Annotated in this window: 50 protein-coding genes, 1 tRNA gene and 2 pseudogenes (1 of these 53 only partly in view); 25 read left to right on the top strand and 28 right to left on the bottom strand. The window is 64.8% G+C overall.

Going from position 1 to position 56,655, the window contains the following annotated elements; genetic code table 11:
* Positions 1-1,274: the 3' portion of an ABC transporter permease subunit gene (locus G3N59_RS03305; protein ID WP_205981133.1), read on the top strand. It extends 511 nt beyond the left edge of the window; the window shows 1,274 of its 1,785 coding nt (coding positions 512-1,785); its start codon lies off the left edge, out of view; the stop codon is at positions 1,272-1,274.
* Positions 1,275-1,315: 41 nt separating this feature from the next.
* Positions 1,316-2,665 (top strand): nitrate/sulfonate/bicarbonate ABC transporter ATP-binding protein, encoded by a 1,350-nt coding sequence (locus G3N59_RS03300; protein ID WP_205981132.1) that lies wholly within the window; start codon positions 1,316-1,318, stop codon positions 2,663-2,665.
* A gap of 104 nt (positions 2,666-2,769) precedes the next feature.
* Here G3N59_RS03300 and G3N59_RS03295 read toward each other — a convergent pair whose 3' ends face one another.
* The 3 genes from G3N59_RS03295 to G3N59_RS03285 all read right to left on the bottom strand — a co-directional run bounded on the left by G3N59_RS03295 (position 2,770) and on the right by G3N59_RS03285 (position 5,374).
* A complete protein-coding gene (locus G3N59_RS03295; RefSeq protein WP_205981131.1) occupies positions 2,770-3,300 on the bottom strand; it encodes a hypothetical protein in 531 nt (176 codons plus the stop codon).
* Positions 3,297-3,935 carry a hypothetical protein gene (locus G3N59_RS03290; RefSeq protein ID WP_241023165.1) on the bottom strand — a complete coding sequence of 213 codons (639 nt, stop codon included), beginning with the start codon at positions 3,933-3,935 and terminating at the stop codon, positions 3,297-3,299. Before G3N59_RS03290 ends, G3N59_RS03295 begins: the two co-directional genes overlap by 4 nt.
* 260 nt (positions 3,936-4,195) lie before the next feature.
* On the bottom strand, positions 4,196-5,374 hold the full coding sequence (locus tag G3N59_RS03285) for a sigma-54 dependent transcriptional regulator (RefSeq protein WP_205981130.1): 1,179 nt from the start codon (positions 5,372-5,374) through the stop codon (positions 4,196-4,198).
* 406 nt (positions 5,375-5,780) lie between these two features.
* Here G3N59_RS03285 and G3N59_RS03280 point away from each other — a divergent pair, with 406 nt between their 5' ends.
* From G3N59_RS03280 to otsA, 5 genes and pseudogenes are all read left to right on the top strand, one after another.
* Entirely contained in the window at positions 5,781-6,086 is a 306-nt protein-coding gene (locus G3N59_RS03280; protein WP_205981129.1) for a hypothetical protein, read from the top strand.
* A 391-nt stretch (positions 6,087-6,477) separates the two neighbouring features.
* Positions 6,478-7,878 (top strand): sigma-54 dependent transcriptional regulator, encoded by a 1,401-nt coding sequence (locus G3N59_RS03275; protein ID WP_205981128.1) that lies wholly within the window; start codon positions 6,478-6,480, stop codon positions 7,876-7,878.
* Positions 7,879-8,077: 199 nt separating this feature from the next.
* A complete protein-coding gene (locus tag G3N59_RS03270) occupies positions 8,078-8,482 on the top strand; it encodes a hypothetical protein (RefSeq protein ID WP_205981127.1) in 405 nt (134 codons plus the stop codon).
* A gap of 145 nt (positions 8,483-8,627) precedes the next feature.
* On the top strand, positions 8,628-8,882 hold the full coding sequence (locus G3N59_RS03265; protein WP_205981126.1) for a hypothetical protein: 255 nt from the start codon (positions 8,628-8,630) through the stop codon (positions 8,880-8,882).
* 213 nt (positions 8,883-9,095) lie between these two features.
* Positions 9,096-10,490, top strand: a pseudogene (gene otsA / locus G3N59_RS03260) (alpha,alpha-trehalose-phosphate synthase (UDP-forming)); the annotation flags it as partial.
* 223 nt (positions 10,491-10,713) lie between these two features.
* Here otsA and G3N59_RS03255 read toward each other — a convergent pair.
* The 9 genes from G3N59_RS03255 to G3N59_RS03215 all read right to left on the bottom strand — a co-directional run bounded on the left by G3N59_RS03255 (position 10,714) and on the right by G3N59_RS03215 (position 17,256).
* A complete protein-coding gene (locus G3N59_RS03255) occupies positions 10,714-11,271 on the bottom strand; it encodes a hypothetical protein (protein ID WP_205981124.1) in 558 nt (185 codons plus the stop codon).
* A gap of 171 nt (positions 11,272-11,442) precedes the next feature.
* Positions 11,443-12,915 carry an MFS transporter gene (locus G3N59_RS03250; RefSeq protein WP_205981123.1) on the bottom strand — a complete coding sequence of 491 codons (1,473 nt, stop codon included), beginning with the start codon at positions 12,913-12,915 and terminating at the stop codon, positions 11,443-11,445.
* Positions 12,916-13,030: 115 nt separating this feature from the next.
* Complete coding sequence (locus G3N59_RS03245) at positions 13,031-13,534, bottom strand: YbhB/YbcL family Raf kinase inhibitor-like protein (RefSeq protein ID WP_205981122.1); 504 nt, start codon at positions 13,532-13,534, stop codon at positions 13,031-13,033.
* Between the two features lie 146 nt (positions 13,535-13,680).
* The gene (locus G3N59_RS03240) at positions 13,681-14,130 is read right to left on the bottom strand and encodes a very short patch repair endonuclease (protein WP_205981121.1); all 450 of its coding nucleotides are present in this window, start codon (positions 14,128-14,130) and stop codon (positions 13,681-13,683) included.
* A 5-nt stretch (positions 14,131-14,135) separates the two neighbouring features.
* The gene (gene dcm / locus G3N59_RS03235) at positions 14,136-15,515 is read right to left on the bottom strand and encodes a DNA (cytosine-5-)-methyltransferase (RefSeq protein ID WP_205981120.1); all 1,380 of its coding nucleotides are present in this window, start codon (positions 15,513-15,515) and stop codon (positions 14,136-14,138) included.
* 109 nt (positions 15,516-15,624) lie between these two features.
* Complete coding sequence (locus G3N59_RS03230) at positions 15,625-15,900, bottom strand: hypothetical protein (RefSeq protein WP_205981119.1); 276 nt, start codon at positions 15,898-15,900, stop codon at positions 15,625-15,627.
* A 408-nt stretch (positions 15,901-16,308) separates the two neighbouring features.
* Complete coding sequence (locus tag G3N59_RS03225; protein ID WP_205981118.1) at positions 16,309-16,617, bottom strand: hypothetical protein; 309 nt, start codon at positions 16,615-16,617, stop codon at positions 16,309-16,311.
* Positions 16,618-16,812: 195 nt separating this feature from the next.
* Positions 16,813-16,887, bottom strand: a tRNA-Arg gene (locus G3N59_RS03220).
* A gap of 186 nt (positions 16,888-17,073) precedes the next feature.
* Positions 17,074-17,256 carry a rubredoxin gene (locus G3N59_RS03215; protein ID WP_205981117.1) on the bottom strand — a complete coding sequence of 61 codons (183 nt, stop codon included), beginning with the start codon at positions 17,254-17,256 and terminating at the stop codon, positions 17,074-17,076.
* 315 nt (positions 17,257-17,571) lie between these two features.
* On the opposite strand from G3N59_RS03215, the gene G3N59_RS03210 reads away from it, so the two are divergent.
* The 5 genes from G3N59_RS03210 to G3N59_RS03190 all read left to right on the top strand — a co-directional run bounded on the left by G3N59_RS03210 (position 17,572) and on the right by G3N59_RS03190 (position 25,402).
* Positions 17,572-17,973: a DUF4399 domain-containing protein gene (locus G3N59_RS03210; protein WP_205981116.1), complete on the top strand. Its 402-nt coding sequence runs from the start codon at positions 17,572-17,574 to the stop codon at positions 17,971-17,973.
* 82 nt (positions 17,974-18,055) lie between these two features.
* Complete coding sequence (locus G3N59_RS03205; protein ID WP_205981115.1) at positions 18,056-19,984, top strand: ATP-binding cassette domain-containing protein; 1,929 nt, start codon at positions 18,056-18,058, stop codon at positions 19,982-19,984.
* Positions 19,985-20,409: 425 nt separating this feature from the next.
* Complete coding sequence (locus G3N59_RS03200) at positions 20,410-22,401, top strand: DNA topoisomerase IV subunit B (protein ID WP_205981114.1); 1,992 nt, start codon at positions 20,410-20,412, stop codon at positions 22,399-22,401.
* 51 nt (positions 22,402-22,452) lie between these two features.
* A complete protein-coding gene (gene parC / locus G3N59_RS03195) occupies positions 22,453-24,768 on the top strand; it encodes a DNA topoisomerase IV subunit A (protein WP_205981113.1) in 2,316 nt (771 codons plus the stop codon).
* Between the two features lie 175 nt (positions 24,769-24,943).
* Positions 24,944-25,402: a CopD family protein gene (locus G3N59_RS03190; protein WP_205981112.1), complete on the top strand. Its 459-nt coding sequence runs from the start codon at positions 24,944-24,946 to the stop codon at positions 25,400-25,402.
* A gap of 52 nt (positions 25,403-25,454) precedes the next feature.
* On the opposite strand, the gene G3N59_RS03185 is transcribed toward G3N59_RS03190, so the two are convergent.
* Positions 25,455-26,405 (bottom strand): LysR family transcriptional regulator, encoded by a 951-nt coding sequence (locus G3N59_RS03185; RefSeq protein WP_205981111.1) that lies wholly within the window; start codon positions 26,403-26,405, stop codon positions 25,455-25,457.
* A gap of 195 nt (positions 26,406-26,600) precedes the next feature.
* On the opposite strand from G3N59_RS03185, the gene G3N59_RS03180 reads away from it, so the two are divergent.
* Genes G3N59_RS03180 through G3N59_RS03170 form a run of 3 tightly spaced genes read left to right on the top strand, consistent with a single transcriptional unit; the run spans position 26,601 to position 30,286 of the window.
* The gene (locus tag G3N59_RS03180) at positions 26,601-27,935 is read left to right on the top strand and encodes an MFS transporter (RefSeq protein WP_205981110.1); all 1,335 of its coding nucleotides are present in this window, start codon (positions 26,601-26,603) and stop codon (positions 27,933-27,935) included.
* Positions 27,936-27,976: 41 nt separating this feature from the next.
* A complete protein-coding gene (locus tag G3N59_RS03175; protein ID WP_205981109.1) occupies positions 27,977-29,236 on the top strand; it encodes a Zn-dependent hydrolase in 1,260 nt (419 codons plus the stop codon).
* A gap of 21 nt (positions 29,237-29,257) precedes the next feature.
* Entirely contained in the window at positions 29,258-30,286 is a 1,029-nt protein-coding gene (locus G3N59_RS03170; protein ID WP_205981108.1) for a histone deacetylase family protein, read from the top strand.
* A gap of 76 nt (positions 30,287-30,362) precedes the next feature.
* Here the strand turns inward: G3N59_RS03170 and G3N59_RS03165 are convergent, their stop codons facing one another.
* The 6 genes from G3N59_RS03165 to G3N59_RS03140 form a co-directional block, all read right to left on the bottom strand.
* Positions 30,363-32,723 (bottom strand): EAL domain-containing protein, encoded by a 2,361-nt coding sequence (locus G3N59_RS03165; protein ID WP_205981107.1) that lies wholly within the window; start codon positions 32,721-32,723, stop codon positions 30,363-30,365.
* A 442-nt stretch (positions 32,724-33,165) separates the two neighbouring features.
* Positions 33,166-34,095: a PhzF family phenazine biosynthesis protein gene (locus G3N59_RS03160; RefSeq protein WP_205981106.1), complete on the bottom strand. Its 930-nt coding sequence runs from the start codon at positions 34,093-34,095 to the stop codon at positions 33,166-33,168.
* A gap of 116 nt (positions 34,096-34,211) precedes the next feature.
* Positions 34,212-34,676, bottom strand: coding sequence for a RidA family protein (locus G3N59_RS03155; protein WP_205981105.1), 465 nt, complete (start codon positions 34,674-34,676; stop codon positions 34,212-34,214).
* A 64-nt stretch (positions 34,677-34,740) separates the two neighbouring features.
* Positions 34,741-35,940 carry a PLP-dependent aminotransferase family protein gene (locus G3N59_RS03150; protein ID WP_205981104.1) on the bottom strand — a complete coding sequence of 400 codons (1,200 nt, stop codon included), beginning with the start codon at positions 35,938-35,940 and terminating at the stop codon, positions 34,741-34,743.
* Between the two features lie 119 nt (positions 35,941-36,059).
* Positions 36,060-36,965 (bottom strand): DMT family transporter, encoded by a 906-nt coding sequence (locus G3N59_RS03145; RefSeq protein WP_205981103.1) that lies wholly within the window; start codon positions 36,963-36,965, stop codon positions 36,060-36,062.
* A 19-nt stretch (positions 36,966-36,984) separates the two neighbouring features.
* On the bottom strand, positions 36,985-37,692 hold the full coding sequence (locus G3N59_RS03140; RefSeq protein WP_205981102.1) for a VOC family protein: 708 nt from the start codon (positions 37,690-37,692) through the stop codon (positions 36,985-36,987).
* Positions 37,693-37,817: 125 nt separating this feature from the next.
* Here G3N59_RS03140 and G3N59_RS03135 point away from each other — a divergent pair, with 125 nt between their 5' ends.
* On the top strand, positions 37,818-39,308 hold the full coding sequence (locus G3N59_RS03135; RefSeq protein WP_205981101.1) for a PLP-dependent aminotransferase family protein: 1,491 nt from the start codon (positions 37,818-37,820) through the stop codon (positions 39,306-39,308).
* 217 nt (positions 39,309-39,525) lie between these two features.
* Positions 39,526-41,433, top strand: a complete 1,908-nt coding sequence (gene htpG / locus G3N59_RS03130) for a molecular chaperone HtpG (RefSeq protein ID WP_205981100.1) — start codon at positions 39,526-39,528, stop codon at positions 41,431-41,433.
* Positions 41,434-41,490: 57 nt separating this feature from the next.
* Here the strand turns inward: htpG and G3N59_RS03125 are convergent, their stop codons facing one another.
* Positions 41,491-41,748 carry a hypothetical protein gene (locus G3N59_RS03125; protein ID WP_205981099.1) on the bottom strand — a complete coding sequence of 86 codons (258 nt, stop codon included), beginning with the start codon at positions 41,746-41,748 and terminating at the stop codon, positions 41,491-41,493.
* Between the two features lie 147 nt (positions 41,749-41,895).
* Between G3N59_RS03125 and G3N59_RS03120 the strand changes: the two genes are divergently transcribed.
* The 6 genes from G3N59_RS03120 to G3N59_RS03095 all read left to right on the top strand — a co-directional run bounded on the left by G3N59_RS03120 (position 41,896) and on the right by G3N59_RS03095 (position 48,249).
* Positions 41,896-42,558 (top strand): chorismate lyase, encoded by a 663-nt coding sequence (locus G3N59_RS03120; protein WP_205981098.1) that lies wholly within the window; start codon positions 41,896-41,898, stop codon positions 42,556-42,558.
* Between the two features lie 15 nt (positions 42,559-42,573).
* Complete coding sequence (locus G3N59_RS03115; RefSeq protein ID WP_205981097.1) at positions 42,574-43,092, top strand: DNA-deoxyinosine glycosylase; 519 nt, start codon at positions 42,574-42,576, stop codon at positions 43,090-43,092.
* 865 nt (positions 43,093-43,957) lie between these two features.
* A complete protein-coding gene (locus tag G3N59_RS03110; RefSeq protein WP_205981472.1) occupies positions 43,958-44,851 on the top strand; it encodes a spermidine synthase in 894 nt (297 codons plus the stop codon).
* Positions 44,852-45,154: 303 nt separating this feature from the next.
* Positions 45,155-45,394, top strand: coding sequence for a DUF3311 domain-containing protein (locus G3N59_RS03105; protein ID WP_205981096.1), 240 nt, complete (start codon positions 45,155-45,157; stop codon positions 45,392-45,394).
* On the top strand, positions 45,391-46,941 hold the full coding sequence (locus tag G3N59_RS03100; protein ID WP_205981095.1) for a sodium:solute symporter: 1,551 nt from the start codon (positions 45,391-45,393) through the stop codon (positions 46,939-46,941). The genes G3N59_RS03105 and G3N59_RS03100 overlap by 4 nt, the downstream gene beginning before the upstream one ends.
* Before the next feature lie 105 nt (positions 46,942-47,046).
* Entirely contained in the window at positions 47,047-48,249 is a 1,203-nt protein-coding gene (locus tag G3N59_RS03095) for an FUSC family protein (protein WP_205981094.1), read from the top strand.
* Between the two features lie 34 nt (positions 48,250-48,283).
* Here G3N59_RS03095 and G3N59_RS03090 read toward each other — a convergent pair whose 3' ends face one another.
* From G3N59_RS03090 to G3N59_RS03070, 5 genes are all read right to left on the bottom strand, one after another.
* Positions 48,284-48,715: a VOC family protein gene (locus G3N59_RS03090; protein WP_205981093.1), complete on the bottom strand. Its 432-nt coding sequence runs from the start codon at positions 48,713-48,715 to the stop codon at positions 48,284-48,286.
* Between the two features lie 359 nt (positions 48,716-49,074).
* Positions 49,075-50,034 (bottom strand): transaldolase, encoded by a 960-nt coding sequence (tal, locus tag G3N59_RS03085; RefSeq protein WP_205981092.1) that lies wholly within the window; start codon positions 50,032-50,034, stop codon positions 49,075-49,077.
* Positions 50,035-50,331: 297 nt separating this feature from the next.
* On the bottom strand, positions 50,332-51,549 hold the full coding sequence (locus G3N59_RS03080; protein ID WP_205981091.1) for a benzoate/H(+) symporter BenE family transporter: 1,218 nt from the start codon (positions 51,547-51,549) through the stop codon (positions 50,332-50,334).
* A gap of 100 nt (positions 51,550-51,649) precedes the next feature.
* Entirely contained in the window at positions 51,650-52,822 is a 1,173-nt protein-coding gene (locus G3N59_RS03075; RefSeq protein ID WP_205981090.1) for a VWA domain-containing protein, read from the bottom strand.
* A 37-nt stretch (positions 52,823-52,859) separates the two neighbouring features.
* Positions 52,860-53,711: a MoxR family ATPase gene (locus tag G3N59_RS03070; RefSeq protein ID WP_205981089.1), complete on the bottom strand. Its 852-nt coding sequence runs from the start codon at positions 53,709-53,711 to the stop codon at positions 52,860-52,862.
* Positions 53,712-54,168: 457 nt separating this feature from the next.
* Here G3N59_RS03070 and G3N59_RS03065 point away from each other — a divergent pair, with 457 nt between their 5' ends.
* Both G3N59_RS03065 and G3N59_RS03060 read left to right on the top strand, forming a co-directional pair.
* Positions 54,169-54,534, top strand: a complete 366-nt coding sequence (locus G3N59_RS03065; protein ID WP_205981088.1) for a cytochrome c — start codon at positions 54,169-54,171, stop codon at positions 54,532-54,534.
* Positions 54,535-54,556: 22 nt separating this feature from the next.
* Positions 54,557-54,979: a cytochrome c gene (locus tag G3N59_RS03060; RefSeq protein ID WP_205981087.1), complete on the top strand. Its 423-nt coding sequence runs from the start codon at positions 54,557-54,559 to the stop codon at positions 54,977-54,979.
* A gap of 121 nt (positions 54,980-55,100) precedes the next feature.
* Here the strand turns inward: G3N59_RS03060 and G3N59_RS03055 are convergent, their stop codons facing one another.
* The 3 genes and pseudogenes from G3N59_RS03055 to G3N59_RS03045 form a co-directional block, all read right to left on the bottom strand.
* A complete protein-coding gene (locus tag G3N59_RS03055; protein ID WP_027816530.1) occupies positions 55,101-55,535 on the bottom strand; it encodes a DUF1841 family protein in 435 nt (144 codons plus the stop codon).
* A gap of 119 nt (positions 55,536-55,654) precedes the next feature.
* Positions 55,655-56,299: an endonuclease III gene (gene nth / locus G3N59_RS03050; RefSeq protein WP_205981086.1), complete on the bottom strand. Its 645-nt coding sequence runs from the start codon at positions 56,297-56,299 to the stop codon at positions 55,655-55,657.
* A gap of 22 nt (positions 56,300-56,321) precedes the next feature.
* Positions 56,322-56,655 (bottom strand): annotated as a pseudogene (locus G3N59_RS03045) (electron transport complex subunit RsxB); the annotation flags it as partial.

Here is a 56,655-nt window from a genome sequence, read left to right as displayed (position 1 = left end):
TGTCGAAGGGTTTCCATCTGACCGGCTGGCAACGCTTCTGGAAACTCGAAGTGCCGTTTTCGATGCCCGGCCTCATCTGGAACATGATGATGTCGATGTCGGGCGGCTGGTTCTTCGTGGTGGCTTCCGAAGCGATCACGGTGGGCAACAACACGATCACGCTGCCGGGCATCGGCGCATATCTGGCGCAGGCGATCACCGAAAAGAACATGCACGCCATCGGCTGGGTGATTCTGGCGATGGTCGTCGTGATCCTCGCCTACGATCAATTGCTGTTCCGCCCGCTGGTCGCGTGGGCCGACAAGTTCCGCATGGAGAACACCAGTTCCGGCGATGCGCCCGAATCGTGGCTGCTCGACCTGATCCGTCGCACCCATCTGATTCACCAACTGCTGGTGCCGCTCGGCTGGTTCTTCTCGAAGGCCGCGCGCGTGCCGTTCCGTCTGCCGTTCGCACTACCCGCGCTACCCGCGCTTGCCGTCGTGCAGCGTGCAGCGCCTTCGAAGGCGCCGCGCGGCGGTCTGCGCGCGAAGCTCGGCGATGCGATCTGGGCTGTGTTCGTGATCGCGCTGACGATCTACGTCGTGTGGCGCGTGGTCGCCTATGTGCGCACCGGCGTCTCGCTCGACGAAGTCGGCCATGTGCTCGGACTCGGCTTCATTACGCTGCTGCGCGTGATCGTGCTGATCGCGATTGCTTCGGTGATCTGGGTGCCGCTGGGCGTGCTGATCGGCCTGCGTCCGGCGCTCGCGGAAAAATTCCAGCCGCTCGCGCAGTTCCTCGCGGCTTTTCCGGCCAACCTGCTGTTCCCGGTGTTCGTGATCGTGATCGTGCGGTTCCACCTCAATCCTGACATCTGGCTGTCACCGCTGATCGTGCTCGGGACGCAGTGGTATATCCTGTTCAACGTGATCGCAGGCGCGAGCGCCTATCCGAACGACTACCGCGAGGCGGCGAAGAATTTCCACATCCGCGGCTGGCAGTGGTGGCGGCAGGCGATGCTGCCGGGCGTGTTCCCGTACTACATCACGGGCGCGATCACGGCGTCGGGCGGCGCGTGGAACGCCAGCATCGTCGCCGAGTTCGTGCAGTGGGGCGACACCAAAGTCGCGGCGCACGGTCTGGGCGCGTATATCGCGCAGATGACCGCCGCCGGCGACTATCCGAAGATCATCCTCGGCATCGCCGTGATGTCGTTGTTCGTCACGCTGTTCAACCGCGTGCTCTGGCGTCCGCTCTATACGCACGCCGAGTCGCGGCTGCGGCTGGACTGATCGCAACTGACCGAATAAATCGAAGGCTCGAAGGTAAAGCGATGCAAAACCCCAAGACCCTCAGCGCCGCGCACGGCGACGTGCAGACCGCTGCGAATCCGCCGCGTCTCGGCGAAGAACTTCTGCGCGTGCAGAACGTGTGCCGCGGTTTCAACAAGAACCAGGGCGAACTGCTCGTGCTGGACGACGCCAATCTGTCGCTGCGCGAAGGCGAGATCGTCGGCTTGCTGGGCCGCTCGGGCTCCGGTAAATCGACGCTGCTGCGCATCATCGCCGGGCTGATCGAGCCGACGGCGGGCGATGTGACCTGGCGCGGCAAACCGCTCGACGGCCCGGCTGAAGGCGTGGCGATGGTGTTCCAGACCTTCGCGCTGTTCCCGTGGCTGACCGTGCTACAGAACGTGGAAGCGGGTCTGGAAGCGCAGGGCGTGGGCGCGCGCGAGCGCCGCGAACGCGCACTGGCCGCCATCGACCTGATCGGTCTGGACGGTTTTGAGAACGCTTACCCGCGCGAGCTTTCCGGCGGTATGCGCCAGCGTGTGGGTTTCGCGCGCGCGCTGGTCGTCGACCCGAATCTGATGCTGATGGACGAACCGTTCTCGGCGCTCGACGTGCTGACGGCCGAAACGCTGCGTACCGATCTGCTCGATCTGTGGACGCAAGGCCGCCTGCCGATCAAGTCGATTCTGATCGTCACGCACAACATCGAAGAAGCGGTGTTCATGTGCGACCGTATTCTGGTGCTGTCGTCCAATCCTGGCCGCGTGGTCGCGGAAATCAAGGTGCCGTTCAAGCACCCGCGCAACCGTCTCGATCCGGCGTTCCGCAAGCTGGTCGACGACATCTACGCGAAGATGACGGCGCGTCAGACCGGCGAAACCACGAAGAAGGGGCTGGAGCTGGGTAGCTGGCTGCCGCGCGTGTCCACCAACCTGATGGCGGGTCTGATCGAAACGCTGGCGGCCGCGCCGTACCACGGCCGCGCCGACATGCCGGAAATCGCCCGCTCGCTGCATCTGGAAGTGGACGATCTGTTCCCGATCGCGGAAGTGCTGCAGTACCTCGGTTTCGCCGATGTGCGCGAAGGCGATGTGCTGCTCACGCCGCCCGCGCGCGTGTTTGCGGAATTCGGCACGCAGGAGCGCAAGATGATGTTCGCGGAACATCTGCTGCGTCACGTGCCGCTGGCGGCGCGGATCAAGAAGGTGCTCAACGAGCGTCCCGGCCATCGCGCGCCGCGCGTGCGTTTCGAGCAGGAACTGGAAGATTTCCTCTCGGATGGCGCAGCGGAAGAAACGCTCGACACGGTGATCGACTGGGGCCGTTATGGCGAAATCTTCTCGTACAACGACCAGTCGGAAATCTTCAGTCTGGAAGACGTGGAGTCCTGATTTTCTGGATCTTCGCAGTCGATCAATGCAAAACGGTCGCCGAGGCGACCGTTTTTTTCGTGCTGCGAAACTGCAGAGGCGCTGCAAAAGCACTGCAAAAGGCGTTACTGCAGCGAGCCCCAACGCTCGACGGCCGGTTCGGCGGTGGCCCATTTCCAGCCGCTGTCGTCCTGACAGGCGCTCGCCGTGTACCACTGCTGGGGCGAGTCGGGCTTGTCGCCGTCCTGCACCGAGAACGCGAAGTCCTTGCACAGCGCCAGCGCCGACGCGAAGGCGCGCGTCACGCGCACTTCGCCGTGGCCGTTTTCGACCGGCAGCTTGTGCTTGATGCGCCAACTGTCGCTGCCGCCCACGGGCAAGCGCCCGGCCGTTTCGGCGATCATTTCCTGCTGATCGGCGTGCATGCTCTTCATGAAGCGGTTGACGGCTTCGTCGGTGGCGGCTTGCACGGCGATGCCCACGCCCACGCCGATGGCGGGATTGGCCGTGACGATGCCGGTGGCGGCGGCCGCCGCGGCGCCGCTGGCCGCGCCGATCGAACCGCAGGCGCTCACGCCGAGCGCCGCGCCCGCGCACAGCGCCACGAGCGCGATCAGGCGTGCGCCCGGCACGGCCATGCTGGTCGTGCCGCTCATTGCAGCGCGCCCCAGCGATCGGTGGCGGGTTCGGCGGACGCCCACTTCCACGTCTGACCGTCGCGGCACACCGAAGCCACGTAGAACGCGCTGCTGGCGGCCTTGTCCTTGGTCGCGTCGCGATCGACGGAGAAGACGATTTCCTTGCAGTCGAGTTCGCCCGTGCTGATCGCGCGGCTCACCGTCACGCGGCCATGCGCGTCTTCTTCGATGGGAAACGAGTGGACGATGGACCACGGCGCCACGCCGCCCACGTCGAGCGGACCGGCCGCCTTGGCGATGCTGTCCTGGGTATTGTTGTGCACGACGCGTTCGGAATACTGCACGCCGGCCTTGGCGGCCGCGAGCGCGCCCAGACCGATGCCGGTCGCTACGGCCGCGTTATTCGTGACCTTCGCGGCGACCGCTGCGCCCGCGACACCCGCGCCCGTTTGCGCGCCTTCGGAGTAGAGCGAACTGCACGCGGAGCAGGCGAGGCTGGCGACTGCGGCGAGCAGCGTGAGGGAAGCGCTGCGTCGCCAGCCTGCCGAAGCCGAACCGGCCGCGAGGTTGTCATTCCGCACTGCGCCTGCCGATGCTGCGCTGCGCGGTGCCGTCGATGGCGCATTGCACGCCATGGCACGTCGTTCTTGCATGTTCATTCCCTGCCGCTGGCGGCTGGCGCTCGCCTCAGGCGACGCTCCAGCACGTATTGATGCACCTTTTGAATGAAAACAAGGTGCTATTTCGTGCTGCGGATTGTGCAGGATGAGAATTACAAAGGGGATAGGGAAAATGCAAGAAATTGAAAAAGGTCGTGCGCCGCTTGTCATTGCATGGTTGCGGGCACGACCTTTTTGTGCGAATTAGCGCGAATTCAGCTTCGAATCGCGCTTCGAATTCGCGCGCGATATTTCTAATCGAGCTCGGCCGGATCGCTGTCGTTATCGCCATCGTCGAGCGGCGGTGCATCGCCGTCTTCCGCGCCATAACTGCCGAGCCGGTTATACAGCGTCTTCAGGCTCACGCCGAGCGTGCGCGCCGCGAGACGCTTGTCGCCGCCGCAGTATTTGAGCGTGCCGAGAATGATCTGCTTCTGCGCATCGGCGAGCGGCGTGCCGATCCACACGCTCATCGCATCGCCCTGCGTGACCGGCTTCTTCACCTTCGGCACGAGTTGCGGATGGGCGATCTCGACCTGCTTTTCCGCGAGGATGAACGCGCGATACACGGCGTTCTTCAGCTCGCGCACATTGCCCGGCCAGGACCAGTTGCGCACGGTTTCGAGCGCGCGCTTGCTGAACACTTTCTGCGTGCCGCTTTCCTCGTTGAGTTCGGTGAGAAAGAGCTGGGCCAGCAGTTCGCGGTCGCGCTCGCGCTCGCGCAACGGCGGCGCGCGCAGCGGAAACACGGCGAGGCGATACATCAGATCCTCGCGCAGCGCGTTGTCTTTCACGGCCACGACCGGATCGCGATTGGTCGCCGCAATGATGCGTACGTCGCCGCGTATCGTCTCGTTGCTGCCGACCGGACGGTACTCGCCGCTCTCCAGCGCGCGCAGCAGCTTGACCTGATGCAGCAGCGACATTTCGGTGACTTCGTCGAGAAACAGCGTGCCGCCGCGCGCGTGCTCGAAGTGGCCGTCGCGTGCCTGCACGGCGCCGGTAAAGCTGCCTTTCTCGTGACCGAAGAGTTCGGCTTCGATCAGCTCGTCGGGGATCGCACCGCAATTCACGGCGATAAACGGACCGTCGCGGCGCTCGCTGCGATCGTGGATCGTGCGTGCGACCAGCTCCTTGCCGGTGCCCGATTCGCCGACGATCAGCGCGGTGGCGTCGGTGACCGAGACGCGCTCGATCTGTTCGTACAGGTCCAGCATGATCGCCGACGACCCGTACAGCAGCCCATAGGACTGCAGACCGGGGACGCGCGCTTCGGCGCCGCGCGCATCCTTGCCGCTTGCATTGGCGGCTTCGCTGGCGGCCGCGCGTTGTCTGGCGTTGCCTTTCTCGTTACGGCGCGCGTCGCGTTCATCTCGCGTGGCGCGCGGTTCATCTCGTTCGGCGGCGGGCGAGCCCGGCTCGATTGACGCCATAGGGTATTCGTCCTGCAAAGTGAGTAAGTGGCCCGAGGCCGGGATAGTGGCTCGCGCGTCTTTCCGTCCGGGCGCACGCGCATCGAGGCGCGGCGCGCATGAACGGTCAGGCGCGACTTCAACGCAGGCTTCGGACGGGCGGCGACCGGCCAGGACTGACGCGGGCGATGCCGCGCCGCCGGTCGCAGGATTTCCATCTCGTAAACATTTAACCACTGCGACGCGTCAAAGGGCAATGGACGTGCCCGATCCGGTCCTGCATCTGTCCGGCATCGACGTGTGGCTGGCGGAGCTGGCACGCCTCGTGCTCCGCAACTCCGATGGCGCACGAGCGTCTACGCTAGAGGGTGGCGATTGCGACGCCGCTCCATGCGCTGAACTTGCGCAAAGAACTGGGAGAATCGATATGTCGAAGAACAAGCCTGGACTGTTCGGAACCCTGATGGCGGTGGGCGCGCTCGGCGCGACGGCCGGCATGCTGGCCTTGCGCTGGTCGCAGCGCCATCGCATGCAGCGTCAGCATCTGCATCGCGATCTGAGCCGCTGGGAAGACGAGGGCGGTGCGCTCTCGGAAACCGCGGGCGCGCTCAACGCCGCAGCGGCGAAACCGGCGGACGAGACGGCTACGCGCGCCAGCGGTGCGGCCGACGAAGCGAACGGCAACGCCTGGCCGTTTCCGACCAGCGATTCGGATTCGGCGACGCGGCACTGACGGAGATGGCAAGGGCGAAGTAGGGCTCGGCAAGGACAACGAAAGGATCAAAGTGGAGTCAACGCAGAGTCAACGCGGGCTCGATGCAGAACGCTTGCGCCCGGAATCGCGCGCCTGGCTATCTCGAATAAGTCTATAATAGTTAAATCCACAACAATCGAGGTTCGGGTTGCGTGCTGATCGCGGTATTGTTGCGCATTGTCGCCATAGTGCGATGAAAACTGCGCGCTTGCCGTCTGAACGCGCCCGACCGTTTCGTACTCCACTGCAGCGCAACGTGTGCGCCGCCAGCATTGCGGCGCCGGGCGGAATTGTCCGGCGCAGGCGCGATGCGCGCGGCGCGGATGTTTCGTGCATGGAGCCATTCACCTTTCAGGGCTGACGAGACGCGATGCCACATGTATTGATTGTCGATGACGACGCAGAAACGCGCGAAGCACTCGCCGCCGTGGTGGGCGAAGACGGGCTCACCACCGCGCAGGCGGGCGATCTGCGCGAAGCGCGCATCCAGCTGATTCGCCAGATGCCCGACGTCGTCTTCACCGATTTGAAGCTGCCCGACGGCAGCGGCACCGATCTGTTCCAGGATCTCGATCCGCGCTCGGGCGTGGAACTCGTCGTCATTACGGGGCATGCGACCGTCGAGACGGCCGTCGATGCGCTCAAGAACGGCGCGATCGACTATCTCGTGAAGCCGATCAACCTGCAGCGCGTCAAGGCGATCCTGAACCGTCTGCCGCGCGCGGGCGATCTCAAGGCCGAAATCGGCACGCTGCGCGGCGAGTTGCGCCGCATGGGCCGCTTCGGGCTGATGCTCGGCAATTCGCCGGCCATGCAGGACGTCTACGACCAGATCAGCCGCGTGGCGGTCACGCCGGCGTCGGTGATGCTGGTGGGCGAATCGGGCACCGGCAAGGAAGTGGCCGCGCAGACCATTCACCAGCTGAGCCTGCGCCGCAAGCACGAATTCCTCGCGGTGAACTGCGGCGCGATCTCGCCGAACCTGATCGAATCGGAAATGTTCGGCCACGAACGCGGCTCGTTTACGGGCGCGGATCGCCAGCACAAGGGCTATTTCGAGCGCGCGAACGGCGGCACGCTGTTCCTCGACGAAATCACCGAAATGCCGATCGAGCTGCAGGTCAAGCTGCTGCGCGTGCTGGAAACCGGCATGTTCATGCGCGTGGGCACGACCAAGGAAATCGAAACCGATGTGCGTCTGATCGCGGCGACCAACCGTGATCCCGAGCAGGCCGTGGCCGAAGGCAAGCTGCGTCTGGACCTGTATCACCGCCTGAACGTGTTCCCGATCAACCTGCCGCCGCTGCGCGAGCGCGGCAAGGACGTGGAACTGCTGGCCCAGGCCTTCCTCGACGAACTCAACGAGCGCCACGGCACGAAAAAGCAGTTCCCGGCGGCTGTGCGCGAGATGCTCGCGACCTACCCCTGGCCCGGCAACGTGCGCGAGCTGAAGAACTACGTGCAGCGCGCGCACATCATGGCGGGCAACGACGGCGATCTCACGGCGGCCGTGCCGCTGCAGATTTCGCTGTCGAAGCCGGTGGCGGGCACGGCGGTGACGATTCCGTTCGGCACCTCGCTGGCCGATGCCGATCGTCAGTTGATTCTCGCCACGCTGGAGCAGTGCGGCGGCGTGAAGACGCGGGCGGCCGAAATCCTCGGCATCAGCCTCAAGACGCTCTACAACCGGCTCGTCGAGTACGGTAACGAAACCGGCGGCGCCGGTAGCGCGGGCGGCAAGGGCGAGGCGTCAGCGCGCGCGACGGGCTGATCCCCAAGATCCTGAAGACGCGTTTGCCTGCACGCGATGTAAATCGCACCTGTTTTTCCGCTTCCTCGTTGTCCTCTCCCCGATTGTCCGCGGCACGCCGGGCGCCCTGAGCGCCCCGGCGGCGCGGGCGTTCGCCGCATTCGCCGCCGCTGGTATGTCGCTTGCAATCCGCTCGATAAACCCTTTCGAGGAGCGAGCGATGCCAAGCTGCAGACAATCCGATCCGTTCCGCGCGAAGCCCTGGCTGGCGCACACCCCGCAACCCGACGATCCGCCGCCCGATCAACCCGGCACGCCCGACGTGCCGCCGGTCGGGGACCCGCCTGCGCAACCGGGCGAGGTGCCGCGCTCGGTCGATCCGCGCTTCTATCCGGCGATGCGCGTTTCGCCACCCGCTGTGGCGCACGCTACGCAGGCCCGAGAAGAACGTGCGCAGATCGCCCGAACCGCCGAACGCGCGGGCCGCGCCGCGTGGGCGAGGTGGGCGCGCTGGGTCGGCTGGGTCGGCCAGACCGATCCGGCGACCCTGGACGCGTCAGGGCCCGATCAATCTCGCCGCGATGCAACAAGCGTTGCGCAGGTCCACCGTTGGTCCCGTGCCTGACGGTTGCATTCTTATGTACGAGTTACAAACGCCTGCCCATATTTACCGGCAATTTCACGCGGCGGTTCCTAGACTATAAAAACGCTACCGCCGTGTGACAGCGCATTTGCAGCCCGTTAGCAGCTTGTTTGCTGGAGGCATCGACATGAGACATCCCGCATTGCGCCGGTCCGCGCGTCACTCGGGCAAGCGTGGCCCGCGCGACGGCGAACAGAAGTCCAGCAACGCCGCGAATTTCGAGCCAAATCCGGTCGAACCGTCGAACGGACACGCCCCGGACCCCGCCAGCCAGAATCGCCCCGCGCCAGGCGTGCCGCCCGATGGCGAGCACAACCAGGGCGGCGCGCGCGCCGAAGGCCTCGACTATCAGCGCGATCTCGGCTCGGAGCAGGACGCCTGATTTCATCACTGCGCTGCAGCGATTTTTGTCGCTGTGCAGCGCATCGCCCCCTGAAAATTTTGCCGCACGATCCGGCTATTTTTCGCGCCGATTTTGCTCGCTTGCGCCGCGCGGAAAATAAAATTTCGCTCCGGATCGTGTCGAAGAGGCATGCATCTTGCGTGACATTACGGTGCACCGTCCCCGAACAACGAAACAGGAGGTTTAGCCGCAATGGGCAGACTGATCGTGGTATCGAATCGCGTTGCACCGACCCAGGAAGGGCGTCCCGCTGCTGGCGGTCTCGCGGTTGGCGTGCTGGACGCGCTCAAGGAAACCGGTGGCGTGTGGTTTGGCTGGAGCGGCGAAACCGTCGCCGAACCGGCCCCACCGACCATCGAGCAACAGGGCAGCGTCACATATGCCACGGTAGGTCTCACCCGTCGTGACTATGACCAGTACTACAAAGGATTTTCGAATACGACGTTGTGGCCGACGTTCCACTACCGCAACGACCTCGCGCGTTACGAGCGTCAGGAGTACGGCGGTTATCTGCGGGTGAACGTCACGCTGGCGCGCCAGCTCCAGCCGATGATCGAACCCGACGACATCATCTGGATTCACGACTATCACCTGATTCCGTTCGCGCGCTGCCTGCGCGATCTGGGCGTGAAAAACCCGATCGGCTTCTTCCTGCACATTCCGTTGCCGGTGCCGGAAGTCATGCGCTCGGTGCCGCCGCACGAAGAACTGATGAAGTTCCTCTGTCACTACGACGTCGTGGGCTTCCAGACCGATGCCGATCGACAGGCGTTTCTCGATTACGTCGAGCGCGGCGGCCACGGCACGTCGAGCGAAGACGGCATGGTTCACGCGTGGGATCGCTTCCTGAAAGTGGGCGCGTACCCGATCGGCATCTATCCCGATGCGATCGCCAAAGCGGCCAGCCAGTTCACCGACCGCAAGCCGGTGCGCAGCCTGCGCGACGCCATGCGCGGGCGCAAGCTGATCATGAGCGTGGATCGTCTCGATTATTCGAAGGGGCTCGCCGAGCGCTTTCAGGCTTTCGAACGGATGCTGCAGAACGGGCCGGGCTGGCATGGCCGCGTCTCGCTGCTGCAGATCGCGCCGCCGACGCGCTCCGATGTGCAGACCTATCAGACCATCCGCCGCAACCTCGAAGGCGAGGCCGGGCGCATCAACGGCCGCTTCGCGCAGCTCGACTGGACGCCGATCCAATACCTGAACCGCAAGTACGAGCGCAATCTGCTGATGGCGCTATTCCGTCAGGCGCAGGTGGGCTATGTCGCGCCGCTGCGCGACGGCATGAATCTGGTCGCGAAGGAGTATGTGGCGTCGCAGAATCCGGAAGATCCGGGCGTGCTGGTGCTCTCGCAATTCGCGGGTGCCGCCGAGCAGATGCCTGGCGCACTGGTTGTGAATCCTTACGATCTCAACCAGACCGCCGAGGCGCTGGAGCGTGCGCTGTCGATGCCGCATGCGGAGCGGCAATCGCGCTACGAGGACATGATGGCGTCGCTGCGCGAGAACAATCTGTCGGTGTGGCGCGATTCCTTCCTCGCCGATCTGCGCAGTGTGGCGACGGCGGCTTCGGTGACGGCGAAGGCGCGTAGCGCCGCGCCGGGTGCGAAGGCGCCGGTGTCGGGCGCAGCGAGCGTTCCGAACGCGTCGAGCGTGGCGCAAATCGCCAAAGCGGCCAGCGCGGCCAGCAAGGCAGACTAAACCGGCTTCTGGCGCGTTTTTCGCGCGCACGCATCACCCCAAACGGCGACCTTCGAGTCGCCGTTTTTCTTGCTCACCGACCGCCGCGCGCCGCCTGCAAACGCCGCAATCAGGCGCGCTGCACGCCCGCTTCGGCGTACGGATGGGGCGCTTCGGTCGGATCGAAATCGGCCCAGTGCCCCGCGTGCCATTGACCCGTGGCGCGCTCGACGTCATCGGCGCCGGCTTCGCGCAGCACGTCGGCGGCGAGCGTCTGGTTTTCGGCGCTCACATGGACGGTGAGCAGCACGCCCGACTGACGCGTTTCGCGATGAATGCGCGCTTCGTGCTCGGTGGCGCGATGCCAGCCCATGCCGATGCGCGCGCCAATCCACGCGCCCACGCCGGCCGCGATCACGACCGAAGGCAGCGAAGCCGCCAGCAGCGCGCCGAACAGCGACACGCCCACGACCGCGCCCGCGACGGCACCGGCCGTGAGATTGCGCATGCGATGCGGCGGCGCCACGGCAACCGGCACCGGATGCGGCGTATGACGCGCGTGCTGTCCGCGCGGATTGACGAAAAAGAGGTTGACGTCCTCTTCGACGAAACCGCGCGAGAACAGCTTCTCGGCGACGGCTTCGGCGGCGGGAAACGTCGTGAACCGGCCAGCGACGATCAGAGACATGGGAATCCCCCTCGATGCAGGTTGACTCGCCAGAAGAACAGGACCGCGGCGCAGCGGCGATCGACGCAAGCGTGAGAACAGCGAGCGGAGGAAGGCGGCGCGCCGTGTCTTCATGGTAGTGCGTGCGGGCCGCAAAAACGAGGTGGCCCGATGCGACATCGGCGTGCGGCGCTAACCGCCTGCTGGTGCGGTGCGGCGAGGCACGAGCCGCATCATGCTGACGATGGCCGCGACCGCTGCGAACGCGGTGCCCGCGTAAAGCGCCACGGTCGGCCCGTGCTGCGGCGCAACGCCGAAAATCAGCGCGACCAGCGCAGCGCCGAGCGTCTGCCCCGTGAGGCGCGCCGTGCCGAGCATGCCGCTCGCGCCGCCGCTGCGTTCGCGCGGCGCGGACGACAGAATCTGCCGGTTGTTCGGCGACTGGAAAATGCCGAAGCCCACGCCGCACAGCGCCATGCGCCAGGCAATCGCCAGATCGGCGGGATGCGCGCTCAAGGTCGCGAGCGACAGCAAGCCGAGCGCAAAAAGCGCCAGCCCCACGCCGCCAAGAATCCCCGCCGGATAGCGGTCGGAAAGCACGCCCGCCACCGGCGCGGCGACGATGATCACGAGCGGCCACGGCGTCATCAGCAGGCCGGTTTGCACCTGCGAAAAACCGTAGGTGTCCTGCAGCAGGAACGGCAGCGCGACGAAGGCCAGCATCTGCGCGCAGAACGAACACACCGAGGTGCTGATCGACAGCGCAAAGAGCGGATTCGCCAGCAAATCGACGGGCAGCAGCGGCGCGGGCTGCGATAGCTGGCGGCGCACGAAGAAATAGCCGATCACGACGGCGGCCGCGAATTCGATGCCGCTCAACAAGTGGTTTTCGCCGTGCCCGAGGCCATCGACGGCGAAGATCAGCAGACCGAACACCAGCGCGTTGAACAGCGCGCTCAGATAGTCGTAAGGCGCCGCATGCCGCGCGTTGAGCGGCAGCGCGCGCAGGCCCAGCGTGAGCGCGGCGATGCCGATCGGCACATTGATCGCGAACAGCCACGGCCAGGATGCGATCGACAGCACGCCGGACGCGAGCGTCGGCCCGACCGCCGAGGCGACCGCCACCACCATCGCGTTGATGGCCACGCCGCGCCCGAGTTGCGCGCGCGGATAAATCATGCGCACGAGCGCGGTGTTCACGCTCATGACGCCCGCGCCGCCGAAGCCCTGCACCATGCGCGCAATCGCGAGCGCGGGCAGCGACGTCGCCAGCGCACAGCCGAACGAGGCCACCGTGAAGAGCGCGAGCCCGCCCAGATACACGCGTCGATAACCGATGCGGTCGCCCAGCGAGGAAAGCGGCAGCAGCGAGATCGTCACCGAGAGTTGATACGCGTTGACGATCCAGATCGAGTTCGCGGCGCTGGCGTGCAGATGATGTGCGATGGTCGGCAGCGCGACGTTGGCGATCGCGCCGTCGAGCACCGCGAGCGTGATGCCGAGCGCGACCACGAGGATCGCGTAATAGCGTTGCGGGAAGGGCAGGCCGCTTTCGGGATCGTTGGGATCGGCGGTGGCGGACGCCAGGGCGGCGGCCTTTGAAGCGGCCTTGGAAGCAGCCTTCGAAGCGGCGATGGTTACGTCGGATTGCGGGCGTGTGGACATTGATGAGCGGGACGGCGCGCGTCTCCGTGCGCGTCGTCGGATGTATCGGTTGAATCGGGTTGTGTGGTGCGAAAGCGGCGCGGCGTTACACGCGCCGCGCTGGAATCTTCAGTGCTTATTTGAGTTCGTAAAGCCCGACGTAAGTCGTCGAGTCGATTTCGTTCAGATGCGTCATGAAGCGCGCGACCGCATTGGTGGTCTCGGGCGTGACGGGCAGTTGCGGCACCTTCAGCGCATGAATGCGGAAGATGTAGCGATGCGGTTTGTCTCCGCGCGGCGGCGCAGCGCCGCCGAAGCCCACCGTGCCGTAGTCGTTGCGTACCTGCAGCGCGCCGGGCGGCAGCAGGCTGCCATCGGCCTTGCCTGCGTTGCGGGCGAGCGCGCGCACGTCAGGCGCGATATTGACGACGACCCAGTGCCAGAAACCGCTGCCCGTGGGCGCGTCCGGGTCGTAGACGGTCAGGGCGAGGCTTTGCGTATCGGCGGGCGGCGCGTCCCACTGGAGCGCGGGCGAGAGATTGTCGCCCTCGACGCCGAAGGACCGGTCGTCGAACTCCTGCGCCTTCGGCATGAAGCCGTTACTCGGAAAATCGTCGGACCAGAGTCGGAAATCAGCCATCGCTTGCCTCCTTTCTCATGTGTTCTGACATCAATGCGTCATGCGCGCAGCAAGGCGCGCGGCGCGGAACCGATCGATCGAGTTTAGCACCGCGAGGCGGCGCGCTCAGCGCGGCCAGCAGGGCCGTGCCAGCAGGGCCCTGCGCCTCACGCGCGCGCTTCGAACCAGCCCAGCGTATCGTCCTTGAGCCAGGCCGCGAGGCGCTCGACGACCGCTTCCGGGTCCTGCGATGCCCCGCGCAGCGCGCATTCCCAGATCACGGCGACGCGCCAGCCTTGCGCGGCGAGCGCGGCGAGGGCTTTGGCGTCGTGGGTGCGGTTGCGGCCGATCTTGGCGCGCCAGAACTCGGGGCGCGTCGAGGGCCATTTGAACAGCGGGCAATCGTGACCGTGCCAGAAACAGCCGTGCACGAGCACGACGGCGCGATAGCGCGGCAAGACGATGTCGGGACGGCCGGGCAACTCGCGCACGTCCAGCCGGAAGCGAAAACCGCGCCGATGCAGCAGGCTGCGGATCAGCCTCTCGGGTTTCGTGTTGCGCCCGCGGATGCCGGACATCATCCGGCTGCGGGTCGCGCTGTCGACGACGTCGACCACGGCATTCAGGCGGCGAGCGCCGCCTCGTCCCGGCCGGCCTTCGCGGCTTTGGCGCCGCCCGCGCGCCGCTTCGTTGCCGCTTTCGCTTTGGTCTTGCCGCCGGCGAGCGCCGCGTCGAGATGCGGCATCATCGTGCGCGCGACTTCGCGCATCACCGGCATCACCACGCTATTGCCGAACTGCCGATACGCCTGGGTGTCGCTCACCGGAATACGGAAGGTGTCGGGAAAGCCCATCAGGCGCGCGCACTCGCGCGGCGTGAGGCGGCGCGGACGCACGCCTTCGCCCTGATAGACGAGGATTTCGCTGCCGTCCTTGTGATAGCGCGCGGACAGCGTGCGCGTGACGCTCTGCGGAAACGCCATGCCGTAGCCAAAGCCGTTGCCGGCCGCGCGATGTTTTTCGGCGTATTGCTGCAGATAGGCCCACAGACCGGGCGTGAGCGTGTACTTCGGCTGCACGCGGCGCGCCGAATGATCGAAGAAACGCTCGCCGTCCCACGGCAGCAGCGGTTCGCTGCCGTCGGTGCGATGCAGGATCGAGGCGAGGCGCGGGCCGTCATCGGGCAGCTCGAGCGCGTCCCATGTGAACGGCGTGGGCTCGCGAAAGCCGACGATGATGATGCGCTCGCGATGCTGCGGCGTGAAATGCCGCCCGTCGATCACGCGGTAGTGCACGTCGTAGCCGAGTTCGTCGCGCAGCACCTGCAGGATCACGTCGAAGGTGCGGCCATGATCGTGCGACAGCAGGTTCTTGACGTTTTCGAGCAGGAAGGCGGCGGGGCGCTTTTCGGCGATGATGCGCGCGACATCGAAAAACAGCGTGCCTTGCGTGCTGCACTCGAAACCGTGCGGGCGGCCCAGCGCGTTCTTCTTCGACACACCCGCGATCGAGAACGGCTGACACGGGAAGCCCGCCAGCAGGACGTCGTGATCGGGCACATCGGCGGCCGGAAATTCGACGATATCGCCCACGTAGGCGTGACCCTCGCCATCGGCGGGACCGTAGTTTTCCAGATAGGTCTTCTTCGAGAACTTGTTCCACTCGCTCGTCATCACGCAGGCGCCGCCCTGGGCTTCGAAGCCCATGCGGATGCCGCCGATACCGGCGAACAGATCGACGAAGCGAAAGCGTGCGGGCGCAACCGTCGCGCGCGCGGCTGTCGCTGCGGGCGCGGGATCGGCGCTGCGCAGCAACTCGCGCAGCGCGGCGTCGAGCATGGCGGGGCACGGCGTTTCGCCTTTTTCCCACCGACGCACGGTCTTGACGTCCTTGCCGACATGAGCGGCGATCTGCTGCTGCGTGAAGCGCTGACGTGCCTGCGCAAGCAGGTTTCGCGTATGGGCCGGATGCACGAAGTCCTCTCTGGGTATTTTGGCGGACATTATGACCGATACCTGACCCCCGTTACCAGGAATTCAGGACGCAAATGTGCCTCGCGCGTACGAAAGACGCGCGAACCGGGTCAGTCAACCAGAAAGACGACGGGGTGTATCAGTGATTCGCGGCTTGATTCGCGATCTGGCCGGCCGCCTGAGCGGCGAGACTTGCGGCCAGCGACGCGGCGTTCAGTTCGTGCAGGTCGATCTGCACCAGCAGACTGTCGATATCGGCAAGCTGGCCTTTGTTGATATGGCCAGTGTCGAGCAGCCGGTGCAGGCGTGCGCGCCAGTAATTCGCGGAGAGGATCGGCCCGCCGAGGTCGCCCGTGAGGGAGAGCGGCATGACGCGACGGATGTGGGCAATGTCCTGATCGATCAGATTCGTCATCAGGTAGCCGGCGGGGAGGGGACGGAGCGTGTCCATGTAGGAAGATTACGACAGCTCCGACCCTAACTTTAATTCTTTGCGCTCCTTGTTTACCCTGGTGCGGCCCAGCCGATGGTTCGGCTGGCTATTGCAACTTCGACGACCTCGCGAATTCAGCCCAGCAGCAACATCGTCAGCGACGAATACACGACGGCGGTGAGCGCGGCGATCAGGGCGAAAACGTAGGGCGAGGTCATGGCGGGGGTCTCCGATGGTCTGCGCGAAGGAACCGGTCTGTGAGCGGCGTCGTGCTGGAAACCATCGTAGGCGAAGCTGGCCCGCGTGAAAGTTAACAATTGACAAACCAAAGTGGGCTGGCGAACACAGTCGCCAGCCCGGCGCGCGATGCCCGGCGCGCGCGCGGCGGGTTTATTCCGCGGTGGCGTCCGGCGCTTCGGGAGCGTCCGGCGTTTCCGGTGCATCTGCCGGCGCCGGGCCCTGCGCGGCGCCTTCGAGGAAGCGGCGCGTGGCGGCGAACGATTGCAGCATCTGCTCGGGCCACGGCGTTTGCAGCATGACGGCCTGATGGTTTTCGAACGTCGACGACAGCAGATTGATCAGCTCCGGCGAGCTCAGGTGGCGCAGCAGCACGCTCACGGCGATGGCGGTTGCCTGGCTCGCGCCTGCGGTCTGCAGTTCGGAATGGGTGAGAGCGGCGACTTGCTTCTGGATGTCCATAGGGGATCTGCCTGAAAAAAGCGCACTGCGGCGCGCGTGAAATTCGGCTGGAACGAGGGTTCAGTAGCGAAACACGTGCCGCGCGGCGCTGAAAAATCGGAAAGCGGGAACAGGAATGTCCGTGCCCCGGTCTGTGAACTACGCGACCGGCGACGGCTGAAAAGGCAAGGGAAGATGGGATCGGGCTTGCGTGGCTGGTCCCCCTGGCAGGAATCGAACCTGCATCTAGCGCTTAGGAGGCACTTGTTCTATCCATTGAACTACAGGGAGCATCCAGTACTGCTGCGGGGCATGCGAGCCCCGACTCCGCCCAGCTGCCATGTTTCCCAAGTCACCCGTCATGGCGCGGAGTGCGCGCAGGGACGTAGCCCGCGCAGGCGCAAGAGTATAACAAACGCGATGCGGCGGGAAAATGGCGCTCGCGTGTCAATCGACACGCGACGATCCGCTTAGACCTTAAAACTCGACGACCGAGAATTCGGCCTTGCCCACATCGCACAGCGGGCAGCGCCAGTCTTCCGGGATATCCGCGAAACGCGTGCCCGCGGCGATGCCTTCGTCGGGCAGGCCTTCTTCTTCGTTATAGATCCAGCCGCAGATCAGGCAGATCCAGCTCTTGTACTCGATGACTTCGCTCACAACACACCTTTGTTCATTGCAGTTCGCAGCCCGAAGCTGCGGATAAACCGGCCATATGGCCCCGTTTAGCCGGGGCGAGGGCGACCCGCGATGTTACCGGAAAACGGCGGGCACACCGTTCGCGGGACTTTTGCGGGGCGATTGGCGTCACGTCGCGTAGCGTATTCGCATCGCATCAAGCGATGTATCGGCGCGGTATTGACGATGGTTTGCGGCTGCGCGGCGTCGCGATGTTGGGTCATGATCGCGGTGTATGCTTGGCCGCGAGCCGATGCAATCGGGCAACCATCAATCGAGAGAACAGAGGAGCGAACCATGATGAAGAGGAACTGGCTGGCCGGCATGACCTTCGCGGCGTGTCTCGTGGCAAGCGGCGTCGCGCACGCCGAGGGCGTCTACTTCGTCGAGCCGAAGGACGGCGCCACCGTGAGCAATCCCGTGCACGTGAAATTCGGCATCGACGGCATGACGGTCGCGCCCGCCGGCACCGTCACGCCCAATACGGGCCATCATCATCTGCTGATCGACGGCCAGCCGCTTGCGCAAGGCACGGTCGTGCCGGTCAACGATAAATCGATTCACTACGGCAAAGGTCAGACCGAGGCCGATATCACGCTGCCGCCGGGCGATCACACGCTCACGGCGCAGTTCGCCAACGGCGCGCATCAGTCCTACGGCCCCGAGTGGAGCAAGACGATTACGGTCCACGTGAAGTAAGCGCAAGCGGGCGGCGCGGAGCCGACCGTGCCGCCCGGTACAATACGGGCTTGCTCTCCAACGCAGGCCTCGGTTTCCATCCATGTCGCTTTACTCCATCTCCGACGCGCAACTCGCGTTTGGTCACGTCGCGCTGCTCGATCACGCGGACTTTTCGCTCGAAGCCGGCGAGCGCGTCGGCCTGATCGGCCGTAACGGCGCGGGCAAGTCGTCGCTGCTCACGATCGTCGCCGATCTCGCCCGTCCCGACGACGGCCTCGTCACGCGCCAGCAGAATCTCACGACCGTCTACGTGCCGCAGGAACCGGATTTCGATACCGATGCCTCGGTGTTCGACACGGTTGCCTCCGGCCTCGCGCAGGTGCGCGCGCTGCTCGACGAATACGATGTGGTCGCGCATGAGCTCGCGGAAACGCCCGAAGGCGCGGATCACGACGCGCTGCTCGCGCGCATGAACACGCTGCAATCGTCGCTGGACGCGCACGACGGCTGGAACTGGCGCACGCGCGTGGCCACCACGCTCGCGCAGATCGGCCTCGAAGGCGAAGCGCGCGTGGGCGCGCTCTCGGGCGGGATGCAAAAGCGCGTGGCGCTGGCGCGCGCGCTGGTGCTGCAGCCGGACGTGCTGCTGCTCGACGAACCGACCAACCACCTCGATTTCGACGGCATCCGCTGGCTCGAAGAACTGCTGGTTTCGCAGCGTTCGAGCCTGCTGTTCATCACCCACGATCGTGCCTTCCTCGATCGCGTGGCCACGCGCATCGTCGAACTCGATCGCGGCAAGCTGCTCTCGTATCCGGGCAACTTCACGCAGTATCAGGAGCGAAAGGCGCAGCAGCTCGAAGTCGAGCGCGTGGAAAACGCGAAGTTCGACAAGCTGCTCGCGCAGGAAGAAGTGTGGATTCGCAAGGGCGTGGAAGCGCGCCGCACGCGCAGCGTCGGGCGTATCGCGCGTCTCGTGCAGATGCGTAACGATCGCGCCGAGCGCCGCAACGTGCAGGGCAACGTGAAGCTGGACGTTTCGCAGGGCGAGAAGTCGGGCAAGATCGTCGCCGAACTCACGGACGTGGTGAAGCGCTACGGCGATCGCACGATCGTCGATAACTTCTCGGGTACGGTGATGCGCGGCGACAAGATCGGCTTTGTCGGCCCGAACGGCGCGGGCAAGACCACGCTGCTCAAGCTGATTCTCGGCGAACTGAAGGCCGATGAAGGCACCGTGCGCGTGGGCACGAATCTGCAGGTGGCGTATTTCGACCAGATGCGCGCGCAGCTCGACCTCGAAAAAACGCTGGCCGATACCATCAGCCCGGGCAGCGACTGGGTCGAGATCAACGGCACGAAGAAGCACGTCATGAGCTATCTGGGCGACTTCCTGTTCGCGCCCGAGCGTGCGCGTTCGCCCGTGAAGTCGCTCTCGGGCGGCGAGCGTAACCGTCTGCTGCTCGCGCGTCTGTTCGCGCGCCCGGCGAACGTGCTGGTGCTCGACGAGCCGACCAACGACCTCGATATTCCGACGCTCGAACTGCTCGAAGAACTGCTCGCCGATTACGACGGCACCGTGCTGCTGGTCTCGCACGATCGCGCATTCCTCGACAACGTGGTGACGTCGGTGATCGCGGCCGAGGGCGCAGGGCGCTGGCGCGAATACGTCGGCGGTTTCAGCGACTGGCAGACGCAGAGTGCGCGCGCGCAGGAAATTGCCGAAGCGCGTGCGCCGAAGGAAGCCGCACCGGCCGCGGTTGCGCAGAAGGACGGCGGGGCGGCCCGCAACGCGCAGCGCAGCGTGAAGCTGTCGTTCAAGGAGCAGCGCGAGCTGGAAGAGCTGCCGAAGAAGATCGAGGCGCTGGAGACGGAGCAGAAGACCATCGGCGCGCAGATCGAGGATGGCTCGATTTTCGCGAAGGATGCGAAGGAAGGCACGCGCATGACCGAGCGCTATGCAGCCATCGACGAGGAATTGCTCGTTGCGCTGGAGCGCTGGGAAGAGCTTGAGGCGAAGCGGAAGTGATGCTGCAGTAATACGGGAAAACGGTCTGATGAAGGCCGTTTTTTTTATGGCGTGGAACGATGGGGCGGGAATACACGCGTTCGTCCCAATCCTTGCAACGAACAGTCCACCAACGCAGCTAGCGAAAATCCCCCAACCACCCGCGCCAAACCCCTTGCGGCAAGCGCTTCATTCTACGCGACTCGCGTTCCAGGAAACCCCCTGGCCGAACGGCCGACCCCCAAGCAAATTGCCGCGCGGTCCCAAATCAGTACAATACCTCGCGAATACGGCGGACCGGGTTTGCGCGCCGCGCCTGCGCGCCAGGCGAGCAGCCCGTCCATGCCATTGTTTCGTCACGGTTTTTTTGAACACTCAACGCGTTTTCCCCGCAGATGTCCACAGCCTCTGTGGACAAGCGCGCGGACAACCCCCTGCGGATCACCATGTCAACGAAGAAGTCAAACGCTGCGAACGCTGGATATAGCGAAGCGTCGATCAAGGTGCTCAAGGGCCTCGAGCCCGTCCGGCAACGGCCGGGCATGTACACGCGCACCGAGAATCCGCTGCACATCATCCAGGAAGTCATCGACAACGCCTCGGACGAAGCGCTCGGCGGCTTCGGCCGTCGCATCACGGTCACGCTGCACGCGGACCAGTCGGTTTCCGTCGAAGACGACGGCCGCGGCATTCCGTTCGGCCTGCACCCGGAAGAGAAGGTGCCGGTCGTCGAAATCGTTTACACGCGCCTGCACGCGGGCGGCAAGTTCGACAAGGCCGCCGGCGGCGCCTACACGTTCTCGGGCGGCCTGCACGGCGTGGGCGTCTCGGTCACCAATGCGCTCTCCAAACGCCTCGACGTGACCGTCTGGCGCGACGGCAAGGTGGCCGAACTCGGTTTCTCGAACGGCGATGTCGTCAAGCCGCTGAGCGTGCGCAACGCCACGCGCGAAGAAAAGAAGACCGGCACGCGCGTGACCGCGTGGGCCGACCCGAAATATTTCGATTCGCCCAACCTGCCGCTCGGCGAGTTGCAACGCCTGCTGCGCTCGAAGGCCGTGCTGCTGCCGGGCGTCGAAGTCGAACTGATCAACGAAAAAACCGGCGAGCGCCTGAGCTGGAAGTATGAAGACGGCCTGCGCGGCTATCTGCTCGAAGGCATGGGCGGCGCCGATCTGCTGATCCCGTTGTTCGAAGGCGAGCGCTACGCCGACGGCCGCACCAACGACGACACCTTCGCCGAAGGCGAAGGCGCCGCGTGGGTCGTGGCGTGGTGCGAGGAAGGCCCGCTCACGCGCGAGTCCTACGTCAACCTGATCCCCACGCCCGCGGGCGGCACGCACGAAAGCGGCCTGCGCGACGGTCTGTTCCAGGCCGTGAAGAGCTTTGTCGAGTTGCACAATCTTCAGCCCAAGGGCGTGAAGCTGCTGCCCGAAGACGTGTTCGCGCGCGTGTCGTTCGTGCTGTCGGCCAAGGTGCTCGATCCGCAATTTCAGGGGCAGATCAAGGAGCGCCTGAACAGCCGCGACGCCGTCAAGCTGGTGTCGTCGTTCACGCGCCCGGCGCTCGAACTGTGGCTCAACCAGCACGTCGAGCACGGCAAGAAGCTCGCCGATCTCGTCATCAAGCAGGCGCAGGCGCGCACCCGCGCGGGCCAGAAGGTCGAGAAGCGCAAGAGTTCGGGCGTCGCTGTGCTGCCCGGCAAGCTGACCGACTGCGAAGCAACCGATATCGCGCGTAACGAACTGTTCCTGGTCGAGGGCGACTCGGCGGGCGGTTCGGCGAAGATGGGCCGCGACAAGGAATATCAGGCGATCCTGCCGTTGCGCGGCAAGGTGCTGAACACCTGGGAAACCGAGCGCGACCGTCTCTTTGCCAACAACGAAGTGCATGACATTTCGGTGGCGATCGGCGTCGATCCGCATAGCCCGGACGAGACCGTCGATCTCTCGAATCTGCGCTACGGCAAGATCTGCATTCTCTCGGACGCGGACGTCGACGGTTCGCACATCCAGGTGCTGCTGCTCACGCTGTTCTTCAAGCACTTCCCGCAACTGATCGAGCGCGGTCATGTGTATGTGGCGCGCCCGCCGCTGTTCCGCGTCGACGCGCCCGCGCGCGGCAAGAAGCCCGCGCAGAAGCTCTACGCGCTCGACGAAGGCGAACTCGAAGCGATTCTCGACAAGCTGCGCAAGGACGGCGTGCGCGACACGCAATGGTCCATCAGCCGCTTCAAGGGTCTCGGCGAAATGAGTGCCGAACAGCTCTGGGACACGACGATGAACCCCGACACGCGCCGCCTGTCGCCCATCCTGCTCGGCGACCTCGACTACGAGGCCACCGTCGCGCGCATGACGATGCTGATGGGCAAGGGTGAAGCGGCTTCGCGCCGTTCGTGGCTCGAAGAGAAGGGCAACGAAGTCGAAGCGGATATCTGATCCGCACCTTCTGCATAACTGCCCACACAGATTACGGACTGACTGAAAAACATGGACGATCTTTTTGTTGAAGCGAATGGCGCCGAAGGCGGCGACTCGCTCACGCTCGGCCACTACGCGGAACGCGCCTACCTCGACTACGCCGTGAGCGTGGTCAAGGGCCGCGCGCTGCCCGACGTCTGCGACGGCCAGAAGCCGGTGCAGCGCCGCATCCTGTTCGCGATGAACGAAATGGGACTCGGCGACAACGCCAAGCCCGTGAAGTCGGCGCGCGTGGTCGGCGACGTGCTCGGTAAATACCACCCGCACGGCGACCAGTCGGCGTACGACGCGCTCGTGCGTCTGGCTCAGGACTTCTCGATGCGCTATCCGCTCATCGACGGTCAGGGCAACTTCGGTTCGCGCGACGGTGACGGCGCGGCGGCGATGCGTTACACGGAAGCGCGCCTCACGCCCATCGCCAAGCTGCTGCTCGACGAAATCGACATGGGTACGGTCGATTTCATGCCGAACTACGACGGTTCCTTCCAGGAGCCGAAGACGCTGCCCGCGCGTCTGCCGATGCTGCTGCTCAACGGCGCATCCGGGATTGCCGTGGGTCTGGCCACCGAAATCCCTTCGCACAATCTGCGCGAAGTGGCGACGGCGGCCGTGGCGATGATCAAGAATCCGAAGCTGACGCACGCGGAGATCATGGAGCGTCTGCCGGGGCCCGATTTCCCGGGCGGCGGCCAGATCATTTCGAGCGAAGCGGAAATCGCGGCGGCGTATGAAACGGGCCGCGGCAGCCTGAAGGTGCGCGCGCGCTGGAAGATCGAAGAACTCGCGCGCGGCCAGTGGCAACTGGTCGTCACCGAACTGCCGCCGAATACCTCGGGCCAGAAGGTGCTCGAAGAAATCGAGGAGCTGACCAACCCCAAGCTGAAGCTCGGCAAGAAGACGCTCACGCCCGAGCAGTTGCAGAGCAAGCAGACCATGCTTGGCCTGCTGGACGCGGTGCGCGACGAATCGGGCAAGGCCGCGCCGGTGCGTCTGGTGTTCGAGCCGAAGACCAGCAAGATCGATCAGGGCGAGTTCATCAATTCGCTGCTCGCCAACACGAGCCTCGAATCGAACGCGTCGCTGAACCTCGTGATGATCGGCGCCGATGGCCGTCCGCGTCAGAAGGGCATCAGCGAGATCATCGGCGAGTGGATCGGCTTCCGTTTCGCCACGGTCACGCGCCGCACGCAGCATCGTCTCACCAAGGTCGACGACCGCATCCACATCCTCGAAGGGCGGATGATCGTCTTCCTCAATATCGACGAAGTCATCCGCATCATTCGCGAATCGGACGAGCCGAAGTCGGCGCTGATGAGCGCGTTCGGTCTGTCCGAGCGTCAGGCCGAGGACATCCTCGAAATCCGTCTGCGTCAGTTGGCGCGGCTGGAAAAGATCAAGATCGAGAAGGAACTCGCGGAACTGCGCGACGAGAAGGCGAAGCTCGAAGAGCTGCTGGCCAACGAGTCGTCGATGAAGCGCCTGATCGTCAAGGAAATCGAAGCCGACGCGAAGCAGTACGGCGACGATCGCCGCACGCTGATCCAGCAGGAAAAGCGCGCGACCTTCGAAGTGCGCGTGGCGGATGATCCGGTCACGGTGGTGGTGTCGCAGAAAGGCTGGGTGCGTGCGCTCAAGGGCCACGGTCTGGATCCGCAAAGCTTCACGTTCAAGGCCGGCGACGGTCTGTACGCGGCGTTCCTGTGCCGCACGCCCGACACGCTGATCGCGTGGGGCAGCAACGGCCGCGTCTATTCGGTCTCGGTGGCGCAACTGCCGGGCGGTCGCGGCGACGGCGTGCCGGTCACCTCGCTGATCGAACTCGAAGCGGGTTCGCATCTGCTGCATTACTTCGCGGCGAGCGCGGATCAACCGCTCCTGCTGGCATCGAGCAACGGCTTTGGCTTTATCGCGAAGATCGGCGACATGATCAGCCGCGTGAAGGCCGGCAAGGCCTTCATGACGATCGACGAAGGCAGCGTGCCGCTCACGCCGATGCCGATGGTGCCGGACGCGCTCCAGGTGGCGTGTCTGTCCTCGGGCGGCCGCGTGCTGGTGTTCGGCCTCGACGAGATGAAGACGCTTTCGGGCGGCGGTCGCGGCGTCACGCTGATGCAGCTCGAAGACAAGGAAACGCTGCTGCAGGCGCTGGCGATCAGCGCGGCGGGCGTGGTGCTCGAAGGCACGGGCCGCGGCCAGAAGCCGGGCGAAGACCTGATGTCGGGTCCGGTGCTGGCGCCGCAGGTCGGCAAGCGTGCCCGCAAGGGCCGCGCGCCGGACTCGAAGCTCAAGGTCATCACGGGCATGCGTCCGGTGTTGCCGCGCTAGGTCGCATCTCGCGACCCGCATCGGCATCTAGCCAGCCAGAGCACGAGCCAGCCAGGGTACGCTCCTGAACGGGCGTACACATCCAGTGCGCAACGGTGGGCGGCATGGAATAATGCCGCCCACATTGCATTCGGCGTTCGCACCGGAAATCTTTTAAGTACGAGGACTTACCAGCATGGGTCACGCGATCGAAATCGCGCTGTTTGTGCATCTTTTGAGCGTTGCGGTCTGGGTGGGCGGAATGGTTTTCGCGCACTACTGCCTGCGCCCCGCGCTCGAAGATCTTTCGCCGCAACTGCGTCTGCCGCTGATCGAATCGGTGTTCGGCCGCTTTTTCAACTGGGTGGGCGTCGCCATCATCGCGATCCTGCTGAGCGGCGGTTTTCTGCTGATGCAGTTCGGCGGCGGTCACGCCACGTGGCAGCTGCACGCCATGGCAGGGCTCGGCGTCATCATGATGCTGATCTTCGGCCACATCCGCTTTGCGCTGTTTCCGCGCATTCGCCGCGCGGTGCAGGCGCAGAAATGGCCCGACGGCGCGCGCGCCGTGGGCACGATGCGCCGCCTCGTGGTCATCAATCTCGTGCTGGGTATCGTGACGATTGGCGTCGCGGTGCTGGCGCGCGGGTACTGAAGCGGCTCGATTGCCGTTTATCGTTGTTGATGCAACGTTCGCGGCGCGTCTTTCATAGACGTTCCGCGAGCGCATAGCGCTGCATGCAGCGCTCCATCGCGTCGAAGAACGCTTCTTCGGCCGCATTCATCTTGCGTTCGCGATGCCACAGCAAGTGGATATCGACATCCGCGAGACCTTCGTCCGGCGGCAGCCGCCACAGGCGTTGCCGCGCCAGATCGTCCTTCACCGTATGTTCGGGCAGGCAGCCGATGCCGTAGCCCGCATAGATCAGCCGCCGCACTTCGTCCAGACTCGGCGACGACGCCACGATACGCCCCGTAAAGCCGCGCTGATCGCGAAACACCGTGAGCGGCGACAGGCTGTCGCCAATCTGGTCGCTCGTGAACGACACGAAATTTTCCGCGAGCAGATCGTCCATCGTCAGTTGCGACAGGCCGAACAGCCGGTGATGCCGGCCGCAGAAAATCGCGTAGCGCTGACGCAGAAAACAGCGCATTTCCAGCTTGTCGACGGGCGTGCGGCACAGGCTCAAACCCGCCGTCGCGGTCTTTTGCTGCAGCGATGAAATGATGTCGGTCGAGCGCATCACTTCGATCTGCAGATCGATGCGCGGGTAGGCGACGTGGAATTCCGCGAGGAATTCGTCATAGACGCGCGACTCGATCCGGCTCACCGTCAGCAGGCGGATCGAACCGGTGATGTCGGCGGTGCGTTCGTCCAGTTCGGTTTCGAGCCGCGAGATATTGCCGTAGATGTCGCTGGCGATCCGATACACCTCTTCGCCGGCCTGGGTCGGCACGAAATGCGCGCCGCGCCGCTCGATCAGCTTGCGGCCGAGCGATTCTTCGAGGCGCTTGAGCGCCTGGCTGACGGCCGGTTGCGTCACGTAAAGGCGCGCGGCGGCGCGGCTGAGGCTGCGCTCCTGCATGATCGCCAGATAGGTGCGCAGCAGATTCCAGTCGAGCCGGTCGTTCAGAAAGCGAGTGGTGTCGGCGCGCATGCGCGGGCTCCGGGCGGTTGTCAGGCGCACGTGCGCCCGAGGTATTAGCTAGATTTATGTGCTGAATAATAACTCGAAATTTGACTAATGTTTTATGGCTGGCGATAAAGCACGTATGGCGAATGCGCTGAAAAGCCCGTTCGCCAGCCATCAAAGCCAGACTAAATACCGCACGCGCCCGAAGGAGACTGACCCATGGCCACCCCGCAATCCATCGCGTCCACTGCCGCCGTCCGGCAGCCTGTGCGCGCCGCCGCCGCAGCGTTCATCGGCACCATGATCGAGTGGTACGACTTCTACATCTACGCCACGGCCGCCGCGCTGGTGTTCGGCGAGCTGTATTTCCCGTCCGAAGACCGCTTTGTCAGCACGATGGCCTCGTTCGCGACCTTCGCCGTGGGCTTTTTCGCGCGTCCGCTGGGCGGTGTGATCTTCGGCCATCTGGGCGACCGCATCGGCCGCAAGAAGGCGCTCATGACCACGCTGATGATGATGGGCGTGGCGACCGTGTGCGTCGGGCTGCTGCCGTCGTATGCGAAGGTTGGGGCGCTCGCGCCCGTGCTGCTGGTGCTGCTGCGCGTGGTGCAGGGCATCGCCGTGGGTGGCGAATGGGGCGGCGCGGTGCTGATGGCGGGCGAACACGCGCCCGAAGGCCGCCGCACGTTTTTCGCGTCGTTCGCGCAACTGGGCTCGCCCGCCGGGCTGATTCTCTCGCTGCTCGCGTTCCGCTCGGTGACGTCGCTCGACAAGGCCGATTTCCTCTCCTGGGGCTGGCGCCTGCCGTTCCTGATCTCGGCGGTGTTGCTGATCGTCGGCATCATGATCCGGCTGGGCGTGAACGAATCGCCCGAGTTCGAGAAGCTCAAGGACCAGCGCCGCACCGCCAAACTGCCGATCGCCGAAGTCTTCAGCTCGGCGTCGGGCCTCGTGCTGCTGTGCATCGGCGCGAACACCATCGGCATTGCGGGCGTGTACTTCACCAACACGTTCATGATCGCGTACACGACGCAGTACGTCGGCATCACGCGTTCGATGATTCTCGACTGCCTGTTTATCGTCGCCTTCATCCAGTTCCTCTCGCAGCCGCTGGCCGCGTGGCTCGCCGAACGCCTGGGCGGCGCGCGCTTCCTCAAGATCGCGGCCATCGGCGCGATGCTCTCGCCGTATCCGATGTTCGTGCTCGTGCAGAGCGGCCATGTCGTGCCGATGGTGATCGGCATCGCCATCGCCGTGGTCTGCATGGCCAGCTATTACTCGGTGATCGCGGGCTTTGTGTCGGGCGTGTTCCCCACGCGCGTGCGTTATTCGGCGATCTCGCTCTCGTATCAGGTGTGCGGCGCGATTGCGGGCGGTCTGACGCCGCTCGTCGGCACGTGGCTCGCGCATCGCTATGCCGGGCAGTGGTGGCCGCTGGCGGTGTTCTACACGTGTCTCGCCGCCATCTCGCTGCTGTGCATCGTCGCGCTCGACGCGCGCCGCAGCCAGCACGCGCACGACGAAGCCGCCGCCCAAGCGCTCAGCTCGCACTGAACCGACTCTGCTTCGACCAATCGATCTCAACGGAAGGACCGATGAAAGACCTCTTGCAAATCGACGGCCCGCGCCTGTGGGCGAGCCTGACCGACATGGCGCGCATCGGCGCGACGGCGGGCGGCGGCGTGCGCCGCCTCGCGCTCACCGAACAGGACCGCCAGGGCCGCGAATTGTTCGCACGCTGGTGCGTGGAAGCGGGCATGACCGTGTGGACCGACGAAGTCGGCAATCTGTTCGCGCGCCGCGCGGGCACCGATGCGAACGCCGCGCCCGTGCTGATGGGCAGCCACCTCGACACGCAGCCTGAAGGCGGGCGCTTCGACGGCGTCTACGGCGTGCTGGCGGCGCTCGAAGTGGTGCGCGCGCTCAACGACGCGAACGCGACCACGCAAAAGCCCATCGAAATCTGCTCGTGGACCAACGAAGAGGGCGCGCGCTTTACGCCGGCGATGCTCGGCTCGGCGGTATTCGCGGGCGCGATGACGCTGGCCGACGCGCTCGCCCGCGAAGATGCCGATGGCGTGACGCTCGGCGCGGCGCTCGATACGTGCGGCGCGCGCGGCACGCAGCCCGTGCAGGGCGTGGCGGTCGACAGTTACTTCGAAGCCCATATCGAACAAGGGCCGATCCTGGAAGCGAACGGCACGACCATCGGCGTGGTGACGGGCGGCCAGGCGATCCGCTGGTTCGATGTCAACGTGACGGGCGTGGCCGCGCATGCGGGCACGACGCCGATGCGCTACCGCAAGGACGCGTACTTTGGCGCCGCGCAGATGGCGCTGGAAATCGAGCGCGTGATGGCGCGTTATGCGCCGCTCGGCCTCGTGACGATCGGTCAGATGCAGATTGCGAATTCGTCGCGCAACACCATCGCCGCGAATCTGACCTTCACGGTCGATCTGCGCCATCCCGACGATGCCCAGATCGACGCGATGGAGCGCGATCTGCGTGCGGTCTGCGCGGCGGTGAGCGGCTCGCGCGGGCTGGGCGTGAACATCGCGCATTGCTGGACCAGCCCGGCCACGCCGTTCGATCCCGCCTGCGTGGCGCTGGTGGCCGATGCGGTCGAGCGCCTCGGGTATTCGAACGAGTGCATCGTCAGCGGCGCGGGGCACGACGCGATCCACCTCGCGCGCTACTGCCCGACGGCGATGGTGTTCATCCCGTGTGTGGACGGCCTCTCGCACAACGAAGCGGAAGACGCGCTGCCCGAAGACGTGACGGCCGGCACCAACGTGCTGCTCAACGCCGTGGCCGCGCGCGCGGGTGTCAATGTGCAGCAGGCCGTGGCCGCCTGAAACAAGCAAGGAGTACGGAATATGAAGACGTGGTTTCATCCTGAGCAACTGCTGCACCATCCGCGCAGCTACCTGTCGCGCGGCCAGATGCGCGAGCCGCAGGAAGTGCCCGAGCGCGCCACGCGACTCGTGGCGGCGGCGCACTCGCTGGGCTTCGACGTGCGCGAACCGGCTGATTTCGGCACTGCGCCGCTCGCGGCCGTGCACGACATGAACTATCTGCGCTTCCTGGAAGAGGCGCACGCCGACTGGAAGCGCATGCCCGACGATTGGGGCGACGAAGTGATGTCGAATATCTTCGTGCGCGAGCCTAACCCGCTGCGCGGCGTGCTGGCCCAGGCCGCGCGTTATCTCGCCGATGGCAGTTGCCCGGTGGGCGCGCATACGTGGCGCGCGGCGTACTGGTCGGCGCAGAGCGCGCTGGCCGCCGCCGCGAGCGTGAACGATGGCGCGCGCGAAAGCTATGCGATCAGCCGGCCGCCCGGCCACCATGCGCGCGCCGATGCGGCGGGCGGTTTCTGCTATCTGAACAACGCGGCTGTCGCGGCGCAGGCGCTGCGCTGGCGCTTCAAGCGTGTGGCGATCCTCGACACCGATATGCACCACGGCCAGGGCGTGCAGGAAATCTTCTACGGTCGCGACGACGTGCTCTACATCTCGATTCACGGCGATCCGACCAACTTCTACCCGGTTGTCGCGGGTTACGAGGAAGAGCGCGGCGTGGGCGAGGGCGAAGGCTACAACGTCAACCTGCCGATGCCGCATGGTGCGAGCGAGGCGCAGTTCTTCGAGCGCGTGGAAGCGGCGCTGCGCGTGCTCAGGCGCTTCGAGCCGGATGCGCTGGTACTGGCGCTGGGCTTCGATATCTACAAGGACGATCCGCAGTCGAAGGTGGCGGTGAGCACGGAAGGGTTTGGTCAGCTTGGCCGCGCGATCGGTGCGCTGAATCTGCCTTCGGTGATCGTGCAGGAAGGCGGTTATCACCTCGAAAGTCTTGAAGATAACGCACGCGCGTTCTTTGGTGGGTTTATGGGGGATAGGGCGGGATAAGCGACCGTCAGACGCTAAAAAGGCAGGGCGGTGTGTACCGCGCTGCCTTTTTTATTGAGCCGGGAACACCTGGCGATCAGCGCGACTGCTGCGCGTCGCTCAACCGCTCGATACGCTGCTCGCGCACATCGTCCGATGACGCGCCGCACACGCCAAACCGCTCGATCAGCGCCGCCACGCCTTCCACCGGCACCGGACGCGAGAACAGGAAACCCTGCGCCTCGATCGGCCCGAGCGCTGCGAGCCACGCAATCTGCTCCTCTGTTTCGGTGCCTTCGACCACCACGGTCAGACCCAGCGAACGCGCCAGATTGACGATCGCCGACACCATCACGCACACGCTGCGATCGGCGGGAATGGCCTGCACGAACGAGCGGTCCACCTTGAGCGTGTCCACCGCGAAGCGATTCAGATAGGACAGCGACGAATACCCCGTGCCGAAATCGTCGAGCGCGACGCGCACGCCCAGGCGCTTGAGCGCGAAGATTTTCTCGGAGACCAGTTCGGGGTACTCCATCATCGCGGTTTCGGTGATTTCCAGTTCGAGCTTGTGCGCCGCGATGCCGGTCTCTTCGATCGCGTGCGAAATGGTCTCGTAGAGATCGCCGCGCCAGAATTGCACCGCTGAAATATTGACCGCAAGCGAGAGCGTTTCATAACCCTGCTGCTGCCATTGCGCGAGTTGTGCGCAGGCCGTGCGGATCACGAAGTCGCCCACCGGCACGATCAGGCCGGTCGATTCGGCCACCGGAATGAATTCGCTCGCCGGAATCAGCCCGTATTGCGGATGGTTCCAGCGCACCAGCGCCTCGAAGCCGGTAATGCAGCGGCGGCGCAGATCGATCTTCGGCTGATAGGCTAGGAACAGTTGCCCTTCGGCGAGCGCCACGCGCAGCTGCTGCTCCCACTTCATCAGATGATCGGCGCGATGCGCGAGCTGCGGCGAGTAGAAGCGGAAGCAGTTGCGGCCCGCTTCCTTGGCGGCGTACATCGCCAGATCGGCCTTCTTGAGCAGGTCGATTTCGCTTTCGTGCGCCACCGCGAAGAGGGCGATGCCGGTACTCGCATGCAGCACGAAGGCGCTGCCGCGCACGTCGAACGGATGCGTGAAGGCCGCGTTGGTGGTTTCCGCGAGCGTGCTGGCGCGCTTCTCGATTTCGTCGCCCTTGATGATGACCACGAACTCGTCGCCGCCGATGCGCGCAAGCGTGCCCGCGCCGCCGACCGCATCGGCCAGACGCGCGGCGCTCATCTGCAGCACGATATCGCCGGCGTTGTGGCCGAGCGTGTCGTTGACGGTCTTGAAGTTGTCGAGGTCGATAAAGAGAATCGCGAGGCGTCCGAGATTGCCCGGCTGCGAGACTTCGTGGCGCAGCCGCTGCAGCGTGGCGTAGCGGTTGGGCAGGCCGGTCAGCAGGTCGTACTGCACGAGTTGCGACATCTCGCGCTCGCGTCCGAGCAGCTTGCCGATCAAGCCCGTCGCCACGGCGAAGAACGACAGCATGGCGAGCGAGATGAACGTCGCCATCATCAGATAGACGTCGCGCGTGTGGTTGTAGTCGGCGAACTCTTCGGCCTGCGAAAGACCGACCAGCACCGCGAGCGGGTAACCGTCGATATGGCGGTACGAAACGATGCGCGTCACGTGATCGATCGGATCGGCATAGGTGCCCGACACGTGTTCCGAAATCGGATAGACGCCGCTCGCGGAGAAGGCGCCGCTCGCGCGGTCGGCGTTGCCGGTGCGGCGCGCGAGCACGGCGCCGGTGTCCGAGATCACGGCGATCACGCCGTCACGGCCGATGGCCGCGTTGTTGTAGAAGTCGCTGGTGAAATAGCCGGGGTCTTCCGAGACCACCACGACGCCTGCGAACGAGCCATCCGGATGATTGAGGCGGCGCGTCATCTGCAAGGTCCAGTGGCCCGAGATGCGGCCGAGCACCGGCTTGCTGATAAAGAGCTGATCGTCGTTCTCGTGCTCGTGCACCTTGAAGTGCTCGCGGTCCGAGAGGTCGATGGGTTTGGGATTCGGGTCGGCGGTATTGGCGACCAGGCGGCCGTGCTCGTCGATGATCGACACCTGCACGAGCGAATCGCTCTGCACCACGCCTTTCTCGACCGTGTTGGCCAGATTGAAGCGATCGGGCGTCTTCTCGAATTCGTATTTGACGAAGCGGGTGATCTGGTCGACCTGATGGATCGCCTTGACGGTGTGCTGTTCGAGCGCCGCGGAGAGGATCGCGGCGGAGGCGGTCGCTTCGCGCAGCGTCGCTTCCTTTTCGACCGACAGCCGCGTGAAGATCACCGCCCAGAGCAGGATCAGCACCAGCACGCCCAGCAGCGGAATTGCCAGCAGCGTGCGCGGACGCGTGTACGCCGGCCCCTGCGTGGCACGCAGGCCGCCTTCACGGGTGAAGGGGCGCCAGTTGGTGCTCATCTCGTCCGCCGTGCACGCGGATTGCCGCGCCGCTGATGCGGCGGCCGGGACGACAACAAGGCGCTCGGTTGGATCGGCGGCATCGGATGCGGAACGGCTAAGGAAAGAGCGCGGTACGCGCGGACAAAAGTCAGGAGGACGCGCTTTTTTGCGTCCGATGTTTCGATCTTAATGGTTGGGGAATGATTAAGGAAGCGGTCCCCCCTCGGGTATACGCGAGTTGAGAGTGCAAGCGCAACAGCGTGCGATGTGCGGCGCATACGAGCGACGATCCGCGAAGTGGCTCCGCGTTACGCGCAGCTAGCTGGAATAAGGCCTGCGCGGGGACGCGCAGGCCGGCGCAGCGGGCGTGCCCGCGTGCCCGGACGCGTCGGCGTCGCGCGTTAAATGTTGTGTTTCTGGCGTCAGCGAAGTCTGGATGAAGCGTTCACTGTGCGCATTTTCATGCGAGCTGGATCGAACCGTCGACCACCGTGACTGTTGCGCCGCCGACCCAGATCTTGCCGCTTGCGCCGACGTCTGCATCGTCGCTTGCTTTGTCATAAGTCACCGCGACGTCGCCTTCGCGGCCCATGACGGTGCCCTGGCGCACGGTGTAGCGCTCGCCGGGGCGTCGATTCTGCTGCGCGAGCAACAGGGCGATGGCGGCGTTCGCACTGCCGGTCACCGGGTCTTCGCCTTTGCCGAGCCCCGTCATCAGGCAGCGCACTTCGAACGTGGCAGGACCGTTGGCGGCGTGCGGGCCGTAGGCAGCCAGACCTTGCGCGCCCACGCCCGCTGCCACGACGGCGAGCGCGTCATAGTCGATGTCGAGCGCGAGCACGTCCTGCGCCGACGGAAAACGCACCACGAGCCAGGGCGCGCCGTTATCGACGCCGCACGGCGGCGCATCGAAGTCGATCGCATCCGAGCGCAGCGCCGCGCGCAACGCGTCGTACTGCGCGGCGGGCAGGGGCGTGACCGTGGCGGGCGGCGCGGCGAACGCCCATTGCGCGGGCGCGTTTTCGCTGGCTTCACGCTGCTGCGCCAGTTCGACCAGGCCCGCGCCGCATTCCTGCACGAGACGGCCAGGCGTCTTCGGCGTGCGGCCGCTGTCGAGGAACGCGTGCGCCGAGCCGATCGTCGGATGACCCGCGAACGGCAACTCGCCTTCGGTCGTGAAGATGCGCACGCGATAGTCGGCGCGCGCATCGGTGGGCGCGAGCAGAAAGGCCGTTTCGGACAGATTGGTCCAGCGCGCGATGGCCTGCATCTGCGCGGTGTCGAGTGCATCGGCGTCGAAAACGACGGCGAGCGGGTTGCCCTTGAAGGGCCGCGACGTGAATACGTCGACCTGTTTGAAGCGGACGCTGCGAAGTGTCGATGTCGTCATGGTCGGCAAGATCAGGATGAAAACGCACGGCGAAAAAAAAACCGCACCTTGCGGCGCGGTTCGAGGTCGTTGCGGCGAGCCGGCGCAGTGGCGCACCGGCTCGCAAAACAGAGCGCTTACTCGACTTCGGCGATCAGTTCGATCTCGACGCACGCGCCAAGCGGAATCTGCGCGACGCCGAACGCCGAGCGCGCATGCTTGCCCTTTTCGCCGAACACATCGGCGACCAGTTCCGACGCGCCGTTCGTGACGATGTGCTGTTCGGTGAAGTCGAACGTGGAGTTCACGAGGCTCATCAGCTTGACGACGCGCTTGACCTTGTTGAGGTCGCCCGTGTGAGCGTGCAGCGTGGCGATCAGGTCGATCGCGATCGAGCGTGCAGCGGCCTTGCCTTCTTCGGTCGAGAGCGTGTCGCCGAGCTTGCCGGCCCACACCTTGCCGTCTTTCTTCGCGATGTGGCCCGACAGGTACACCGTGTTGCCGCTCTGCGCGCTCATCACGTAAGCGGCGGCGGGCGCGCCTGCCTGCGGCAGTTCGATGCCGAGCTGTTCGAGACGGTCGTAGATGTTGATGTCAGCCATGATCAGGAGTCCTTGTACGGGTTGGTCGGTTGATGCGATCTTCGTGTGCAGTCTGCGTGCGGCCTTACAGGCGCGCGCGGATCAGGGCGGCGATCTTCGCCACGCCTTCTTCGATCTTCGCCGGCGGCACGGTGACGAACGACAGACGCAGCTTGTTGTGCTGCGGCTCGCTCGCGAAGAACGGCGCGCCGGGCACGAATGCCACGTTTTGCGCGACCGCTTCTTCCAGCAACTTCATACTGTCGATCTGTTGCGGCAGCGTGACCCAGATGAACATGCCGCCTTCCGGGCGATTCCAGCTCACGCCTTCGGGCATGTTGCGCTTGAGCGAATCGAGCATCGCTTCGCACTGGTCGCGATAGAGCGCGCGCACCTTCGGGATATGCGTGTCGAGGAAGCCGTTCTTGATGACTTCGTGGACGATGCGCTGGGTGAAGCTCGGCGTGTGCAGATCGGTGGCCTGCTTGGCCTGCACGAGTTTGAAGTGCAGGTCTTCGGGCGCGATGATGTAGCCCACGCGCAGGCCCGGCGCCAGCACCTTCGAGAACGAACCCAGATGCACGATATGTTCGGGCGCCATCGAATGCACGGTCGGCAGCGGCTCGCCTGCGTAGAGCAGGGCGCCGTAGGGATCGTCCTCGATCACCGGGAACGGCGAGGTCTTCGCGAATTCCGCGAGCGCCTGGCGGCGTTCGAGCGGCAGACGGCGGCCGGTCGGGTTCTGGAAGTTCGGGATGGCGTAGAGCAGACGCGCGCCGGCGGTCATTTCCGGCGTGAGGCCTTCGATCACGAGGCCGCGTTCGTCGGTCGGCACCTGCACGTACTTCGGCTCGTAGAGCGAGAACGACTGCAGCGCGCCCAGGTACGTGGGCGTTTCCACCAGCACCGGGCTATCGGGCGAGACCAGCACCTTGCCGATCAGGTCGAGCGCCTGCTGCGAACCCGTGGTGATCAGCACCTGCGACGCACGCACCTTCACGCCGCCCACGGAATGGCGTTCGGCGACCCATTCGCGCAGCGGCATATAGCCTTCGGTCGCGCTGTACTGGAGCGCGCCGGACGGATCGTCGCGCAGGATGCGGTCGGCGGCGGCGCGCATTTCCTCGGCCGGGAAGGTGGCCGGAGCGGGCAGGCCGCCGGCGAAGGAGATGACTTCGGGCCGTTCGGTGACCTTCAGGATTTCGCGAATCGCCGAGCTGGTCAGCTTGATTGCGCGCTCGGACAGTTGCCACGCGGGCGCGGCTTTGAGATCGCTCTGGTCCATGGGGTCTCCTTTTTAGGGTCGGGCGAGTGAATCCGGGGTGAATCTGAATGGATCTGTCTGGCGGTCGCTGGATTAATCCAGCGACCGCCGAAAACCTTCGATTATGACGCGAAAATCGCTCAAGCGCGCGCGGGCACGGGCGCGGTGCGAATGGCGGCGCGTCGGCCCAACATCACGGTGGCGATCACGGCGGCGGCATAGAGCCAGGCCGAAGGCGCAACGTGCTCGCCAAACGCCAGCGCCGAGAACGCCATCGTGAAGAAAATCTGCAGCAGCTGGACCTGGCCGACACGCGCCGTGCCGCCCATGGCGAGGCCCGCGTACCAGGCGAAGAAGCCGATGAACTGCGAAAACAGCGTGACGTAGCCGAACGCCAGCCAGGTCTTGAGCGCGACCGGTTCGGGATGCGCCACGTGATGCGCCCACGCCAGCCAGCCGACCGGCAGCACGAGGAACGGCGCCGACAGCACCAGCGCCCAGCAGATCACCTGCCAGCCGCCCAGTTGCCGCGCGAGCCGCGCGCCTTCGGCATAACCGAGTGCGCCGATACCCACGGCCACCAGCATCCACGCGTCGCCGGCGTGCAGCGCGCCGCCGCCCGCCTGCAGCGCGAAGGCCACGACCAGCGCACTGCCGATCAGCGCGCTGACCCAGAACGCCTTCGACGGCCGCTCGTGCGAGAGCCACGCGGCGTAGATCGCCACGGCCAGCGGTTGCAGACCGTTGACGATGGCGCCGTGCGAAGCGGGCACGCTCTTCATCGCCCACGCGGAAAACACCGGATAGGCGACGATCACGCCCAGCGACACGACGGCAAGACTTTTGACCTGCGGCCAGGTCGGCCGCTTTTCGCGGCGGATGAACAGCAGCAGGGCGGCGGGCACGGCGGCGGCGAGCGCGCGTCCGAGACCGTTGAGCAGCGGATGGAATTCGAGGACGACGATACGCGTCATCGGCAGAGTCAGACTGAAGATCATGACGCCAACGAGGCCGAGCATCATGCCCTGGGTTTCACGTGCTTTCATGGTGGGTGAGTCGCGCTCGTCAGACCAAGGTGCGGGGCGCGCCGAGCGATCGCGTTCCCGACGGGGTTTCGAACTGCGCGGCAAGCGCAGGACTTAAAGCATCTTCAACCGTAATCAGATGGTCCGCGCCAAGCCAGGCCAGTTGCTCGCGCACGAGCGGCGCTTGCGGATGAAAGGCGATGAGCTTGTGCAGCGCGATGCCGGTATCGGCGAGCGTTTGCGACGGATGGCGCGGCGTGTCCCACTGGATCAGCGAGGGCAGGATGCCATCGCCGGCGCCTTGCCAGTTCGGGAACGCGCCGTCGAGCGGCACGCTGAGCTGCCAGCCGAGATTGCCGCGCGTCATCGGCACGAGGTCGGGGATGCGCTGCGGAAACTGGGCGCGCCAGCGTTCGAGATTCCTGGGCGGCTCGACGCGCACGACCCAGTGCGACAGATAAGGCCCTTTTTCGAGGCGCGCCTGGACTTCGGCATCGTCGAGGGCGAACAGGCGGGCGCGGCTGGGCGATGCCGTTGTACCCGCGCCGCGCGCGCCGGGATCGATCGCAATGACTTCCAGATACGTGCCGCCCCACAGGCCCAGCAGCCGGTTGTGCGTGCGCATCAGCGGATGCGCGCCGCCGCCAGCGGGCGATGCGCCGAGCGTATCGGCGACATATTGCACGCCTTCTTCCAGCGTTCGGGCGGAGACGACAAGGTGATCGAGGCGCAGCGGCGTAGCAGTCATGTGGGGCGGGATGGGTGGTTCGGACCGGAAAGCATACCGGTACGCATGCAATCAAATGTACCGGTATGGTGGCGGACAGTAACGGTACAATCGGCCCGATAGTGTTCGGTACAGTTGGAGCCGCCATGTCGTCCGTCCCGCTCGACCAGATTCCCGCCCCGCATGACGCGGCCACCCTCACGCTCGTCGACCAGCTCGTGCAGTGGGGCCGCCGCCGCATCGAGGAACGGGTGTTTCGCCCCGGCATGCGTATGCCGTCCATCCGCAAGCTCGCGCTCGACAAGGGCGTGTCGCGCTTTACCGTGGTCGAAGCCTACGAGCGCCTCGTTGCCCAGGGTTATCTGGATTCGCGGCGCGGTTCGGGCTTTTACGTGCGCGAGCGGCTGGCCGCGGCCGCCGTCATGCCGATGGACCGGCGTCTCGCGCCCGCCGCAAACGGCGAGGCCGCGCCCGAAGTGCAACAGCCGCCCGCGCCGCCCACCATCGACGTGGTCTGGCTGCTGCGCAACATGCTCCATCAATCGACGCATCCAGAAAAAGGGCCGGGTCTGGGCTATCTGCCCGCGCGCTGGCTCGACGGCGAACTGCTGGCGGGCGCGATGCGCTCGCTGGGACGGCAAAGCGGCACGCAACTGCTGGGCTTCGGTTCGCCGCAAGGCTTTCTGCCGCTGCGCCAGCAGTTGCAGACGCGCATGGCGGAAATGGAAATTGGCGCGACGCCGGACCAGATCGTGCTGGTCTCGGGCATCACCCAGGCGATCGACCTGCTTGCGCGCATCTACGTGCAGCCCGGCGACACGGTGATCGTCGGCGATCCGGCGTGGTTCCAGATGTTCGGGCGCTTCGCCTCGCAGGGCGCGCGGCTGGTAGGCATGCCGTACACGCCCGATGGCCCGGACCTCGACGCGCTCGAAGCGCTGGTCGAGACCTGGCGGCCGAAGATGCTCGTCATCAATTCGGTGCTGCAGAATCCCACCGGTACGTCGCTGACGGCTGCGCAGGCGTTTCGCATCCTGCGTCTGGCGGAGCAATACGATTTCATCGTCGTCGAGGACGATATTTACGGCGATCTGTGTCCCTCGGGCTATCCGGCCACGCGCCTGGCGAGCCTCGACCAGTTGCGCCGCGTGATCTACCTCGGCAGTTTTTCGAAGACGCTCGCGCCCAATCTGCGCGTGGGCTACATCGCCAGCGCGCCCGACGTGGCGCAGGCAGTCGCCGACCAGAAGATGCTGGTCGGCATGACGAGTCCCGAAATCAACGAGCGCGTGCTGTTTCGCGTGCTCACCGAAGGCCACTACCGGCGTCACGTCGAGCGCCTGCGCGCGCGGCTGGACGGCGTGCGCGACAAGGCCGCGCGCATGCTGGAGCGGGCCGGCTGCAAGCTCTTTATCGCGCCGGGCGCGGGCATGTTCCTGTGGGCCGATACGGGCGTGGACGCCGATGCGCTCACGGCCGCCGGCCACGAAGCGGGCTTTCTGCTCACGCCGGGCAGCCTGTTTTCGCCGCACCAGTCGCCCACGACATGGATGCGCTTTAACATCGCGAACTGCGGCGATCCGGCGCTGCCGGGCTTTCTCGCCGGCTATCTGGATGGCGTGGCCCGGCGCGGCTGAATCCGCGCCGGCTTGCCTGCGCTACGCCAGATAGCGCCCGATCCCCTTGAAACGACCGAGCCCGCCTCCATATGGGCGGGCAACGCGTCGTGCATGGGCCGCAGCCACGAGCAGTCACAAGCAGTGACGAGCAGTCAAAAGCGGCCCGCGCGCGGCACACGATTCGCCCGATCTGACTAATCAGCACTGCAACGACAACGAAAGAGGACAACCGACCATGGCACAAGAAACCATGAGCTTCCAGGCGGAAGTGAAACAGCTTCTGCACCTGATGATCCATTCGCTGTACAGCAACAAGGAAATTTTCCTGCGCGAACTCGTTTCGAACGCCTCCGACGCGGCCGACAAGCTGCGCTTCGAAGCGCTCGAAAACAGCGCGCTTTACGAAAACGATCCGAACCTGCGCATTCGCGTGGGCTTCGACAAGGCGGCGCGCACCGTCACGATCGAGGACAACGGCATCGGCATGAGCCACGACGAAGCCGTGGCGAACCTCGGCACGATCGCGCGCTCGGGCACCAAGGAATTCTTCGGCAAGCTCTCGGGCGACCAGCAGAAGGATGCGGCGCTGATCGGCCAGTTCGGCGTGGGCTTCTACTCGGGCTTTATCGTCGCGGACAAGATCACCGTCGAAACGCGCCGCGCCGGTGTGCCGGCCAATGAAGGCGTGCGCTGGGAAAGCGCGGGCGAGGGCGAATTCGCTGTCGAGGCGATCGAGCGCGCGCAACGCGGCACCACGATCACGCTGCATCTGCGCGAAGGCGAAGACGAACTGCTCTCGTCGTTCAAGCTGAAGTCGATCATCCAGAAGTATTCGGATCACGTCGGTCTGCCGATCGAAATGAAGGCCGAAGAGTGGGACGCCGAAAAGAGCGAGATGGTCACGAAGGACGAATTCGAGACCATCAACCAGGCGAGCGCACTGTGGACGCGTTCGAAGAGCGAGATCAGCGACGAGCAGTATCAGCAGTTCTATCAGCATCTCGCGCACGATCACCAGAACCCGCTGGCGTGGACGCATAACCGCGTCGAAGGCCGCAGCGAATACACGCAACTGCTCTACGTGCCGGCGCACGCGCCGTTCGACATGTGGAACCGCGATCACAAGAGCGGCCTGAAGCTCTACGTGAAGCGCGTCTTCATCATGGACGAAGCCGAGCAACTGCTGCCGAACTACCTGCGCTTCGTGAAGGGCGTGGTCGATTCGGCCGATCTGCCGCTCAACGTCTCGCGCGAAATCCTGCAGGAAAGCCGCGACGTGAAGGCGATCCGCGACGGCGTGACCAAGCGCTCGCTGTCGATGCTGGAAGAGATGGCGTCGGCGCAAACCGATGCTGAAGCTTCGGCCGAAGACAAGGCGAAGTTCGCGACCTTCTGGGGCGAGTTCGGTCAGGTGCTCAAGGAAGGCGTGGGTGAAGATCACGCCAACAAGGATCGCATCGCGAAGCTGCTGCGCTTTGCCTCGACGCAGAACGATACGGCGGAGCAGAACGTGTCGCTGGCCGACTACGTCGCGCGCATGAAGCCCGAGCAGTCGAAGATCTACTACGTGACCGCCGATACGTGGCAAGCCGCCACCCACAGCCCGCACCTCGAAGTGTTCCGCAAGAAGGGCGTGGAAGTGCTGCTGCTGACCGATCGCGTCGACGAATGGATGCTGTCGTTCCTCAACGAATTCGATGGCAAGCCGCTCGCGAGCGTGGCGCGTGGCGATCTCGATCTGGGCGCGCTCAACGACGAAGAAAAGCAGCAGCAGGAGCAGGTGAGCGAAGCGCTCAAGCCGCTCGTCGAGCAGATGAAGGAAGCGCTGCAGGGCAAGGCCAAGGATGTGCGTCTGACGTTCCGCCTGACCGATTCGCCGTCGTGCCTCGTGGCCGACGAGAACGACATGAGCGGTTATCTGCAGCGCATGTTGAGGGCGGCGGGGCAGCAGGCGCCCGACATGCAGCCGATTCTCGAAGTGAACCCGGAGCATCCGCTGGTGAAGGCGCTGAGCGCGGATAACGCGAACTTCGGCGACTGGTGCCATCTGCTGTTCGATCAGGCGCTGCTGGCGGAAGGCGGCGCGCTGGAAGATCCGGCGAGCTTTGTGAAGCGTACGAATGCGTTGTTGCTGGCGCGTTAAGTTTTAACGCTCGTGCAGCCATGAGACGCGCCGCGGGGAAACCTGCGGCGCGTTTTTTTATTTGGCTTTGCGTTCCTTGCTGGACTGCGCAAGAACGGATGCCGCGAGCGTTTTGGTTTCGGTCGAGTACTTCGTGCTGTGCAACACGTCGCTCGCCTTGTGTTCCATGGCGGCGCCGGTCTGCTTCGGCGTGTGCGTCTGCGCAAGCGCGGACGCGGCCAGACTCTTCCTGATCGCCGATGCTTTCGGGTCGTGCAGCGTTTGCGCTGCCAGACGGGCGACCTTTTGCGAAGTCTGCTTCCTGTTTTCTGCCATTCGAGTCTCCTTGAACGCCACTAGATTGAGCGGCGGGTCACTGGCGCCGCGCACGACGCGCGACAGCGTGGCAGGCAGTGTTTCGCGTCTGATCCGGTGCCGCCATACGAATCGTCCGAAAGGGACGCACCGCCTATAATCCCCGCCATGCCCATCCGATTCGATGCCGCCGACGCGCACTGGCGCGCCGCGCCCCTCGCGGCCTTTAGCGCCGATCAGAAAGACTGGCTCACGCGTGGCGGTTCGCTGACTGCTCATCTGCGTGCGCTGGGTGCTGTCGAAGTACGCGTGACGCGCGAAGCCGTCGCCATGCCCTGGTCCGACGAATGCGCCGCGCTCGGCCTCGCGCCGCGCGAGCGGGCGTGGGTGCGCGAGATCGTGCTGGCCGTCGATGGCGTGCCGTACGTCGCGGCGCACAGTGCGACGCCGCTCGTGGCGAGTCACGGCGTCTGGCAGGCGATGCGCCGTTTGCGCACGCGTCCGCTGGCTGAACTGCTTTACACCGATAGCGGCGTGGCGCGCTCGGCGCTGGTGAGCCGGTGCGTGAGCGCGCGGCATCCGCTGCATGCGCTGGCGGCGCGCGAGACCGAGGCCGCTTTTGTACCGCATGTATTTGTCGCGCGCCGTTCCGTGTTCGAGCGCCACGGCGAACCGCTGCTCGTGACCGAGTGCATGTTGCCCGCGTTGTGGGCGCATCTCGCGCGACTCGGCGCACAGCCTTCCACGCCTGCGCATTCGGTGCGCGAACGTGGACCGCTTGGGCATACGGCTTCGCGGGCGCATCCGTCGTCGCATACTGGCGCACGTTGAGCGGCGAGGGCGAGCATGAGTTTCAAGCGTTGTTTTCCGCCGGTTGTCGATGCACAGACGCGCGTGCTGATACTCGGCAGTTTGCCGGGCGAGGCGTCGCTCGCGCATCAACAGTATTACGCGCACAAGCAGAATAAATTCTGGCATCTGGTGGGCGAGGTGATCGGCGTCGATCTGCCTGCGCTCGACTATGAAACACGCCTGCAAATGCTGCTCGAACATCGCGTCGGTCTGTGGGACGTGGTGGCGCAGGCGCGTCGCGAAGGCAGTCTCGATGCCGATATTCGCGATCACGCGGGCAACGATCTCATCACGTTGATCGGGCGCTTGCCGTCGCTCGAAGCGATCGCGTTCAATGGCGGCACGGCCGCGCGCATCGGCGAACGCATTCTGGGCGCGCATGCCAAACGTTTTCGCGTGCTGAATCTGCCCTCCAGTAGTCCTGCCTATGCGTCGATGAATTTCGCAACGAAGCTCGTGGCGTGGCGCGCGCTCGCCGATGTCGTGGGCGTATCGAAGCACGGCAACGTGTAAGCGCGTAAGTGCGTAAGCGCCCTGCAAACTCGCCGCGCCACTGGTGTGATGTGAAGAAGTCATGCAAGCGCACACAACACGCCTTGAAAAGCGCGTTTTTGCCGTATAAAACTGGCCTGATGCGCGACGAATGCTATGCTCTCGTTCGCCCGCGCAGATGCGTTCGAGATGTGTTCGAAAACGCATGTGATCTCGCGGCTGAAACCACACCGCGAAACACGGTAAATCGCAGCGCAATACGCGCATCTGCACCTGCTCCTCACAAGCAAGACATCTTTACATGACGACTCTCATCAAGCGCGCTTCGGCCGAGGCGCGCGCATTCAGCAAGACGCCCGCCACGACCACCGACGAGGCCGCCGCGCCCGAACAGATCGTGACGCAAGCTGAAACGCCGGCGCCGGTTGCAGACGTGACCGCAGCACCGCAAGCGAACGCAGCGGCAGCGCCGGAAACGAAGGCCGCAGCAAAGCCGGCGGCAAAGCGCGCAGCGAAGGCCGCAACGAAGCCTGCAGCCAAGCCGGCCGCAAAGCCCGCTGCAAAGCGCGCAGTCAAGGCCGCCGCAAAGCCGGCAGTGAAGGCCGAAGCGAAGCCGGAAGAAAAGGTCGAAGCAAAGATCGAAGCGAAGGTTGAAGCAAAGCCGGCAGCGAAGGCTGCTACGAAGGCAGCGGCAAAGCCCGCAGCCAAGCCCGCGCCGAAGGCAGCAGCAAAGCCGGCAACGAAGGCAGCAGCAAAGCCCGCAGCAAAGCCGGCAGCGAAGGCAGCGAAAGCAGCTAAGCCGGCACCGAAGGCAGCCGCCAGCCAGGCCGAAAAGCCCGCAGCCGTCGAACAGGCCGCAGCCGTCACGCCCGCACGCGCGAAGCGTGTGAACGCCAAGGCAGCCAAGGCTGCGCAGGCCGAAGCCGCACCGAAGGTCCAGAAGATGACGAAGCGTCCGCGCCGTGCCGCCGAAGACGATCTCGACAACGCACCGGTCATCGAAGCGCCGCGCAAGCCGCGTTTCGCGCCGGTCACGTTCTCGGAAGAGAGCGGCGTGCGTTACCTGCACTTCGGTACCGAGTGGGTGCAAGGCGCGATGCGTCTGTCGAAGCCGCAACACATCGAACTCGAATACGCACAGCAGATGATGTCCTGGCTGCTGTTCCTCGCCACGCCCGCGCGCATCGTGCAACTGGGTCTGGGCGCGGCTGCGCTGACCAAGTTCGCGCATCGCTACCTGCGTCCGGCGAAGGTCGAAGCCGTCGAACTGAACCCGGCCGTCGTCGTGGCTGCACGCACGATGTTCGCACTGCCGCACGACGACGCACGTCTGACCGTGCGCGAACTGGACGCATGGGATTTCGTGCAGGACCGTTCGAACCACGGCACGATCGGCGCGCTGCAGATCGACATCTATGATGCGACCGCTCGCGGTCCGGTGCTCGACAGCGTTGCGTTCTACCGCGCCGTGCGCGCGTGTCTCACGGACGCAGGCGTCGCGACGATCAACCTGTTCGGCGATCACCCGAGCTACGTGCGCAACATGAAGCGCCTGAAGGAAGCCTTCGACGGCCGCGTGATCGCGCTGCCGGAAGTGCATGACGGCAACCGCGTCGCGCTGGCCTTCTCCGGTCCGGCGCTCGACGTGAGCTGGACGGCGCTCGACAAGCGCGCGCGTCTGCTCGAAAGCAAGCTCGGTCTGCCCGCGAACCAGTGGGTCAAGGCACTGCGCGCTGCATGCAAGGAAATCGGCAAGGAAGGCACGACGTTCGCCATCTAAGTCTGCCAACCCGGATCGCAACTTGACTCAAGCGATCTGACGCTTTTAGCCGAAGCGAACCAACCGGCCCCGCATCACGCGGGGCCGGTTTTTTTTCGTCCGTCGTCCGATAGTGCTTTCGGATAGCTGACAGTTTCGAATCCGAAATGTTGTTAAAGGTTGGGGTCCGCCCCGGGTTGACCCGCCGCGATGGCATCGGTACGCTTTTCAGCGCTTTCGGGGACCTTGCGAGGCACGAGCTCGCGGGCCTGCAACGGCCAGAATGAGGCCGCATAACAACATAAGTCGCGAGGAGGAGACGTCATGGCTCACGACGCCGACGCCGCAAAGGCCAGCAAGCACTGGCTCTGGCTGTTGCTCTTGCCCTGGATCGCCATGATCTGGGTGCCGTCGTACAACAAGGTCGAACCCACTCTGTGGGACTTTCCGTTTTTCTACTGGTACCAGCTCCTCTGGGTGCTGATCAGTGCCGTCATCACCGCCGTCGTCTATTTCAGGACCAAGGATCGCTCGAAGAGCGGCCGGGCGGGAGGCGCGCAATGAATGTGACCGCAACCTTCGTCTTTATCCTGTTCTTCGTCGGCGTGACGATCGTCGGCTTTCTGGCCGCGCACTGGCGCAAGGGCGATCTCGCGCATCTGGAAGAGTGGGGCCTCGGCGGGCGGCGCTTCGGCACCATCGTCACCTGGTTCCTGCTGGGCGGCGACCTGTACACCGCGTACACCTTCGTGGCGGTGCCGGCGCTGGTGTTCGGCGCGGGCGCAACGGGTTTCTTCGCGCTGCCCTACACGATCCTGATCTATCCGTTCGCCTTCGTGGTGTTCCCCAAGCTCTGGGCCATCGCCAAGCGTCACCAGTACGTCACCTCCGCCGACTTCGTGAGCGCGCGCTACGGCAGCCGCATGCTGGCGCTGGCGATTGCCGTGACCGGCATCGTCGCGACCATGCCGTATATCGCGCTGCAACTGGTGGGGATCGAAGTGGTGATCGGCGCGCTGGGCTTCGATACGACCGGTTTTGTCGGCGATCTGCCGCTCATCATCGCGTTTGCGATTCTCGCGGCCTATACGTACACCTCGGGTCTGCGCGCTCCGGCCATGATTGCGGTGGTGAAGGACGTGCTGATCTACATCACGATTGCGGTGGCGATCATCGTGATTCCGGCGCAGATGGGCGGTTTCGGCCATATCTTCGCTTCCGTGCCGCCGGCCAAGCTGCTGCTCAAGGCGCCGGATGCGTCGAGCCTGAACGGCTATAGCGCCTACGCCACGCTGGCGGTGGGTTCGGCGCTCGCGCTGTTCCTCTATCCGCACTCGATTACGGCGGTGCTGTCGTCGTCGTCGGGCAATACGATTCGCCGCAATATGGCGATGCTGCCTGCGTACTCGCTGGTGCTCGGTCTGCTCGCGCTGCTCGGCTATATGGCGCTGGCGTCGGGCGTGAAGGACATGCCGGAATTCGCGCCGTACTTCAAGGCCTTCGGTCCGAACTTCGCGGTGCCGGCGCTGTTCCTGCACTTCTTCCCGTCGTGGTTCGTGGGCGTGGCGTTTGCGGCCATCGGCATCGGCGCGCTGGTGCCGGCGGCGATCATGTCGATCGCGGCCGCCAACCTCTACACGCGCAACATCCACAAGGAGTTCATCAACCGCAACATGAATCACGAGCAGGAAACCAATATCGCCAAGCTGGTTTCGCTGATCGTGAAAGTGGGCGCGGTGGCGTTCATTCTTGGTCTGCCGCTGACGTATGCGATCCAGCTGCAACTGCTGGGCGGGATCTGGATCATCCAGACGCTGCCTGCGATCGTGCTCGGTCTCTATACGCGCATGCTCGACTGGCGCGGTCTGCTGATCGGCTGGGCGGTGGGCATCGCCACGGGCACGTGGATGGCGATTTCGCTGCACCTGAAGGGCTCGATCTTCGTCGTGCATCTGTTCGGCATGGATGTGCCGGGTTATGCGGCGGTGTGGTCGCTGATCGTCAATCTGGTGGTGTCGGTGGTGGTGTCCGCGCTGGTGCATCTGTCCGGCATGCAAAAGGGCGTCGACCGGACGCGTCCCGAGGATTATCTGGACGTGGTCGAAAGCTGATCCTGCTCGCCACATGGCGCAACACGAAAGCCCGCAACGTCATGGTTGCGGGCTTTTGCTCTTCTGGTGCACGATGGTCGGCGTCACCGCAACGCCAGTCGCGCCATGGCCCTGATCGAACCTGATAGCGAACCCGAAATCGATACCAAAACACCACCCGCACGCCATCCCGTGCGCCGCCGCTCGCGCGCGGCGCGGGTGTGGCGCGCGATCAGCTCGCCGTTCTATCGTTACCGCAACGCAGGCGCGATTCACGCGGTACGCGTGGGTTTCGCGATGCTCGTGTCGATCCTCGCGACCACCGGCATCGACATTCCGCACGGCATCTGGTCGTCGGTGACGCTGCTGGTGGTGATCGGCGGGCTGCAGCATCACGGCAATATCCGCAAGAAGGCCACCGAGCGGGCGCTCGGCACGCTGCTTGGCGCATTGATCGGCCTGACGCTGATCGTCGTGCAGGCGGTCACGGGATCGACGTGGCTCACGTATTCGCTGATGTCGATTGTCGCGGCCGTGTGCAGCTATTACGCGATCGGCAAGCCCGGTTATGTGGCGCTGCTGACCGCGATTACGATGTGCATCGTCGCGGGCCACGGCGACAACCATATCGATACCGGCCTGTGGCGCACGCTCAACGTGATGATCGGCATCGTGATCGCGCTGGCGTTTTCGTTCGCGCTGCCGCTGCACGCCACTTACTCGTGGCGCTACCGGCTCGCCGACAATCTGCGCGAATGCGCGCGCGTCTACGCGCAGGTGGTGAGCGGCGTGCATGTCGATACCGACGAACAAGTCGCGCAATTCCGCCGCCTCAACACGCGGCTCGTGCAGTTGCGCGCGCTGATGCCTTCGGTGGCGAAGGAAATCGACGTGCCGGTGGCGCGGCTCGAACAGGTGCAGCGTCTGCATCGCTCGTTGCTGAGCTCGCTGGAGATGATGTCGACGGGGCTTGGCCACTACGAACAGCGTCTCGTGCGCGTGGCTTTCGCGCAGCGCAGCGCGTGTGTACGCGAGGCCTTGCTGACGACGGCGCGCGCGCTGCGCTTTGGCGGCGCGCGGCATCCTGAGGCGGCGGCGCGGGCGTTGCGCTCGAGCCCGCTAGACCGGCCGATGGAAGCGGACGAAGCCGCAAACCAGGCCGCAAACCAGGCCGCAAACCAGGCCACCGAGCCGCTCGCACCGGAAATGCAGGGGCCTTACTGGCTCGAACAGCGTTTCGAGGAGCAGGTAGGGCAACTGCGTGCCTTGCTCCTCGAAATCGAACCGAGATGGAACATCGAGCGCGCGCATCTGCACCGCATGGTGTGAGGCGCGCGTCATGATCAATGCGCTAACGTGAATCTCAGGGCGCCGGGTTTTCCAGCGGCGGTGCAGTGACCATCCAGGGCACGCCGAATCGATCGGTCAGCATGCCGAAGCCGGGCGACCAGAACGTTTTCTGGAACGGCATGCCGATCTGCGCGCCTTTCGACAGCGCATCGAAATAGCGCTGTGCCGTGGCGGCGTCGGGCGCGGTGAGCGAGACGCTGAAGCCGGTGAAGGTGTCGTGATTCGTCATGCAACCGCCATCGGACATCATCAACTGCGCGTCGCCGACCTGGATCGTCGCGTGCATGATCTTGTCGGCCAGTTCGGGCGGCAGCGGGCGCTGCGGATCGGGCGGGCCGTCCTTGAAACGCATCTTGAACAGCTCCGTGGCGCCGAGCGCCTCGCGATAGAACGCGATCGCTTCCTCGCAGGTGCCGTTGTAAAAGAGGTAGGGCTGGATTTGCATCGTCATCTTCCTTGCGGACTGGACGGTTGGCCGGTCCCTTGCGCAGCGTCCTGGTTGCAGTGCGCGTCGTGCGGCGCTGTGGGGTGGCGGCGCATGACAGGGGGAACGGGGATTGTGTTGCCTCGCGCGGCGCTATCAAGCTGGCCGCTGCCCTGATTCTAGGCGCGCGCGTGCCCGCTTCGGGCAGCCATCTCGCCAGGGTTTGCGAGAGCGCAGAGTGGAATGGAGGTTGCAGAGTTTTCGCGGGCGCAAAAACGCAAAAAAGGGCCGCACATGCGTGATGTGCGGCCCTTGCGGAGACTTCGGCGCGCGGTGAGCGACTGCTTAAAACCGCGCTTGCATGCCGAATAGGCGCCTGCTTACTTCGCGCGCAGTTCTTCGACCATCTTGTCGAGCTTGACCGCATCGGCGGCGAACGCGCGAATGCCTTCGGCGAGCTTTTCGGTGGCCATCGCGTCTTCGTTGAGCAGGAAGCGGAACGAGGCTTCGTCCACGGCCACGCGCGCGATGTTCTCGTTCGCGAACGCTTCGGGCGAAAGCTTGCGGTCGATCTTCTCGTTGCTGTCATGCAGCTTCTGCAGCAGATCCGGGCTGATCGTCAGCAGGTCGCAACCGGCGAGTTCGACGATCTGGCTGGTGTTGCGGAAGCTGGCGCCCATCACTTCGGTCTTGTAGCCGAACTTCTTGTAGTACGCGTAGATCTTGCGCACCGACTGCACGCCCGGATCGTTGGCGCCGCCGTCCTTCGCGTCGTCCCAGTCCGCGCCCTTGGCCTTCTTGAACCAGTCGTAGATGCGGCCGACGAACGGCGAAATCAGTTGCGCGCCGGCTTCGGCGCACGCTGCGGCCTGCGCGAGCGAGAACAGCAGCGTCATGTTGCAGCGGATGCCTTCCTTCTGCAGCACTTCGGCGGCGCGGATGCCTTCCCACGTCGAGGCGAGCTTGATCAGCACGCGCTCTTTCTCGATGCCGGCCTTCTTGTAGAGGTCGATGAGGTGATGAGCCTTGTCGATCGACTTTTGCGTGTCGAACGACAGACGCGCGTCGACTTCGGTCGAGACGCGGCCCGGAATGATCTTGAGGATTTCGGTGCCGAAAGCGATCAGCAGATGGTCGATGATCGCTTCGACCGACTCGCTCGCGTGATCGCGCACGGTTTTTTCGAGCAGCGGACGGTATTCCGCCTTCTGCACGGCCTTGAGGATCAGCGACGGGTTGGTGGTCGCGTCCTGCGGCTTGTACTGGACGAACTGCTGGAAGTCGCCCGTATCGGCGACGACGGTGGTGTACTGCTTGAGCTGATCGAGTGCGGTAGTCATGTCTGGCCTTGTGGGCGCATGCGCGCCGGCGTCGGTGAAAGTTGAACGGCCTGTGCGCCTGGGCATCGTGCTAACGGTGGTTAGCCGGGAGCGCCGGGCGCGCAGGGCGAAACGCTGAACGCTTTACGCCTGTACGCGAAAGGGCGATGTCGCGCCGAACGGGATTGGCGCGACTCACTGCGTCATTTTATGGCGGATCGGGAGGCGGTGCGATGACGCGCGCGCGGCGAACAAAAATCGTTTAAAAATCGGCGCAAATTCGGTGCCGGGGCTTTCGATTCGTTATCCGCCGCGCGATCAGGCCTTGCGCGCGTTCAGCACGAACTGCGTGAGCACGCCCGCCACCAGCCCCCAGAACGCCGCGCCGATCGACAGCAGCGTGAGGCCCGAAGCCGTTACCATGAAGGTCACGAGGGCCGCTTCGCGCTCGCGCGGGTTCTGCATCGCGTTGGTGAGGCCGCTCATGATCGAGCCGAACAGCGCCAGCGCGGCAATCGACACCACCAGCGCCTGCGGAAACGCCGCGAACAGCGCCGCGATGGTCGCGCCGAAGGTGCCCGCGATCAGATAGAAGATGCCGCACCAGACCGCCGCCATATAGCGTTTGGTGCGGTCCTCGTGCGCGTGCGGGCCGGTGCAGATCGCTGCCGTGATGGCCGCGAGGTTGATGCCGTGCGAGCCGAACGGCGCGAGCAGCAGCGAGGCGAGGCCGGTCGTCGCGATCAGCGGCGAGGAGGGCGTGTCATAGCCATCGGCGCGAATCACGGCGATGCCCGGCACGTTCTGCGAGGCCATCGCCACCACGAACAGCGGAATGCCGATGCTCACGATCGCCTGCACCGAAAACGCGGGCATCGTGAACACGGGTTTCGCCACGGCCACGCGGAAGTGGCTGAAATCGAGCAACCCCAGCGCCGCGGCCGCCGCAATCCCCACCACCAGCGTGCCGACGATCGCATAGCGCGGCACGAAACGCTTCATCAGCAGATAGGCGAAGAACATGGTGAGCACGAGCGGCGTCTGCACCTGCGCGGCGTGAAAAATCTCGATGCCGATCTCGAACAGGATGCCGGCCAGCAGCGCCGCGGCAATACCGGCGGGGATGCGCTTCATCAGCGTGTCGAACCAGCCGGTCAGGCCCACGGCGGTGAGCAGCACGGCGCAGACGATAAAGGCGCCGATGGCCTCGGCATACGGCACATGCGGCAGCGAGCTGATCAGCAAGGCGGCGCCCGGTGTGGACCACGCCACCACGGTAGGCGCGCGATACCACAGCGACAGGCCGATGGTGGTCACCGCCATGCCGATGGACAGTGCCCAGATCCACGAGGAAATCTGCGCGTCGGTGAGATGCGCGGCCTGGCCCGCCTGGAACATCAGGACCAGCGAACTGGTGTAGCCCGTCATCATCGCGACGAAACCGGCCACGATCGTGGCGACCGACGTGTCGGCCAGCGGCCGCAGCGGTCCCGGCCGGAAGTTCGCCGGCAGGTCGGGGGATGAAGGCGCGGTCATGCTGGAGTACTCCTCGTTTTTTTAGTGTGAAGTTGCGCGCGCAACCGTCTGGTCTCGCGGTTGCGCTGCATGTGGCGTGAAAGGTTCGGGTTGTCTGGCGCTATTTGCTCAGCACGCGCATGGCCGTTTCCAGCCCGGCGACGGTGAGCGGATACATGCGATGCCCCAGAATTTCGCGGATCACCGAAACCGACTGGCGGTATTCCCATAGCCGTTCGGGTTCCGGGTTGAGCCAGGCGAAGTGCGGGAACTGGTCGGCCAGCCGCCGCAGCCACACGGCGCCCGCTTCCGGGTTGTTGTATTCGACCGAGCCGCCCGGCTGCAGCACTTCATACGGACTCATGGTGGCGTCGCCGACGAAGATCAGCTTGTAGTCGGGCGTGAACTTGTGCAGCAGATCCCACGTGGGCGTGCGCTCCGCGTGGCGGCGGCGGTTGTTCTTCCACAGATAGTCGTAGACGCAGTTGTGGAAGTAGTAGAACTCCAGATGCTTGAACTCGGCCTTGGCGGCGGAAAAGAGTTCTTCGGTGCGCTTGATGTGATCGTCCATCGAGCCGCCCACGTCGAGCAGCATCAGCACTTTCACATTGTTGTGGCGCTCCGGCACCATCTTGAGATCGAGCCAGCCCGCGTTGGCGGCCGTGCTGCGGATCGTGCCGTCGAGATCGAGTTCCTCGACCGCGCCTTCGCGCGCGAAACGGCGCAGGCGGCGCAAGGCCACCTTGATATTGCGCGTGCCGATCTCGACCTGATCGTCGTAATCGCGGTAGGCGCGCGCGTCCCACACTTTCACGGCGCTGCGCTGCCCACCTTCGCCGCCGATGCGGATACCTTCCGGGTTATAGCCGCCGTTGCCGAACGGCGACGTGCCGCCCGTGCCGATCCACTTGCTGCCGCCTTCGTGGCGCTCCTTCTGTTCCTCGAACAGTTCCTTCAGGCGCTCCATGAGTTTGTCGAGCCCGCCCATCGCTTCGATCTGCGCGCGCTGTTCGGGCGTGAAATCGCGTTCGAGTTTTTTCTTGAGCCAGTCTTCGGGAATCTCGAAGGCCTGTTCGGACTTCTTTTCGATGCCGCGAAAATACGCGCCGAAGGCCTGATCGAAACGGTCGAAATACTGCTCGTCCTTCACGAGCGTCATGCGCGCGAGATAGTAGAAGTCGTCGAGCGACGGCGCGATCACGCGCTCCTTGAGCGCTTCGACTAGCGTGAGGTACTCCTTCACGGAGACCGGCAGCTTCGCGTCGCGCAGCGTATAGAAGAAGTCGATCAGCATGCGGATTCTCCGTGCTTTTTCACGTGCCCGGCGCGGCTTAGCGGTTGTGGCGGTTCATGTAGATGAGCCGCTCGAACAGCGTCATGTCCTGTTCGTTCTTGAGCAGCGCGCCGGCGAGCGGCGGCATCGACTTCGAACCGTCCACGGCGCGCAGCGCTTCGGGCGGGATGTCTTCGGCGAGCAGCAGCTTGAGCCAGTCGAGCAGTTCGGATGTCGAAGGTTTCTTCTTCAGGCCCGCGACGTTACGCAGTTCGAAGAAACTTTCCATCGCGGCGCTCAGCAGTTCGCGGCGGATGCCCGGATAGTGCACCTCGACGATGCGCTGCATCGTGGCCGGATCGGGGAAGCTGATGTAGTGGAAGAAGCAGCGGCGCAGGAAGGCGTCCGGCAGCTCCTTCTCGTTGTTCGACGTGATGATGACGAGCGGGCGCTGCTTCGCCTTGATGAGTTCGCGCGTCTCGTAGACGTAGAACTCCATGCGGTCGAGTTCGCGCAGCAGGTCGTTGGGGAATTCGATGTCGGCTTTATCGATTTCGTCGATCAGCAGCACGCTTTGCTGCTCCGACTCGAACGCCTGCCACAGCACGCCCTTGACGATGTAGTTGCGGATATCCTTCACGCGTTCGTCGCCGAGCTGCGAGTCGCGCAGGCGCGACACCGCGTCGTATTCGTAGAGACCTTGCTGCGCCTTCGTGGTGGACTTGATGTGCCATTGCATCAGCGGCATGTCCAGCGCGGCGGCCACTTCCTCGGCCAGCATGGTCTTGCCGGTGCCGGGCTCGCCCTTGATGAGCAGCGGGCGCTTGAGGGTGATCGCGGCATTGACCGCGAGCTTGAGATCGTCGGTGGCGACGTACTGCGAAGAGCCTTCGAAACGCGTGGCGCGCATGATGAACCGCTCGCTGAAAAAAATCCCAGTATAAGTCAGATGGGGTGTTGCTTCAGAGGGGCCTCGCGTATCGTTGGCTCCGCCCGATGCGGTACTGATTCAGGATCGCGGGGCGCAGTTTTTATGCCGTTTTTGTCCCGTCACGGGAACGAATCGCCCGGGTTTTATCGTCCGTTCCAGGCCCGCGCAGGTCGCCAGTTGCAAAAGCGCACCGCATCAGGGATCACCCGCACGACCCGCCGCAAAGGCCGCTCGCATAACGCCCGAGCCCCGTCTGGCGGGCCTCAGCGGGCGCGCGGCGGGCGGCAGCCCGTGGACGGGCTGCGCGGCGTCGCGGTATACTCAGACCGATTTTTTTCGGCCTGCACGGCGACCCAAAAGTAAAACAGCAGTAATGCGGCGCAGGCCGTGGCCTGCGGTTCGGGCGTTCGAATCCCCTCAAGCCAGGTTGGATGCTATGAAAAAAATTGTCGGCAAGCACGTCATGCTCGGAGCAGTGACCGTGCTGGCGGGCTTCGCGGCCACGGCACATGCGGATGTCGTGGGCGACGCGAAGGCAGGTCAAGGCAAGGTTGCGATGTGTATCGGCTGTCATGGTATTCCCGACTACCGCACCGCCTATCCCGAGGTCTACCACGTGCCCATCCTGGGCGGCCAGAACGCGCAGTACATCCAGAACGCGCTGCACGGCTACAAGAAGGGCGACCGCCACTTCGAGACGATGCACGCGATCGCGGCAACGCTCACCGACCAGGATATCGCCGATATCGCGGCTTATTACTCGTCGCAGTCGGCCACCTCCAAGAACAACCCCGAGAAGTAACCGGCACGGGAGACGACAATCCATGAACAAGCCCTATACGGCCGTGCGCGCCGGTGCGCGTGAAGCGCGATTCAAGGCCGCGTTTTTGAAGGCTGCCGTGCTGGTTTCGGCGGCTGCCGCGCTGGCTGCCACGCTCGCGCTGCATCCGGCGCATGCCGCCGATGCCGCCAACGGCAAGGTGCTGTCCGACAGCCACAACTGCGCGGCCTGCCATGGCGTGAATCTGAACAAGCCGGTGAGCCCGGAATATCCGAAGCTCGCGGGCCAGCATGCCGATTACATCTATTGGGCGCTGCGCCAGTACCAGATGGGCAACGGCAATCCGCATCTCGGCCGCAACAATCCGATCATGCAGGCGCAGGTGCAGAGCCTGTCGCAGAGCGATATGAAGGATCTCGCCGCGTATATCGAATCGCTCAAGGGCGATCTGATCGAGAAGAAATGAATCTGATGCGCGCTGCATGAGGCGCGCTCGATGTGAAAACACCCTGCCTGCCGTGCGATTCCAGCGCGGCAGGCAGGGTGTTTTTTTGCGCTTCTTTTGGCTCGATGCGTTGCAGGGCCGCTTAGTCGCGCGTGGCGCGGCGCTCGATGCGCTGGAGATAGGCGTCGGTGTCGGGCGGCGTGCCGGTGCGCTGCGCTTCCCAGATCGTCTCGCCCAGGCACTCCATGATGGCGTGCTGCGCGTCGTGGGTCGATCCCATGCGCGCCGCGAGCCGGTCGTGCGCCGCGCGGATGCCCGGCGGCTGGTCGATCGACAGTTGCTCGCTGATCGCCAGATGCATCGACAGATGCAGGAAAGGGTTGGTCTGGCCGCGTTCGGGCGAATAGTCCTGGGCGGCGGCCTGATCGGCGTCGGCGAGTTCCGCGTGGTATTCAGGATGCTCGACGATCCAGTCGGCGGCGATCGCTTCCAGAGGCGTGAGGATTTCGCCTGCGCGCTGCTTGCGCCAGGTCTCGGTGAAAAAGCGGCGGACTTCGTCGCGGCTGGGATTGAACATCGTGAATCGTGCGGTGGTGTGGGGGACGGCGCCCGGGGCCAGAAGCATGCCAGAAGGGTTCTGGCGCGCTTGCTTCGCTCCGGGCAGTTCATTCTACGTCGCGGCGCGCAGCCGCGCTGTCAGAGCTCGGGCGGCGGCGTTTTCGGCCTGAATTCGCACAACGGCTCGATCACGCAATGCCAGCATTCCGGGCGGCGCGCCTTGCAGACATAGCGCCCGTGCAGGATCAGCCAGTGATGCGCGTCCTGCAGAAACTCCTTCGGCGTGAACTTTTCCAGCGCGGTTTCCACGGCCTTCACGTCCTTGCCAGGTGCGAGTCCCGTGCGGTTGGCGACGCGGAAAATATGCGTATCCACGGCGATGGTCGGATGGCCGAACGCGGTGTTGAGCACCACGTTCGCGGTCTTGCGGCCCACGCCCGGCAACGCTTCGAGCGCCTCGCGCGTCTGCGGCACCTCGCCGCCATGCTGCTCGATCAGGATCTTGCAGGTGGCGATCACGTTCTTCGCCTTGGTGCGATAGAGGCCGATCGTCTTGATGTAATCGGCGACGCCTTCCTCGCCCAGCGCGAGCACCGTCGCGGGCGTGTTCGCCACCGGAAACATCCTGCGCATGGCCTTGTTCACCGAGACATCGGTGGCCTGCGCGGACAGCAGCACGGCGATCAGGAGTTCGAACGGCGTCGAAAACTCCAGCTCGGTCGTGGGGTTCGGGTTGATGCTTTGCAGCGTTTCGTAGATCGCGCGGCGCTTGGTGGCGTTCATGGCTCGTGGGGGCCGTTGGTTTTTATGCGGGCTTGTCGTGGTCTTTCGCGGCGTCCGGGGCGGGCGCGTCCGGCGCGGATTCCATTCCCAGACGCTTGCGGCGCGCTTCGGCGGCGTCGATCTGCGCCTGTACATCGGCGCTCACGTGATCGGTGTTGCGCGGTCCTTCGCCGCTGGCCGCCAGTTCCGCCTTCTTCTGACGGGCGCGCTCCATCGCGGCCTGGATGATGGCTTTCTTTTTGGCTTCGGCGTCGCTGGGTGCGGCGGCGGGGGCGCCTGTCGTTGCGTGAGCGGCTGCGGGCGTTTGCGTCGCGGCGGGCGCGGTCGCTGCCGCGGGCGTGGCGGCACGGCGCGCG

Source organism: Paraburkholderia sp. Ac-20340 (genome assembly GCF_017104965.1).
Taxonomy (GTDB): domain Bacteria; phylum Pseudomonadota; class Gammaproteobacteria; order Burkholderiales; family Burkholderiaceae; genus Paraburkholderia.
The sequence above is the reverse complement of the archived record's forward strand: the minus strand, read 5'-3'. Positions and strand labels throughout refer to the sequence as shown.

Excerpts from the sequence above, each read along its gene's own strand:
- G3N59_RS03300 (WP_205981132.1), top strand. The coding sequence starts at position 1,316 with ATGCAAAACCCCAAGACCCTCAGCGCCGCGCACGGCGACGTGCAGACC.
- G3N59_RS03295 (WP_205981131.1), bottom strand. The coding sequence starts at position 3,300 with ATGAGCGGCACGACCAGCATGGCCGTGCCGGGCGCACGCCTGATCGCG.
- G3N59_RS03290 (WP_241023165.1), bottom strand. The coding sequence starts at position 3,935 with ATGCAAGAACGACGTGCCATGGCGTGCAATGCGCCATCGACGGCACCG.
- G3N59_RS03285 (WP_205981130.1), bottom strand. The coding sequence starts at position 5,374 with ATGGCGTCAATCGAGCCGGGCTCGCCCGCCGCCGAACGAGATGAACCG.
- G3N59_RS03280 (WP_205981129.1), top strand. The coding sequence starts at position 5,781 with ATGTCGAAGAACAAGCCTGGACTGTTCGGAACCCTGATGGCGGTGGGC.
- G3N59_RS03275 (WP_205981128.1), top strand. The coding sequence starts at position 6,478 with ATGCCACATGTATTGATTGTCGATGACGACGCAGAAACGCGCGAAGCA.
- G3N59_RS03270 (WP_205981127.1), top strand. The coding sequence starts at position 8,078 with ATGCCAAGCTGCAGACAATCCGATCCGTTCCGCGCGAAGCCCTGGCTG.
- G3N59_RS03265 (WP_205981126.1), top strand. The coding sequence starts at position 8,628 with ATGAGACATCCCGCATTGCGCCGGTCCGCGCGTCACTCGGGCAAGCGT.
- G3N59_RS03255 (WP_205981124.1), bottom strand. The coding sequence starts at position 11,271 with ATGTCTCTGATCGTCGCTGGCCGGTTCACGACGTTTCCCGCCGCCGAA.
- G3N59_RS03250 (WP_205981123.1), bottom strand. The coding sequence starts at position 12,915 with ATGTCCACACGCCCGCAATCCGACGTAACCATCGCCGCTTCGAAGGCT.
- G3N59_RS03245 (WP_205981122.1), bottom strand. The coding sequence starts at position 13,534 with ATGGCTGATTTCCGACTCTGGTCCGACGATTTTCCGAGTAACGGCTTC.
- dcm (WP_205981120.1), bottom strand. The coding sequence starts at position 15,515 with ATGTCCGCCAAAATACCCAGAGAGGACTTCGTGCATCCGGCCCATACG.
- G3N59_RS03230 (WP_205981119.1), bottom strand. The coding sequence starts at position 15,900 with ATGACGAATCTGATCGATCAGGACATTGCCCACATCCGTCGCGTCATG.
- G3N59_RS03225 (WP_205981118.1), bottom strand. The coding sequence starts at position 16,617 with ATGGACATCCAGAAGCAAGTCGCCGCTCTCACCCATTCCGAACTGCAG.
- G3N59_RS03210 (WP_205981116.1), top strand. The coding sequence starts at position 17,572 with ATGATGAAGAGGAACTGGCTGGCCGGCATGACCTTCGCGGCGTGTCTC.
- G3N59_RS03205 (WP_205981115.1), top strand. The coding sequence starts at position 18,056 with ATGTCGCTTTACTCCATCTCCGACGCGCAACTCGCGTTTGGTCACGTC.
- G3N59_RS03200 (WP_205981114.1), top strand. The coding sequence starts at position 20,410 with ATGTCAACGAAGAAGTCAAACGCTGCGAACGCTGGATATAGCGAAGCG.
- parC (WP_205981113.1), top strand. The coding sequence starts at position 22,453 with ATGGACGATCTTTTTGTTGAAGCGAATGGCGCCGAAGGCGGCGACTCG.
- G3N59_RS03190 (WP_205981112.1), top strand. The coding sequence starts at position 24,944 with ATGGGTCACGCGATCGAAATCGCGCTGTTTGTGCATCTTTTGAGCGTT.
- G3N59_RS03185 (WP_205981111.1), bottom strand. The coding sequence starts at position 26,405 with ATGCGCGCCGACACCACTCGCTTTCTGAACGACCGGCTCGACTGGAAT.
- G3N59_RS03180 (WP_205981110.1), top strand. The coding sequence starts at position 26,601 with ATGGCCACCCCGCAATCCATCGCGTCCACTGCCGCCGTCCGGCAGCCT.
- G3N59_RS03175 (WP_205981109.1), top strand. The coding sequence starts at position 27,977 with ATGAAAGACCTCTTGCAAATCGACGGCCCGCGCCTGTGGGCGAGCCTG.
- G3N59_RS03170 (WP_205981108.1), top strand. The coding sequence starts at position 29,258 with ATGAAGACGTGGTTTCATCCTGAGCAACTGCTGCACCATCCGCGCAGC.
- G3N59_RS03165 (WP_205981107.1), bottom strand. The coding sequence starts at position 32,723 with ATGAGCACCAACTGGCGCCCCTTCACCCGTGAAGGCGGCCTGCGTGCC.
- G3N59_RS03160 (WP_205981106.1), bottom strand. The coding sequence starts at position 34,095 with ATGACGACATCGACACTTCGCAGCGTCCGCTTCAAACAGGTCGACGTA.
- G3N59_RS03155 (WP_205981105.1), bottom strand. The coding sequence starts at position 34,676 with ATGGCTGACATCAACATCTACGACCGTCTCGAACAGCTCGGCATCGAA.
- G3N59_RS03150 (WP_205981104.1), bottom strand. The coding sequence starts at position 35,940 with ATGGACCAGAGCGATCTCAAAGCCGCGCCCGCGTGGCAACTGTCCGAG.
- G3N59_RS03145 (WP_205981103.1), bottom strand. The coding sequence starts at position 36,965 with ATGAAAGCACGTGAAACCCAGGGCATGATGCTCGGCCTCGTTGGCGTC.
- G3N59_RS03140 (WP_205981102.1), bottom strand. The coding sequence starts at position 37,692 with ATGACTGCTACGCCGCTGCGCCTCGATCACCTTGTCGTCTCCGCCCGA.
- G3N59_RS03135 (WP_205981101.1), top strand. The coding sequence starts at position 37,818 with ATGTCGTCCGTCCCGCTCGACCAGATTCCCGCCCCGCATGACGCGGCC.
- htpG (WP_205981100.1), top strand. The coding sequence starts at position 39,526 with ATGGCACAAGAAACCATGAGCTTCCAGGCGGAAGTGAAACAGCTTCTG.
- G3N59_RS03125 (WP_205981099.1), bottom strand. The coding sequence starts at position 41,748 with ATGGCAGAAAACAGGAAGCAGACTTCGCAAAAGGTCGCCCGTCTGGCA.
- G3N59_RS03120 (WP_205981098.1), top strand. The coding sequence starts at position 41,896 with ATGCCCATCCGATTCGATGCCGCCGACGCGCACTGGCGCGCCGCGCCC.
- G3N59_RS03115 (WP_205981097.1), top strand. The coding sequence starts at position 42,574 with ATGAGTTTCAAGCGTTGTTTTCCGCCGGTTGTCGATGCACAGACGCGC.
- G3N59_RS03105 (WP_205981096.1), top strand. The coding sequence starts at position 45,155 with ATGGCTCACGACGCCGACGCCGCAAAGGCCAGCAAGCACTGGCTCTGG.
- G3N59_RS03100 (WP_205981095.1), top strand. The coding sequence starts at position 45,391 with ATGAATGTGACCGCAACCTTCGTCTTTATCCTGTTCTTCGTCGGCGTG.
- G3N59_RS03095 (WP_205981094.1), top strand. The coding sequence starts at position 47,047 with ATGGCCCTGATCGAACCTGATAGCGAACCCGAAATCGATACCAAAACA.
- G3N59_RS03090 (WP_205981093.1), bottom strand. The coding sequence starts at position 48,715 with ATGCAAATCCAGCCCTACCTCTTTTACAACGGCACCTGCGAGGAAGCG.
- tal (WP_205981092.1), bottom strand. The coding sequence starts at position 50,034 with ATGACTACCGCACTCGATCAGCTCAAGCAGTACACCACCGTCGTCGCC.
- G3N59_RS03080 (WP_205981091.1), bottom strand. The coding sequence starts at position 51,549 with ATGACCGCGCCTTCATCCCCCGACCTGCCGGCGAACTTCCGGCCGGGA.
- G3N59_RS03075 (WP_205981090.1), bottom strand. The coding sequence starts at position 52,822 with ATGCTGATCGACTTCTTCTATACGCTGCGCGACGCGAAGCTGCCGGTC.
- G3N59_RS03070 (WP_205981089.1), bottom strand. The coding sequence starts at position 53,711 with ATGCGCGCCACGCGTTTCGAAGGCTCTTCGCAGTACGTCGCCACCGAC.
- G3N59_RS03065 (WP_205981088.1), top strand. The coding sequence starts at position 54,169 with ATGAAAAAAATTGTCGGCAAGCACGTCATGCTCGGAGCAGTGACCGTG.
- G3N59_RS03060 (WP_205981087.1), top strand. The coding sequence starts at position 54,557 with ATGAACAAGCCCTATACGGCCGTGCGCGCCGGTGCGCGTGAAGCGCGA.
- G3N59_RS03055 (WP_027816530.1), bottom strand. The coding sequence starts at position 55,535 with ATGTTCAATCCCAGCCGCGACGAAGTCCGCCGCTTTTTCACCGAGACC.
- nth (WP_205981086.1), bottom strand. The coding sequence starts at position 56,299 with ATGAACGCCACCAAGCGCCGCGCGATCTACGAAACGCTGCAAAGCATC.